The organism is Bhargavaea sp. GQ12, from assembly GCF_059758705.1.
In genome coordinates this window covers 1-57486 of record NZ_JCAXEU010000011.1, presented here as the reverse complement: position 1 = coordinate 57486, position 57486 = coordinate 1, and the positions used below count along the sequence as shown (strand labels likewise).

56 protein-coding genes (1 of these 56 only partly in view) are annotated in these 57486 nt (G+C 54.2%); 13 read left to right on the top strand and 43 right to left on the bottom strand.

The window, feature by feature from the left end; genetic code table 11:
• The 3 genes from AC6CHQ_RS11165 to AC6CHQ_RS11155 form a co-directional block, all read left to right on the top strand.
• Nucleotides 1–1380 carry the 3' portion of an ATP-binding protein gene (locus AC6CHQ_RS11165; RefSeq protein WP_251239318.1) on the top strand. 219 nt of this gene lie to the left of the window's left edge, so the window shows 1380 of its 1599 coding nt (coding positions 220–1599); the start codon falls outside the window, past its left edge; it ends in the stop codon at nt 1378–1380.
• Entirely contained in the window at nt 1377–2075 is a 699-nt protein-coding gene (locus AC6CHQ_RS11160; protein ID WP_251239317.1) for a response regulator, read from the top strand. Before AC6CHQ_RS11165 ends, AC6CHQ_RS11160 begins: the two co-directional genes overlap by 4 nt.
• Before the next feature lie 160 nt (nt 2076–2235).
• Complete coding sequence (locus AC6CHQ_RS11155; RefSeq protein WP_498081570.1) at nt 2236–3573, top strand: CitMHS family transporter; 1338 nt, start codon at nt 2236–2238, stop codon at nt 3571–3573.
• A gap of 46 nt (nt 3574–3619) precedes the next feature.
• Here the strand turns inward: AC6CHQ_RS11155 and AC6CHQ_RS11150 are convergent, their stop codons facing one another.
• The 8 genes from AC6CHQ_RS11150 to AC6CHQ_RS11115 all read right to left on the bottom strand — a co-directional run bounded on the left by AC6CHQ_RS11150 (nt 3620) and on the right by AC6CHQ_RS11115 (nt 10590).
• The gene (locus AC6CHQ_RS11150) at nt 3620–4402 is read right to left on the bottom strand and encodes an MBL fold metallo-hydrolase (RefSeq protein ID WP_498081569.1); all 783 of its coding nucleotides are present in this window, start codon (nt 4400–4402) and stop codon (nt 3620–3622) included.
• A gap of 12 nt (nt 4403–4414) precedes the next feature.
• Nucleotides 4415–5194 (bottom strand): aspartate dehydrogenase, encoded by a 780-nt coding sequence (gene nadX / locus AC6CHQ_RS11145; RefSeq protein ID WP_498081568.1) that lies wholly within the window; start codon nt 5192–5194, stop codon nt 4415–4417.
• A 28-nt stretch (nt 5195–5222) separates the two neighbouring features.
• Nucleotides 5223–6014: an ABC transporter ATP-binding protein gene (locus tag AC6CHQ_RS11140; RefSeq protein WP_498081567.1), complete on the bottom strand. Its 792-nt coding sequence runs from the start codon at nt 6012–6014 to the stop codon at nt 5223–5225.
• A gap of 84 nt (nt 6015–6098) precedes the next feature.
• Entirely contained in the window at nt 6099–6761 is a 663-nt protein-coding gene (gene phoU, locus AC6CHQ_RS11135; RefSeq protein WP_498081583.1) for a phosphate signaling complex protein PhoU, read from the bottom strand.
• Nucleotides 6762–6786: 25 nt separating this feature from the next.
• A complete protein-coding gene (pstB, locus tag AC6CHQ_RS11130) occupies nt 6787–7611 on the bottom strand; it encodes a phosphate ABC transporter ATP-binding protein PstB (RefSeq protein WP_251239374.1) in 825 nt (274 codons plus the stop codon).
• A gap of 32 nt (nt 7612–7643) precedes the next feature.
• Nucleotides 7644–8486, bottom strand: coding sequence for a phosphate ABC transporter permease PstA (gene pstA, locus AC6CHQ_RS11125; protein WP_498081582.1), 843 nt, complete (start codon nt 8484–8486; stop codon nt 7644–7646).
• A gap of 70 nt (nt 8487–8556) precedes the next feature.
• On the bottom strand, nt 8557–9504 hold the full coding sequence (gene pstC, locus AC6CHQ_RS11120) for a phosphate ABC transporter permease subunit PstC (RefSeq protein ID WP_092053758.1): 948 nt from the start codon (nt 9502–9504) through the stop codon (nt 8557–8559).
• Nucleotides 9505–9588: 84 nt separating this feature from the next.
• Complete coding sequence (locus tag AC6CHQ_RS11115) at nt 9589–10590, bottom strand: PstS family phosphate ABC transporter substrate-binding protein (RefSeq protein WP_498081566.1); 1002 nt, start codon at nt 10588–10590, stop codon at nt 9589–9591.
• A gap of 697 nt (nt 10591–11287) precedes the next feature.
• On the opposite strand from AC6CHQ_RS11115, the gene AC6CHQ_RS11110 reads away from it, so the two are divergent.
• Nucleotides 11288–11827, top strand: a complete 540-nt coding sequence (locus AC6CHQ_RS11110; protein ID WP_498081565.1) for an ECF transporter S component — start codon at nt 11288–11290, stop codon at nt 11825–11827.
• A gap of 47 nt (nt 11828–11874) precedes the next feature.
• Here the strand turns inward: AC6CHQ_RS11110 and AC6CHQ_RS11105 are convergent, their stop codons facing one another.
• Nucleotides 11875–13380, bottom strand: coding sequence for a malate:quinone oxidoreductase (locus AC6CHQ_RS11105; protein WP_498081564.1), 1506 nt, complete (start codon nt 13378–13380; stop codon nt 11875–11877).
• Nucleotides 13381–13726: 346 nt separating this feature from the next.
• The gene (locus tag AC6CHQ_RS11100; RefSeq protein ID WP_498081563.1) at nt 13727–14062 is read right to left on the bottom strand and encodes a DUF378 domain-containing protein; all 336 of its coding nucleotides are present in this window, start codon (nt 14060–14062) and stop codon (nt 13727–13729) included.
• A 224-nt stretch (nt 14063–14286) separates the two neighbouring features.
• On the opposite strand from AC6CHQ_RS11100, the gene rluF reads away from it, so the two are divergent.
• Nucleotides 14287–14994 (top strand): 23S rRNA pseudouridine(2604) synthase RluF, encoded by a 708-nt coding sequence (rluF, locus tag AC6CHQ_RS11095; protein WP_498081562.1) that lies wholly within the window; start codon nt 14287–14289, stop codon nt 14992–14994.
• A gap of 84 nt (nt 14995–15078) precedes the next feature.
• Here the strand turns inward: rluF and AC6CHQ_RS11090 are convergent, their stop codons facing one another.
• The 18 genes from AC6CHQ_RS11090 to rpsF form a co-directional block, all read right to left on the bottom strand.
• The gene (locus AC6CHQ_RS11090; RefSeq protein WP_498081561.1) at nt 15079–15273 is read right to left on the bottom strand and encodes a hypothetical protein; all 195 of its coding nucleotides are present in this window, start codon (nt 15271–15273) and stop codon (nt 15079–15081) included.
• 454 nt (nt 15274–15727) lie between these two features.
• The gene (rlmH, locus tag AC6CHQ_RS11085; RefSeq protein ID WP_092053792.1) at nt 15728–16207 is read right to left on the bottom strand and encodes a 23S rRNA (pseudouridine(1915)-N(3))-methyltransferase RlmH; all 480 of its coding nucleotides are present in this window, start codon (nt 16205–16207) and stop codon (nt 15728–15730) included.
• A 62-nt stretch (nt 16208–16269) separates the two neighbouring features.
• On the bottom strand, nt 16270–16461 hold the full coding sequence (locus AC6CHQ_RS11080) for a CxxH/CxxC protein (protein ID WP_251239302.1): 192 nt from the start codon (nt 16459–16461) through the stop codon (nt 16270–16272).
• Between the two features lie 186 nt (nt 16462–16647).
• Nucleotides 16648–17829, bottom strand: a complete 1182-nt coding sequence (locus tag AC6CHQ_RS11075) for a S1C family serine protease (protein WP_092053800.1) — start codon at nt 17827–17829, stop codon at nt 16648–16650.
• A gap of 122 nt (nt 17830–17951) precedes the next feature.
• Nucleotides 17952–18740, bottom strand: a complete 789-nt coding sequence (locus AC6CHQ_RS11070) for an MBL fold metallo-hydrolase (RefSeq protein WP_092053804.1) — start codon at nt 18738–18740, stop codon at nt 17952–17954.
• Between the two features lie 11 nt (nt 18741–18751).
• Nucleotides 18752–19564: a two-component system regulatory protein YycI gene (locus tag AC6CHQ_RS11065; RefSeq protein WP_092053808.1), complete on the bottom strand. Its 813-nt coding sequence runs from the start codon at nt 19562–19564 to the stop codon at nt 18752–18754.
• Nucleotides 19551–20879 carry a YycH family regulatory protein gene (locus tag AC6CHQ_RS11060; protein WP_251239301.1) on the bottom strand — a complete coding sequence of 443 codons (1329 nt, stop codon included), beginning with the start codon at nt 20877–20879 and terminating at the stop codon, nt 19551–19553. Before AC6CHQ_RS11060 ends, AC6CHQ_RS11065 begins: the two co-directional genes overlap by 14 nt.
• On the bottom strand, nt 20870–22693 hold the full coding sequence (walK, locus tag AC6CHQ_RS11055) for a cell wall metabolism sensor histidine kinase WalK (protein ID WP_498081560.1): 1824 nt from the start codon (nt 22691–22693) through the stop codon (nt 20870–20872). Before walK ends, AC6CHQ_RS11060 begins: the two co-directional genes overlap by 10 nt.
• A gap of 6 nt (nt 22694–22699) precedes the next feature.
• Complete coding sequence (yycF, locus tag AC6CHQ_RS11050) at nt 22700–23407, bottom strand: response regulator YycF (RefSeq protein ID WP_092053822.1); 708 nt, start codon at nt 23405–23407, stop codon at nt 22700–22702.
• A 276-nt stretch (nt 23408–23683) separates the two neighbouring features.
• On the bottom strand, nt 23684–25063 hold the full coding sequence (locus AC6CHQ_RS11045; RefSeq protein ID WP_251239299.1) for a peptidoglycan DD-metalloendopeptidase family protein: 1380 nt from the start codon (nt 25061–25063) through the stop codon (nt 23684–23686).
• Nucleotides 25064–25636: 573 nt separating this feature from the next.
• The gene (locus AC6CHQ_RS11040) at nt 25637–26923 is read right to left on the bottom strand and encodes an adenylosuccinate synthase (protein ID WP_092053829.1); all 1287 of its coding nucleotides are present in this window, start codon (nt 26921–26923) and stop codon (nt 25637–25639) included.
• A 137-nt stretch (nt 26924–27060) separates the two neighbouring features.
• A complete protein-coding gene (gene dnaB / locus AC6CHQ_RS11035) occupies nt 27061–28413 on the bottom strand; it encodes a replicative DNA helicase (protein ID WP_092053833.1) in 1353 nt (450 codons plus the stop codon).
• Nucleotides 28414–28425: 12 nt separating this feature from the next.
• On the bottom strand, nt 28426–28872 hold the full coding sequence (rplI, locus tag AC6CHQ_RS11030; protein ID WP_092053836.1) for a 50S ribosomal protein L9: 447 nt from the start codon (nt 28870–28872) through the stop codon (nt 28426–28428).
• The gene (locus AC6CHQ_RS11025) at nt 28869–30845 is read right to left on the bottom strand and encodes a DHH family phosphoesterase (RefSeq protein ID WP_251239298.1); all 1977 of its coding nucleotides are present in this window, start codon (nt 30843–30845) and stop codon (nt 28869–28871) included. Before AC6CHQ_RS11025 ends, rplI begins: the two co-directional genes overlap by 4 nt.
• An 11-nt stretch (nt 30846–30856) precedes the next feature.
• Nucleotides 30857–31798: a YybS family protein gene (locus AC6CHQ_RS11020; RefSeq protein ID WP_092053845.1), complete on the bottom strand. Its 942-nt coding sequence runs from the start codon at nt 31796–31798 to the stop codon at nt 30857–30859.
• Nucleotides 31799–31980: 182 nt separating this feature from the next.
• Nucleotides 31981–32214 carry a 30S ribosomal protein S18 gene (gene rpsR / locus AC6CHQ_RS11015; RefSeq protein ID WP_092053851.1) on the bottom strand — a complete coding sequence of 78 codons (234 nt, stop codon included), beginning with the start codon at nt 32212–32214 and terminating at the stop codon, nt 31981–31983.
• Between the two features lie 42 nt (nt 32215–32256).
• Entirely contained in the window at nt 32257–32769 is a 513-nt protein-coding gene (gene ssb / locus AC6CHQ_RS11010; RefSeq protein WP_251239297.1) for a single-stranded DNA-binding protein, read from the bottom strand.
• A gap of 41 nt (nt 32770–32810) precedes the next feature.
• Nucleotides 32811–33101: a 30S ribosomal protein S6 gene (rpsF, locus tag AC6CHQ_RS11005; protein WP_251239296.1), complete on the bottom strand. Its 291-nt coding sequence runs from the start codon at nt 33099–33101 to the stop codon at nt 32811–32813.
• A 256-nt stretch (nt 33102–33357) separates the two neighbouring features.
• Between rpsF and AC6CHQ_RS11000 the strand changes: the two genes are divergently transcribed.
• Nucleotides 33358–33933, top strand: coding sequence for a DUF3267 domain-containing protein (locus tag AC6CHQ_RS11000; protein WP_251239373.1), 576 nt, complete (start codon nt 33358–33360; stop codon nt 33931–33933).
• On the opposite strand, the gene AC6CHQ_RS10995 is transcribed toward AC6CHQ_RS11000, so the two are convergent.
• The 4 genes from AC6CHQ_RS10995 to AC6CHQ_RS10980 form a co-directional block, all read right to left on the bottom strand.
• The gene (locus AC6CHQ_RS10995) at nt 33930–34319 is read right to left on the bottom strand and encodes a nuclear transport factor 2 family protein (RefSeq protein ID WP_251239295.1); all 390 of its coding nucleotides are present in this window, start codon (nt 34317–34319) and stop codon (nt 33930–33932) included. The genes AC6CHQ_RS11000 and AC6CHQ_RS10995 overlap by 4 nt on opposite strands.
• A gap of 94 nt (nt 34320–34413) precedes the next feature.
• A complete protein-coding gene (gene ychF / locus AC6CHQ_RS10990; protein ID WP_251239294.1) occupies nt 34414–35514 on the bottom strand; it encodes a redox-regulated ATPase YchF in 1101 nt (366 codons plus the stop codon).
• Nucleotides 35515–35603: 89 nt separating this feature from the next.
• Nucleotides 35604–35807 (bottom strand): DUF951 domain-containing protein, encoded by a 204-nt coding sequence (locus AC6CHQ_RS10985; protein ID WP_092053873.1) that lies wholly within the window; start codon nt 35805–35807, stop codon nt 35604–35606.
• Nucleotides 35808–35851: 44 nt separating this feature from the next.
• Complete coding sequence (locus AC6CHQ_RS10980; protein WP_498081559.1) at nt 35852–36769, bottom strand: mechanosensitive ion channel family protein; 918 nt, start codon at nt 36767–36769, stop codon at nt 35852–35854.
• A gap of 85 nt (nt 36770–36854) precedes the next feature.
• On the opposite strand from AC6CHQ_RS10980, the gene yyaC reads away from it, so the two are divergent.
• Complete coding sequence (gene yyaC / locus AC6CHQ_RS10975; RefSeq protein WP_251239292.1) at nt 36855–37490, top strand: spore protease YyaC; 636 nt, start codon at nt 36855–36857, stop codon at nt 37488–37490.
• Here yyaC and AC6CHQ_RS10970 read toward each other — a convergent pair.
• The 11 genes from AC6CHQ_RS10970 to rpmH form a co-directional block, all read right to left on the bottom strand.
• On the bottom strand, nt 37371–38108 hold the full coding sequence (locus AC6CHQ_RS10970) for a DUF554 domain-containing protein (RefSeq protein WP_251239291.1): 738 nt from the start codon (nt 38106–38108) through the stop codon (nt 37371–37373). The genes yyaC and AC6CHQ_RS10970 overlap by 120 nt on opposite strands.
• Before the next feature lie 63 nt (nt 38109–38171).
• Entirely contained in the window at nt 38172–39014 is an 843-nt protein-coding gene (locus AC6CHQ_RS10965; protein WP_424237372.1) for a ParB/RepB/Spo0J family partition protein, read from the bottom strand.
• Nucleotides 39007–39768: a ParA family protein gene (locus AC6CHQ_RS10960; protein ID WP_092053888.1), complete on the bottom strand. Its 762-nt coding sequence runs from the start codon at nt 39766–39768 to the stop codon at nt 39007–39009. Before AC6CHQ_RS10960 ends, AC6CHQ_RS10965 begins: the two co-directional genes overlap by 8 nt.
• Nucleotides 39769–39912: 144 nt before the next feature.
• Complete coding sequence (gene noc, locus AC6CHQ_RS10955) at nt 39913–40782, bottom strand: nucleoid occlusion protein (protein ID WP_092053892.1); 870 nt, start codon at nt 40780–40782, stop codon at nt 39913–39915.
• Between the two features lie 367 nt (nt 40783–41149).
• Nucleotides 41150–41869 (bottom strand): 16S rRNA (guanine(527)-N(7))-methyltransferase RsmG, encoded by a 720-nt coding sequence (gene rsmG, locus AC6CHQ_RS10950; protein ID WP_498081558.1) that lies wholly within the window; start codon nt 41867–41869, stop codon nt 41150–41152.
• Nucleotides 41870–41933: 64 nt separating this feature from the next.
• Entirely contained in the window at nt 41934–43823 is a 1890-nt protein-coding gene (gene mnmG / locus AC6CHQ_RS10945) for a tRNA uridine-5-carboxymethylaminomethyl(34) synthesis enzyme MnmG (RefSeq protein ID WP_498081557.1), read from the bottom strand.
• A 53-nt stretch (nt 43824–43876) separates the two neighbouring features.
• The gene (mnmE, locus tag AC6CHQ_RS10940) at nt 43877–45262 is read right to left on the bottom strand and encodes a tRNA uridine-5-carboxymethylaminomethyl(34) synthesis GTPase MnmE (protein ID WP_498081556.1); all 1386 of its coding nucleotides are present in this window, start codon (nt 45260–45262) and stop codon (nt 43877–43879) included.
• A gap of 271 nt (nt 45263–45533) precedes the next feature.
• Nucleotides 45534–46430, bottom strand: coding sequence for an RNA-binding cell elongation regulator Jag/EloR (jag, locus tag AC6CHQ_RS10935; RefSeq protein ID WP_424237367.1), 897 nt, complete (start codon nt 46428–46430; stop codon nt 45534–45536).
• Nucleotides 46427–47293: a membrane protein insertase YidC gene (gene yidC, locus AC6CHQ_RS10930; protein ID WP_092053908.1), complete on the bottom strand. Its 867-nt coding sequence runs from the start codon at nt 47291–47293 to the stop codon at nt 46427–46429. The genes jag and yidC overlap by 4 nt, the downstream gene beginning before the upstream one ends.
• Before the next feature lie 83 nt (nt 47294–47376).
• Entirely contained in the window at nt 47377–47721 is a 345-nt protein-coding gene (rnpA, locus tag AC6CHQ_RS10925; protein ID WP_092053912.1) for a ribonuclease P protein component, read from the bottom strand.
• 132 nt (nt 47722–47853) lie between these two features.
• Entirely contained in the window at nt 47854–47988 is a 135-nt protein-coding gene (gene rpmH, locus AC6CHQ_RS10920; RefSeq protein WP_081607183.1) for a 50S ribosomal protein L34, read from the bottom strand.
• Nucleotides 47989–48494: 506 nt separating this feature from the next.
• On the opposite strand from rpmH, the gene dnaA reads away from it, so the two are divergent.
• The 6 genes from dnaA to gyrA all read left to right on the top strand — a co-directional run bounded on the left by dnaA (nt 48495) and on the right by gyrA (nt 57279).
• Entirely contained in the window at nt 48495–49844 is a 1350-nt protein-coding gene (dnaA, locus tag AC6CHQ_RS10915; RefSeq protein ID WP_092053917.1) for a chromosomal replication initiator protein DnaA, read from the top strand.
• Between the two features lie 166 nt (nt 49845–50010).
• Nucleotides 50011–51147, top strand: a complete 1137-nt coding sequence (gene dnaN / locus AC6CHQ_RS10910) for a DNA polymerase III subunit beta (protein ID WP_092053921.1) — start codon at nt 50011–50013, stop codon at nt 51145–51147.
• Nucleotides 51148–51258: 111 nt separating this feature from the next.
• Nucleotides 51259–51489, top strand: coding sequence for a S4 domain-containing protein YaaA (gene yaaA / locus AC6CHQ_RS10905; RefSeq protein WP_092053925.1), 231 nt, complete (start codon nt 51259–51261; stop codon nt 51487–51489).
• On the top strand, nt 51489–52616 hold the full coding sequence (recF, locus tag AC6CHQ_RS10900) for a DNA replication/repair protein RecF (RefSeq protein ID WP_498081555.1): 1128 nt from the start codon (nt 51489–51491) through the stop codon (nt 52614–52616). Before yaaA ends, recF begins: the two co-directional genes overlap by 1 nt.
• 97 nt (nt 52617–52713) lie before the next feature.
• Complete coding sequence (gene gyrB, locus AC6CHQ_RS10895) at nt 52714–54639, top strand: DNA topoisomerase (ATP-hydrolyzing) subunit B (protein ID WP_251239372.1); 1926 nt, start codon at nt 52714–52716, stop codon at nt 54637–54639.
• Nucleotides 54640–54666: 27 nt separating this feature from the next.
• Nucleotides 54667–57279: a DNA gyrase subunit A gene (gene gyrA, locus AC6CHQ_RS10890; RefSeq protein ID WP_251239283.1), complete on the top strand. Its 2613-nt coding sequence runs from the start codon at nt 54667–54669 to the stop codon at nt 57277–57279.
• Nucleotides 57280–57486: the final 207 nt, after the last annotated feature.

The following is a 57486-nucleotide window of genomic DNA, read 5'->3' as shown; positions in this document are numbered from 1 at the left end:
CCCGCAGCCATCATCCAGGACATCGTTGCGCCCATAATGGATAAAACGGAAGCGGAGTTCATCGTTGTTGGCAACCTGGAAGGTATCCGCTATTCCCATCCCGATCCGGAAAAGATCGGAGATGAAATGGTCGGAGGCGACAACGAACGCGCCCTTCGTTACGGAGAATCATATGTTTCCAAGCAAAGGGGTACACTCGGGCTGTCAATCCGGGGAAAGGTTCCGGTATATGAGGACGGGGAAATCGTCGGTGTCGTCTCAGTCGGTATCCTGAACAACAGCGTACAGACGCTGATCGATCACAGATCCCGCTCACTCTGGCTGACGCTCGGGCTTGTCCTGCTCATCGGCATTGCTGGTGCTGTCCTCATCTCCAGCTATATCAAACGGCTGCTCGGCAACATGGAGCCGGAGGAAATTTCTTCTCTGTATACGCGTCAGCAGGCAATTCTCCAGTCCACGCATGAAGGAATTCTCGCAACGGATGCATCAAACAGGATCACGCTCATCAATGCAGCCGCCAAAGAGATTCTGGACGACAGTCCGGAAGCGGTGCCGGGCGGCTCCGCAGACAGCCTGCTGCCCGTACCGGAGGATTCCGATGAAGCCTATCAGGGGAGGGAGATGGTTCTCGGCAACCAGACTGTTGTCGCCAACAGGACGCCCATAGCGGGAAGCGGGGCATACGCCGGTTCAGTCATCACTTTCCGCAGAAAAAGCGATCTCCAGAAAATCACCGAGGAACTGTCCAGGATCCGGCAATATGCAAATACACAGCGTGCACAGACACATGAGCACTCCAACAAGATGCACATCATCCTGGGCCTGCTGATAAACGGCCGTTCTGACGAAGCCATCGACTACATCCGAAAAGAAAACAGCATGCAGACCGGGCAGCTGAAGTTTCTGGAGGAGCACTTGTCCGATCCGCTCATCCAGGCACTCCTTCAGGGCAAGCAGAGCCGGGCGGCGGAACTCGGCATCAGGCTGTCCATCAACCCGGACAGCAGGCTTTCCCACGAATTGTCCGAAGCCCGCCAGGATGCCCTCCTGACCGCACTCGGCAATGTAATCGAGAACGCCTTTGAAGCCGTGCGCGAAAAGCCGGGAGGAAAACGTGCTGTTTCCGTCTACTTCACCGACTTGGGGAATGATGTCCTGTTTGAAGTCGAGGACACAGGCGGAGGTGTAGCGCCCGGGAACTTCGACAGGCTGTTCCGATCCGGGTTCTCCACTAAGAATGGAGAAAGCCGTGGCATCGGCCTCGCTCTTTCCAGGCAGTCCTTGTTGGAAGCCGGTGGCGAAATCACCTATGAAGAAGGAGAATCCGGAGCCTGCTTCATTATAAGCATCCCGAAAAAAGAGGAGGAAGGATTGTGAATGACTTTTCCGTCCTGATCGTCGAAGACGACTTCAGGGTAGCAGATATCAATAAGCAGTATATTGAGTCCGTAGAAGATTTCCGCGTATCCGGGACGGCACGGAGCGGCCGGGAAGCACTGGACTTTCTCGCCGGTCCGGATCCGCTGCCAGACCTGGTCCTGCTTGATCTCTATATCCCGGATGTACAGGGGCTTGAGCTGTTCCGGATGATTCGCCGCCTTTACCCTGACATCGACCTGATCGCCGTCACAGCGGCCAATGAAGCGGAAACGATCCGGGGCCTTCTCCGCGGCGGCATCTTCGATATCGTCATCAAACCGTTTGACGCGGAACGGTTTGCGGGAACCCTCGAAAGGTATCGGTCTTTCCGCGAGCAGGCTGACAGTGCAACGTCATTTAGCCAGCAGGAAATTGACCGGTTCACCGGCTTCCGGGGGCTTTCCACGTCTGCCCCGAAAGAAGGGGACGACCTCCCGAAGGGGATCGATCCGATCACACTCGGCCAGATTCTCAAATTCTTCGGGGAATCCGGAACGGAAGGCATTACGGCAGCCGAACTCAGCAAAGAAATTGGAACGAGCCGCTCCACGGCGAGACGCTATCTGGAATATTTGGTGGCCGCCGGCAAGATCCGGACACATCTGATCTATGGAACGGTCGGACGGCCGGAGCGCAGATATACTCCGGTGTGAAACTTATGAACTTTATTACACCTTATGCGTAATATCTGTTTTATCTCAATAATCTTTCTCCCCTTCCCATCCATGTGATATTTTCACTACAATGCGAAACGCGGAAAGTTTCACTCTCTTGCAAACGTATTCATTCACATAATCGGAAGGGGTTTTATAAATGAGCCTGAGTGTTATTGGATTTCTTACCATATTGGTAATCGTCGCCCTGTTGATCAGCGGGAAGGTCACCCCTATTGTCGCGATGGTGATCCCGCCGATTATCGCTGCTCTCATCGCGGGATTCAGCTTTTCCGAACTGGGAACATTCTTCGATGACGGGATCGCCACGGTCATCTCGGTCGCCGTCATGTTCATCTTTGCGATCATCTTCTTCGGCATCATGCAGGATGTCGGGCTGTTTGACCCAATTATCAGCAAGATGGTGGCCTGGTCGAGGGGAAATGTCATCCTCGTCAGCATTGCCACGGTGCTGATCGCTACTATCGCCCAGCTGGACGGCTCGGGGGCCTCAACATTCCTGATCACCATCCCGGCCCTTCTCCCGCTCTACAAGCGGCTGAAAATGAACCCGTACCTGCTTCTCCTCCTGGTCGGCGGAGCGGCGGCAATCATGAACATGCTGCCTTGGGCGGGACCGCTTGGGCGTACAGCCTCCGTCCTCGGCATGGACGTCACGGAACTCTGGCAGCCGCTCATCCCGATCCAGACAATCGGCATGGTGTTGATGCTTGTTCTCGCTGTTTTCCTCGGCATGAGAGAGCAGCGCCGCATCATCAAAAAGTATGGTTCACTCGAAGTGGCGGCCACGATCGATATGACCGCTGACGAAGCCATTCAAGACGGGCAGGAGACGGCAGAAGACGCAAACTCCCTCGCACGTCCGAAACATCTCTGGATCAATGCGGTCCTGGCCATCACCATCATCGCCCTTCTCATGTCGGGCATCATTCCGGCAGGCCTTGCCTTTATGATCGGTGTCGCCATCGCCCTGCCGATCAACTATCCGAACACCAAGGATCAGATGGACCGGATCCGTGCCCATGCGCCAAGCGCCCTTACGATGGCCTCCATCATCCTGGCGGCCGGACTGTTCCTCGGTATCCTGAACGGGACGGGCATGCTCAATGCCATCGCGACAGATGCGGTCAATATCCTGCCGGCTTCCGTCGCGCCTTACCTCCATATCATCATCGGGATTCTCGGCGTTCCGTTCGACCTGCTCCTCAGCACGGACGCGTACTACTTCGGCCTGTTCCCGGTAGCCGAGCAGATCGCGGCGACTTACGGGGTTCCTTCCCTTTCCACCGCCTACGCGATGATCATCGGGAACATTGTCGGAACGTTCGTCAGCCCGCTTGCACCGGCTGTCTGGCTCGCACTCGGCCTTTCCGGCCTCGAGATGGGCAAGCACCTGCGCTATTCCCTTTTCTGGTTGTGGGGACTCGCCCTCGTGCTTCTGTTCATCGCCGTAATGATGGGCCTCATCCAAGTTTAATCAGACAAACCCGCCCCGGGTCCGGGGCGGGTTTTTGCTGTTTTTATCAGAACTGTACGCTGAAGCTGCCGAAGCGGTGGGTCCCGGTTCCGAACTTGATGAGGTCCCGCTCCCGCAGTTCTCTGACTGCTGACTGGACTTCACCCAGGATCTGCGGATCCAGCCCCAAGGTGTTGTGTGACCCGAAGACCCTGCTCACGCCTGCAATACCCGCTATGCGCTCCAGTGAGCGGACCAGGTCTTCCGGATTCGTGGTCGGATAAAATGCGTAAACCGGCGTCTTGTCATACAGCAGGTCTCCCGTGAACAGATAGCCCTTCGTCTCGTCATGAATCGTGACATGGCCGGGTGAATGACCTGGGGTGTGATAAATTCTCAGTTGCCTGTTGCCAAGATCAAAGAAATCCCCTTCTTTCAGTGTGCCAACAGGAACACCACGGAACGGACGATAGGCATCCGGGTCAAAGCCCGGCGGAGTCGGAATCGTGATGTCACGGGTCATATCTTTCCTGATCTGCTCGTCAGTCCGGCCCTTAATGCCATTGACGATCCAGTCCAGTTCCTCTTCGTGGACATAGAGCTTGTCAAACTGACCGTGGCTTCCGATATGATCCGCATGGACGTGGGTGGTCAGCACTTCGACCGGCAGCTCTGTCAGCTGGTCCGTAACGTCGCGGATATTGCCGATTCCAAGCCCGGTGTCGATCAGAATCGCCTTGTCCCGGCCGATCAATAAAAACGAATGCACTTTCTCCCAATGGCCATATTCGCTGATGGCGTATGTATCGGAATCGATCTTCTGAACCGTGAACCAGTCATCCCGGATCATCTTATCCCCCCTCTACCCGATAACAATCGGGTTCCCCTGATTTTTCAAAGCAGCCAGGACACTCAGGGCGGCCAGATAGCTTGTTTTGGGGTTGCCCGGCATGGGCAGATTTTCGATGGTCGTCTTTATGTTCCCGAAACTTCCTTCGGCCTCGATTGTATGGGTGTTCCGTTCAACGGACGGGTCCGCGATGACCCTGACTCTCGTCTTTTCCGTTCCGATGCCGGCAAGAGACAGGGCGAGCGCGACGTTGACGTTTTTAGGAAACTCCCGGATCGCCTCGCCTGCAGGCCCATCAAACAGCCTCTTTTCTTCGCTGATCCCCTCAAGCCCGAGGGACGCGGGCGATTTTCTCGTAGTGATCATCACCTTTTCCAGCCCGCCCAGGGCATTTGCGGATTTCAGCAGATCCAGCCCCCCTACAGCACCCGACGGCAGGTGGACGGTGCAGCCATGATCTTTAGCGGTTTCCCTGACTTTCTCCAGAAATCCGCCGTCCGCAAATGCACCGATGCTGCTGACAATCAGGTCTTTACCATATTCCAGAACCGGAACCGAATAGGCGGCGGCCACTTCCACCGCGGCAGCCTCGACAACGATGTCGATGTCCGATCCGATGAATGAGTCGAAATCCGGATAAAAACGGCTCTGGTATGTTTCCGCAAGACCCTTCCCCGCCGATTGGTTGCGGCCGAAGACGGCGGTGATAGTTCCCTTGATCTGTTTTTCTACGTTGATGGACTTAAGCAAGAAAGCCGCAATATTACCTGTTCCCATGATGCCGATTTTCAATGGAAAACCCTCCTTCAAGTCATCCGATTCAGTTTCTGACCGTCTGCGCTTTCGAGAGAAGCGGTCGCCCGTTATCCCAGATGACATTGACCGGGATGCCGAAGAATTCGGACATGCGCTTTCCTGTGACAATCTCTTCTGTTGCCCCTGCATCGAACACATGCCCATCTTTCAACAGAAGTGTCTTGTTGAAGGCGGGAAGGATCTCCTCGATATGGTGTGTGACATACAGGATCGTCGGCGCATCCGGTTTTTCCGCGATCCGCCCGATAGATTCCAGCAATTCCTCCCGCGCGAGGAAATCGAGCCCGTTTGTCGGCTCATCCAAAATCAGCAGTTCCGGATCCGCCATCAGCGCCCGGCCGATCAGCACCCGCTGTTTTTCCCCCTGCGACAGCGTGTCATAGTCCCGGTTGGCGTATTCAAGGCAGCCGAGCTCCCTGAGGATGTCGACCCCCTTTTGGTCGATCTCCTCCGTCGTCTCCTCGTACAGCCCAAACGATGCGTATGCGCCGCTCAGGACGACCTCAAACGCATTGTCACCCGGCTCCAGTTTCTGCTGAACCAGTGAAGAAACAAAACCGATCCGCTTCCTGAGCCGCTCCGCCAGATACGTCTTCCCGAACTCCATCCCGAGCACACGGATGGTGCCGGTTGTCGGGAACAGATAGGCATTGATGAGCTCAAGGAGCGAAGTTTTCCCTGCCCCGTTCAGCCCGTAAAGCACCCAGTGGTCCCCTTTTTGGACAGTCCAATTGATGTCTTTCAGTATCCATTTCCCCTCCCGCTTGCGGGAGACATTCTCCATCTCGATAATCACGGCTTCACCTTCTTAATGTTCTGACTATATTGTACACCTGATTGTCCATAGGAAAAAGAGGCCCTTTGCGGGGCCTCTTTTCAATCATTCATTCAGATTCAGTGTTTTCCCTTTGACCATGAAGATGATGTTCTCGGCCATGTTCGTGACGTGGTCACCGACCCGCTCGAGGTGGCGGCAGATAAAGGCCAGTTGGGTGATCTGGTTCACATGATCCGGGTTCCGGTGCATGTAGCCCATCAGTTCCTGAATCAGCCGACCGTATGTCTCATCGATCGCATCGTCTTCCTTGGCCAGCTCGAATGCAAGGTCGATATCTTCCAGGTCATAGGCGTCGAATGCCTTTCGGAGCATGACCCGGACCGCATCCGCCATCTTCGGGATGTCAACGATCGGTTTGATGAGCGGCTCTTCACCGATGTGGAGCGTGCTTTTCGCAATGTTCACCGCAAGGTCGCCGATGCGTTCCATGTCAGTCGAGATCTTGAGCGCTACAATGATCTTGCGGAGATCGGTCGCGACAGGCTGCTGCTGGGTGATCAGCTGGATCACTTTCTGGTTGATCTCGTCATCGAGCGCATTGATTTCGGCATCGTTCTGCTTCACCGCTTTTGCGAGTGTCAGGTTCTGCGTCTGCAGTGCGGACATCGAGTCCCCGAGTTGCCGCTCCGCGAGGTCCACCATGCGAAGCAAGGTGCCCTTGAGCTCTTCCAGTTCCGATTCAAACGTCTTGCGTACATTTCCCACTTTTCTCAACTCCGTGTCCCCCTTCTTAACCGAACCGGCCGGAGATGTAATCTTCGGTCCGCTGATCGGCCGGGTTCTGGAAGATCTTATCCGTATCGTCAAACTCGATGACTTCTCCGTTGAGGAAGAATGCCGTCTTGTCCGAGATCCGTGCGGCCTGTTGCATATTGTGTGTCACGATGATGATCGAGTAGTTTTCTTTGAGTTCCTGGACGAGCTCCTCGACTTTCAATGTGGAGATCGGGTCGAGTGCGGAAGTCGGTTCGTCCATAAGAATAACGTCCGGCTCAATGGCGAGCGCGCGGGCGATGCAGATCCGCTGCTGCTGGCCGCCCGAGAGCGAGTAGGCGTTCGTGTTCAGGCGGTCCTTGACCTCATCCCAGATCGCCGCGCCGCGAAGGCTCTGTTCGACAATCTCATCAAGGACCTTCTTGTTTTTGATGCCGTGGATGCGCGGGCCGTAAGCGATGTTGTCATAGATCGATTTCGGGAACGGGTTCGGCTTCTGGAATACCATGCCGACGCGTGTGCGGAGTTCTTCTACCGAATACTTCGCATCAAAAATGTTGCGGCCGCGGTAGAGGATTTCCCCCGATGTGCGGACTCCGTCAACGAGTTCGACCATGCGGTTCAATGTCTTGATGTAGGTCGACTTCCCACAGCCCGAAGGCCCGATGATCGCAGTCACTTCGTTTTCGCGGATCGGCAGGTCGATGTTCTTCAGGGCGTGGTGGTTTCCGTACCAGAGATTCAGTTGCTTCGTATCATAAACGACCGGCTTTGCCGCTTCCCGTACTGGGGCTTCCAGCGGGCTCACGGTTGCTTGGGTCTCGTTTTCGGTTCGGTTCATAAGTTGTACCATTCCTTTTTTCCTCCCAGTTCTCAGTATCGCTTCTGGAATTTATTCCGGATCAGGACAGCAATCGAATTCATCAAAAGCAGGAACGCCATGAGAACAATAATGCCCGCTGAGGCAACTTGCTGGAAGTCAGCCTGCGGCCGCTTCGCCCAGTCGTAGATCTGCATCGGAAGCGCAGTGAACGTGTCCATGACGCCAGACGGCAGGAACTGGATGATGACCGGCACACCGATAACGATGAGCGGTGCTGTTTCACCAATCGCGCGGGACAAGGCGAGAATGCTGCCGGTCAGGATGCCCGGGATTGCACTCGGAAGCACAACACGGACGATTGTCTGCCATTTTGTCGCACCCATCCCGTAGGAGGCTTCACGCACGTGCTGGGGCACAGCGCGGATTGCTTCCTGTGCGGCCACGATGATGACCGGAAGGATGAGCAGGCTCATTGTGAAGCCTGCGGCCAGGATGCTGTTGCCGAGGGCGAGCGCCCGTACGAAGATTGTCAGGCCGAGAAGACCGAAGACGACGGACGGAACGCCGGCCAGGTTCGAGATGTTCATGCGGATAAAATCATTGATCCGATTTTTCTTGGCGTATTCCTCCAGGTAGATCGCCGTGCCAATTCCGAGGAACATCGAAACCGGTGCGACGACAGCCATGAGCCAGAGCGATCCGACAAGTGCGGCCTTGATGCCGGCCTTCTCGGGGAATCGCGATGCGAAGTTCTGGAAGAAGTCCAGGGACAGGAAGCCGAGGCCCTGCGACAGGATTCTATAGAACAGGATACCGAGCACAAGCAGTGCTACAAGCGTCGCCATGAAGAAAAACGTTTTAAAAACTGTGTTTGTGATTTTCCGGCCGTCCATCCGTTTGGACACGGAAGCCGGATCGATAAAGCGTTTGTTAACGCCGGGCTGCTGTTCGGTGATTCTCATATCAGTACGCCTCCCTGAATCGTTTCGTAATGCGGTTCGCCAGGAAGTTCATCAGGAGCGTGAAGAGGAACAGTGTGAAGCCGACCGCGTAGATCGAATAGTAGATCGGCGTGCCGTAACCTGCGTCACCTGTGGAGACCTGCACGATATAAGCGGTCATTGTCTGGATGGAGCCCGTGAAGTCTGCATCGAAGCGAGGTGTCGAACCGCCTGCGAGCGATACGATCATCGTTTCTCCGATTGCGCGCGATGTTGCCAGAACGACAGATGCGAGGATCCCGGACAGGGCGGCAGGGAGGACAACCTTCATCGCGACCTCGAATTTCGTCGCGCCCATCGCAAGCGCCCCTTCCCGCATGGCGTTAGGCACGGCACTCATCGCATCTTCGGAAAGTGAAGCGATCATGGGGATGATCATAAATCCGACCACGATACCGGGGCTGAGGGCATTGAAGATCTTCAGGTCCGGAATGATCGTCTGCAGAACCGGTGTCACAAATGTCAGGGCGAAGAAGCCATAGACGATCGTCGGAACGCCCGCCAATACCTCAAGAACCGGCTTGATGATGCGTCGTGCGGTATCCGAAGCATATTCGCTCAGGTAGATCGCGGCTGCAAGACCGATCGGCACTGCGACGACCACGGCAATCAGTGTGATCTTGAGCGTACCTACAATCAGCGGCAGAATGCCGAATCTTGGCTCCTTATTGGAGAACGGCAGCCATTCCGTACCGAAGATGAACGACAGGATCGGCACTTGTCTGAAGAATGTCACCGTCTCGAAGATCAGCGTTGCAACAATTCCGATGGTCGTCAGCACAGAGACGCCTGCGATCATAAAGAGAATGATCGGGATGATTTTCTCGATGACTTTTTTTCGTTTATTGTTTCCCGCTTTGGCGATAAGTTCCTGTACGGATGCCCGTTCCCGGGGAGTCGGATTTACCATCATTTACCTCCATTTATTTGGAAAGCAGAAAGAAATGAGCAGCGGATTGCCGCTCATTTGCTCTGCAGAGAGATTAAAGTCAGTTTAGTTTTTGAATTCTTCAAGCTTTGCTTTCTGCTCATCAGACACTTCCTGAGGAAGGCTGACGTATCCGACCGCTTCAGCCATCTCACTTGCGCTATCCAGAGCGAACTCGAAGAAGTCGTAAGTTGCTGCATCATTCTGGAGCGATTCGTTGCTTACGTATGTGTAGAGCGGGCGGGACAGCGGCGAGTATTCACCGGATTCGATCGTTTCATTCGTTGGTTCTACACCATCGATTGCAACTGCTGTGATTGTGTCCTGATTGGCCACGTAGTACGAGTATCCGAAGAAGCCGATTGCGTTCTTGTCGCCCTGTACACCCTGTACGAGCACGTTGTCATCTTCAGAAAGTGTTGCGTTCTGGACCATGTCTTCTTCTTCAAGAATGACTTCGTTGAAGTAGTCATATGTTCCGGAGTCTGTGCCCGGGGAGTAGAAGACAATTTCTTCTTCTGGCCACTCAGGGTTGATGTCAGACCATTTCTTCGTTGTGCCGTCTTCGACCCAGATCTTCTTCAGGTCTTCGACTGTCAGTTCTGTCGCCCAGTCGTTCTCGGAGTTGACGACCACTGTCAGGCCATCGTAGGCGAGAAGGAATTCAGTGTAGTCGACGCCTGCTTCTTCAAGCTTCTGCTTTTCTTCGTCTTTGATCTCACGGGATGCGTTCGAGAAGTCGGTTTCGCCTGCGATGAACTTCTCCATTCCGCCACCCGTTCCGGATACGCCGACCGTTACCTGGACAGCAGTGCCGGTTGCGGAATATTCTTCGACGAGGGCTTCCATGATTGGCGCGACTGTACTCGAGCCATCGCCGGAAACTTCGCCTTCAACTGCTTCTTCGGAAGACTTATCTGCAGATTCGCTTGCCGTGCCGCTTTCCGCTGCCTGTTCTTCAGTTGCTTCATCTGTTGCTGCATCTTCTTCTGCGTCGCTGCCGCAAGCGCCGAGCAGCAGAGCCGAGGAGACGACAGTGAGTCCGAGATAGTGTTTCCAGCTTTTCATGTAAATGTTCCCCCTGTTAATCGTAGTCGTTTTGTTTACAGTCCCTACTTTATCAGCGGGTTATTGAGGGGAAATGAATAGAATGTAAAGGGTTTGTTAATGTAAAAATGAAGGGGGTTTACAAAGTTAACAGAGGACCGGGAAAAGGCGCCATGACCGCGTTTCGGGAATTCTGCCGATATTGGCGACATGCCTTAAGAAGGAGAGGACAAGGGTATGAACATGACTATCAGATTAGAATTCGGGTTTTACATAACAGGAAATATGAACTGTACGGCAAAAACAGCTCCATAGTCAGAAAGTCTAGCGTTCATAGAATGAACGATAGGTCCATAAGCCTTATTCCACTTCCTTGGCAGAGTAGCCATGGAAAAACAAAAGAGACTGATTCAGCTTTTGGAATCAGTCTCTTTCTTCTATACCAGACCGCCGCGGTCCAACCACCAGCTTTCCACAATCGGCTCCCCGTCAAGAGGCCGCTCCTGTTACGAACCTCTTTACTTTCAAGTTTCATATCCTGCACCTCCACTTCCTATAGTAGTAATCATTCAATTACAATATCGATGGTAATTATGCAAAGTCAGCTTTAGAGACATGCCAGCTAAACTGACCCCTTCCAGTCACGCAAAATTGAGCCTTTTCATAAGCCAGCAATCCGGTATGATAAGTCATATCTTTCAGAAAAGAAGGGGTCATCATGCAGAAAACACATCCGGTTTCCGTCACACGAAACAAAACCTACGATATGATCGTCTCCGGCATGCTCATCGCGCTTGTCTTTACCGCGACGCTGCTGCTCAACATCAAGCTTCCAATCACCGCGAACGGCGGACTCGTCCACCTCGGCACGGCCATGCTATTCATTTCTTCCATTCTGTTTGGTCCAAAAAAGGGCGCGATCGCAGGCGGTGTCGGGATGGGACTCTTCGACCTCGTCTCCGGCTGGACGCTGTGGGCTCCGTTCACACTGCTTACGCGTGGCCTGCAGGGCTACATCGTCGGGAAAATTGCATGGTCCGGCGGCCGTGAAGGCAAAAGCCCTGTCTTCAACACAATTGCCGCGATTGTCTCGCTGCCGTTCATGCTGGCGGGCTACTACCTGTGTGAAGCCGTCCTGTTCAGCAACTGGATCATTCCGGCTGCCTCGATCCCGGGCAACATCACCCAGAACGTTGTCGGCCTGATCGTTGCGATTCCGGTGTGTATCGCACTCAAGAACGTCCCTGCATTTAAATAATCGCAAAAAAGAGCGCCGTTCCGATTGGAACAGCGCTTTTTCTATGATCAGTTATGGACAGCTTCTTTTTCGTTTTCATTCAGGCCGAGCACTTCGGCTGTTTCCGAATGGACTTTCTCGAACACTTCCGGATTCTCCGAGAGTGAAATGCCGTAGGAAGGAACCATTTCCTTGATCTTCGGCTCCCATTCGCCGTACTGCTCAGGGAAGCAGCGCTCGAGGATTTCAAGCATGACATGGACTGCCGTGGACGCGCCCGGTGATGCGCCGAGAAGTGCCGCAACCGAACCATCCTGTGCCGTTACGACTTCCGTTCCGAACTGAAGTGTGCCCTTGCCGCCTTGCTCGGTGTCTTTGATAACCTGGACACGCTGGCCGGCGATGACGACATCCCAATCCTCGCTTTTCGCGTTGGGAATGAACTCGCGCAACACATCGATGCGCTGCTCCTGATTCAGCATCAGCTGCTCAATCAGGTACTTCGTCAGCTTCAGTTCCTTCGCGCCTGCCGACAGCATCGTCAGCAGGTTGTTCGGCTTCACGGACTTGACGAGGTCAAGATAGGAACCTGTCTTCAGGAACTTCGGCGAGAAGCCTGCATAAGGCCCGAAGAGAAGGGAGCGCTTGCCGTCGATATAGCGTGTGTCAAGGTGAGGCACAGACATCGGCGGCGCGCCGACCTTCGCCTTGCCGTATACTTTCGAACGGTGCTGCTCGATGACTTCCGGATTGTTGCAGACGAGGAACAGCCCGCTGACCGGGAAGCCGCCGATATGCTTGGATTCAGGAATGCCTGTTTTTTGGAGCAGGTGAAGACTGCCGCCGCCCGCACCGATAAAGACGAACTTCGCCGTGTGATACTCCAGCTTATTGCCGTCGAGGTCACGGACCTTTACTTCCCATTTATCGCCGGAACGGCGGATATCCTCGACACTGTGGCGGTAATCCACCGATACTTCCTGGCGCTGCAGATGATCGATCAGGACACGTGTAAGTTCGCCGAAGTTGACGTCTGTGCCGGAGTCGATTTTCGTTGCCGCTATCGGCTCGTTGACATCGCGGCCTTCCATCATCAGAGGAATCCATTCCTTCAGCGTCTCCGGTGAGTCGCTGAATTCCATTCCCCCGAACAGCGGATTGCCGGACAACGCTTCATAACGCTTTTTCAGGAAAGACACATTGTCTTCGCCTTCTACAAAGCTGATATGCGGAAGCGGCATGATGAACTTCTCAGGATCCTGGATCAGATTGTTCTTGACCAGGTGTGCCCAGAACTGACGGGAAAGCTGGAACTGCTCGTTGACGCGGATCGCTTTCTTCGTCTCGACTGTGCCGTCTTCTTTCTGGGGCGTATAGTTCAGCTCGCACAGCGCAGAGTGGCCTGTGCCCGCGTTATTCCATTCATTGGAGCTTTCTTCCCCCGGTTTATCCAGTTTCTCAAACACCTTGATCTTCATGTCCGGCGAGAGCTCTTTCAGCAAGGATCCCAAAGTCGCGCTCATGATACCGGCACCGATCAAAATCACATCTGTCTGCTTTTGCATGCTGCTCATGACAACCTTCCTTATCCCCTGGATTTATAATTTAATAACAGAGCTCCTGTTCCGGTGACCAATGGACACCGGCCGGGAACACATTTAGGTTTATTCTTAATCTTCATTATAGCATAGTTCGACAATTGACTTTCCTATTTACTGCCGATTGCATACAGTACAATTATACCTTTTTTGTGTATCAAGTCAGGCCTCCCGGGCCGAACAAGGAACACACCGCCTGAAATAGCATTCAACTGTACAGAATAGAAAAGGCTTTCATCCGCATGGTACGGATGAAAGCCGATAGAGACCGCACGAACGCGGACGGTGTTAAATTTTGATCGAAGCCTGGGAGTGTTTCTGATTACAATCCATCATTGTTGCGGTTCGTCTTTTTCATCTCAGCATCCCGCTCTTTACTGAAATCAGGCTCCTCACCAAATTCTGTGCTTAAATCCTGGTTGGAGATTCTTGACGGACGCTCACTGGTAACGGTATCCATCTCTTCGCCCGGCTTAAACAACAGACCGATACAGATCAGGGCACTGATCCCGACAAGACCATAAACGACTCTCGATAAGAATGCATCTTGACCGCCAAACAAGCTTGCAACTAAATCAAACTGAAACAACCCAATCAATCCCCAGTTTATGCCGCCGATAATGAGGAGAGCCAGCGCAATCCGTGAAAGCATGCTCATACTTTAAGTCCTCCTTCCTGACTCGTATTTATCCTTTACCGAAACCCATTTTTAATACATATTTAATCGTGAAGAGAAGTACTCAAATGAACATTTTTATTTGAAATGATCCACTTTCGAGCCGGTTCTCAGGACCGCTCTGTAATCAAAATTTGTGATTCACCCGTAAAACAACGTATAGTAAGCATCAAACCAAACAATCCTCTGATAAAGGATGTGCACACATGCGGATCAATAAATACATCAGTGAATCGGGAAAAACATCCAGACGGGGTGCCGATAGGCTCATTGAAGAAGGACGGGTGACGATCAACGGTAAACGTGTCTCGATCGGCACTCAAGTCGAACCCGGTGATGATGTCCGGGTGGACGGGAACCCCGTCCGTGTAGCAAGAAACAATGTCTATCTTGCCCTGAATAAACCGGTAGGCATTACGAGTACAACTGAAAAGAGTGTTAAAGGAAATATTGTCGATCTGGTCAATCATCCATTAAGAGTGTTTAATATCGGTCGCCTTGATAAAGATTCGGAGGGCCTGATTCTTCTTACGAATGATGGCGATATCGTCAATGAAATCCTCCGCTCCGAAAACAGGCATGAAAAAGAATACATCGTTTCAGTGGATAAACCGATCAACCCTGAATTCCTGAAGAACATGGAAGAGGGCGTCAAGATACTGGGGACCAAAACACTTCCGTGCAAAACAGAACAATTATCAAAATACGATTTCAAAATCATTCTGACACAGGGGCTGAACCGACAGATCCGCCGCATGTGCGAAGCGCTGGGATACGAAGTGTACCGCCTGCAGAGAATCCGGATCATGAACATCCATCTGGGCAACCTCCCTCCCGGACAATGGCGGGACCTGTCCAAAAAAGAAAAGACTGCATTATTCAGAGAACTGAACTACGAGCCCAGAGAGTGGTAATGGCCGCAGAACAAAAAAGATCATCAGATTCTTGTCCAATGTAATGGACAGATCTGATGATCTTTTTATTTTTAACTCCTGAAGTTATTCCCTGTGCAAGCGGTCTAAAGCCTGGTATTCCTTCATGTAGGGACCGTCATCTGCTACGGCTGAATGGTATAAGGCTTTAATGGCCAAGTTCTTCTCAAGGCCCATTTCGACCTTAATTTTCTTCATCTCATCATGCAGTTCACGGTGCTGGTTGATCAGTTTTGTCATGACGGTTTTGTTATATCTCATTTGGTCACATCCTCGTGTATATTTGTAACACCGTTTAGCAAAATGACCTTTAATTTGGTTATTTAGCTTCTGGACTTTAACTTAACTCAGAATAAATGCCTTTTTCGCAGTTTTTCCAATGATATTGGTACCAATTCCGTCAACTGTTCCACCAATGACGCCCCCGACTAAAGGTACCACCTTCCCTAAGTTAACAACTGCAATCATCCTGATTTGCACATAAGTGATTAAAACAATATTGGCTGGTAGTGCTATAGGCAATGTGATCACCCCACCTAAACCTGTTAACAATCCACTGGTTGCACATTTTGTATTTCGCGTGCGAATTAAGCTATTAATTGCCTTGTCTAAGGAATCATGTTTCCAAACGGGAATTTCTATAACATTATTTTAGTGAACATACAGACAGTAAGTTAGTGAAGCGGAATAATTTCATTGCCTCTTTCGTAAGTAGTTACTTATGATATGGCTCATTCTTCATAATCCGGAATGCTCTATAGACCTGCTCCATCAGCACCAGTTTCATCAGCTGGTGGGGGAAGGTCATTTTGGAGAAGCTGAGCTTATCGTCGGCACGCTTGAGGACTTCATCATGCAGGCCGAGGGAGCCGCCAATGATAAATATGACTTTGCTCTTGCCGTAGGTCATGAGGGATTCAAGGTTTGCCGCAAGCTCTTCCGATGAGCGTTGCTTTCCTTCGATGGCGAGTGCGATGACATGCGCATCCGCAGGGATCTTCGACAGGATCCGTTCTCCCTCTTTTTTCTTCACCATTTCCATCTCCGCGTCACTCAGCTGCTCGGGTGCTTTTTCGTCCGGTACTTCAGCCAACTGGATTTTCGCATAGGAACGCAGCCGTTTTTCATACTCTTCGATACCCATTTTAAGATACTTTTCTTTGAGCTTTCCGACTGTAACAATTGTAATATTCACAGCTTGTCCACCTTTATCAAATCGGTTGTACACAGGAATTATGCACATATCCACAGCTGAAATCAAGATATGGGGGGCGACTGCATGTTCGATACCACATATACTGCAGCCTGTTGGCAATAATCACAGGATGTGGATAACTCCTCTCCTTTGTTCATGGTTTCCATGATCGGGAATGCTTCCGTTTCGGCAGTGACTTCGTCCAAAGCCCGGTATACATGGGTTTCGCAAGCTTTTTTTGTGACCGTTTCCATTTAAAATCCTCCTTTCACCCTCCAGAAAGTTATAAACATTTGCATATAGTTATCCACATTAGTGGACAATTGCAATTATTCCTCCAAGAAACACAGGCAGCCGGTTGAAATCTTCCCGAGCTGCCCCTTGTGGATAGTTATATTTGTAACACTAGACCAAAATTTCAGTTATTTAGTTGCAAGTTGCTAGAAATTGATCTCGATATCCTTTGCTTCTCCGCCCCTGTAGACCTCGAGCTCAACCGTGTCTCCCTGTTTCACCTCATTATACAAGTACTTCCTCAAATCGATCAAATTCGCGATGCGTTCACCGTCCATCGCCGTGATCACATCATATTGGCGGAGTCCCGCTTCCTGTGCCGGGGAGCCTTGCATCACCTGGTCGACGACGACGCCTTCCGTCACATCTTCCGGAAGGTTCAGTTCCTGTTGCTGATAAACAGCCGGGATATCCATCAGATCAAACAGGGTGACACCCATCTGAGGACGGCGGACCTCTCCGTGCTGTTCCAGGTCCTCGATGATCGGCACCGCGGAATTGATCGGGATGGCCAGGCCAATCCCTTCGACCGATGCTTCCGCAATCTTCATCGAGTTGATTCCGATCAGTTGGCCGTTCAGGTCGACAAGCGCGCCACCGGAGTTGCCCGGGTTGATGGCGGCGTCTGTCTGAAGGACTTCGGCGTTCCAGTCTACCGACTGGTCACCATTCAGATCAACCGGAATGGACCGCTCCTTTCCTGAGATGACGCCGACTGTCACCGAACCGGAAAAGCCCAGGCCAAGCGGGTTCCCGATGGCGATTGCAGTCTGTCCGCGCTTCAGCTTATCGGAATCACCGAATTCGATCACATCCTGAACGGCGGCATCTTCCATTTCGACAACTGCCAGATCGGTCCAAATATCCGCTCCAAGCAGCCTGGCGGCAACTTTTGTGCCATCTTCAAGTGTGATTTCAATCTGTGACGCTCCCTCGACAACATGATTGTTCGTCACGACATACGCTTTGCCGCCTTCCTTCTTATAGATGACCCCGGAACCGACTCCGGCCGGGACCGTTTCTTCGGAGCCTGTCCAGTAATTCCCCGCTGTCTGGAGATTGGTCACCCCGACAACAGCGGCGGATGCCTCCTCGACTGCCCCGACGATGCCATCCTGCAGTTTAAGCGCCGTGTCGGGCGCCGCGTTGCCATTTCCGCTTCCGTCTCCTTCTGCCGACTCTGTATCCGCTACGGTATTAATATTGTTTTCTTCGCCATCCGCTTTCTGTTCGGGAGCAAGACAGCCCTGCAGGAGCAGAGCCGCCGACAGGATGCCTGCCGTACCCGCAAAACGCAGTCTCCGCCTTCCCGGTTCCATAGTCGTCATCCGATTCATCCTCTCTTATCACATATACGGTTAATCTACCCGATTGGAGGAAATCGAACACAGCAGGATCAGATACGTCTGACGAACACAAAAAACCCGCCCCATAACGGGACGGATCCGATTCAGACCATGACCAGTTCGGTCGGTGCTTCGGCATCGGTGTCATACAGATGCACGAATTCGCCGGGCCGGATGCCGCAGGTTTCAAGCGTCTGCGCCACACTCATTCTTGCCAGGTCCTTCATATTATTGTCCTTCGACAAGTGGGAAAGGTAGATGCGTGTCTCTTTCTGCTCCACGACCTCGCTCATGGCGACCGCGGCATCCTCATTGGACACGTGGCCGACATCGCTCAGGATACGCCGCTTCACATTCCATGGATAGCGCCCCATCTGGAGCATACCGACGTCGTGGTTGCTCTCAAAGACGAAAGCGTCAGAACCGGAGATCCAGCCCTTCATCCGGTCGCTCACGTAGCCTGTATCTGTGATGAGGGCAAGCTTTCGGCCGCCGTCATGGAACACATAAAACATCGGGTCCGCTGCATCATGTGAAACCGCGAACGACTGGATGTCGAGGCTGCCGAATGACTTGACCGTTTCCATGTCAAACATGAAACGCTGATCGGACGGAATTTCGCCGACCAGGCCGTCCATCGCTTTCCATGTCTTTTCGTTGGCGTACACAGGCACGCCGTACTTTCTGGCAGCCACGCCCAGGCCCCTGATATGGTCGCTGTGTTCATGGGTGACGAAGATGCCGTCAATCTGTTTCATGCTGCGGCCGATTCCCCCGAGGAGTCCCTCGAGCTTTTTGGCGCTCAGCCCCGCATCCACAAGAAAGGCATGTTCGTCATTTTCTATATAAATGGAATTTCCTGTACTGCCGCTGGCCAATACACTGAATCTCACGTTTCGGCCTCCTACTGTTCTTCTTTGATGACTGGTTCGGAAAGTTTATCGAGAACCTTGCCGTCCACTGCGTTGACGAAGTGGTCAGCCGATGTGCCATCTTCCAATTCTATATGAATATGCCAGGTCGGTGCAAACACCTGTGTCTGGGTAAGCTGGACAATCGGCGAGTAGCCTAATTCCACATCGGTGATATTGGAACCGGGTTTCAGGACACCGGACGACCGGTACAGCGCATTGATCGCCTGAATTGGCGAATAAAGATCTTTCTCCACATCAAACTCCACCAGATTGTGGACCATCGTCTGCTCGTAGCCGGTGGCTTCCCGGTCTTCGTTCCACTGTACAATCAGTGTCGAATTTTCATTGTAATAGATTGTGCTGCCGTCATACTTCTGGAAGAAAGTCGCTGTCCGCTTTTCCTGATCAATTTCCCAAAGTGTATAGTCCTCGCCCTGCGGCACGTACTTCTCCAGGAAATCTTTAAAGCTCAGCTTGCCGTCGCCGTCCTCCAGACTGAAAGGCTCATCCAGCTCGGAAACGAGCCTATGTTCGTCAATGATCCGGGGGGTTTGGCCGGACAGCTCCCTCAATTCTGCGGGATCGACCGGCTCCAGTTCGCCGGAAACATTAGATGCCATCTTGATCTCCGGGAGTTCTCCGTAGGTGATATCATCCCCGCTCAGACGGTCTTCAATGCTGTCTTTCCCGAGCACTTCCAGCTTGTCGAACCCATTGATCCGGTTCATATACAGCGAGAACAGGAAGACGTTCAGGATGGCGAATACGACGATGAAAATTGTCTTTGTCTTATTCCAGTCCACCCATGCCACCTCCCGTTCCGGCTTTCTTCACGGATTGCCATTCCCCGTCTTCCTCGTAGAACCAAGCCGGTTCCAGCGTGTACGTGTTATTCGCTTCATCTCGGCGGAGATCGTAGCCACGGACAATCTCCCCTACTTCGGCGAAGTCGACGCTTTCTTCGGCACGGAGTTTTTCCGCCACATCCGTCCCCGGCAGAAGGACTTTTTCAGTCTCCTCGGGCAAAGGATTCGCCAGCACGTAGTAGGGACGTGAGTAGCGGACAACCCTGCCGTCACCCCAAACTTGGGTGATATCGGTCCATGTCATCGTCTTGTCGCTAAAGACCGGGTAACCATCGACGATCAGCTGGTATTTGATCAGCTTGCGGATCGGATCCATGTAGGAAAGGACAAATTCATTAGTCCAGCCGCTATGGCCGTTGACATAATCCAGACTGTCGAGAAGCAGCTCACTCGGTATCGAGACGCCCTGGCTCTCGGCCTTCGTGTCTGTGAAACTCAATGTCCTCAGCTGCGTGTCGACAGTCATCTGGCGTTCAATGTCATAATAGATCTCCTTGTGCTCGCCGGACCTCTCCCGCTCGACAAGACTCGGATCGGGGAAGAGCGCATTCCTGAACTCGGCTGGGCTGACCTCCTGCTGCTGCTGGATAAAGGTCAGGTTGCTGATCGGCTTGCTTTCCGCCGGCACATAAAGATTCAGGGCCTCCTCCCGCTCTACCACGGCATACGGCTCAAACGCTTCCGCCCCGGCCGTCAGACTTTTCAGCCGTTCACCGTCTATCTCTGTTGCCTGGGCAGTGAATCTGCGCCCGCCCTCCCTTCCGATAAAGTGGACAAGGCCTCTGTCCGACTCTGTTTCGATGACAATCCGGCTGAAGCTCGCTTCATTCGTTACCGGCTCGCCGAATCGGAACAGATTGTCCGCGACCCCGAACGGTATGGGGGACCGGAAAAAGAGCGTGATGCGCTCCGGATGATCAACCATACTGTTGACTTCATCAACGGTCACTTCCGGGTCGGCTTCCTGCAGATTTCTGAACGACCATGTCGACATGAAGTCCACCATCGTTTTGATATTTTCCCTGTCCGTGGTGCCGGTCATCCGGTCCCCGGAGTTGGTAATCAGCTTATACGGAAGGATGACATCACTCAGCTTCAGTTTCTCCGCGATGGCGACCTCTACGGCCGGCGCCTGTTCGATCGGCTGGTAATTTGGCCTGAACGTCCAGATCGAGAATGTCAGCGTGATGCTCAGAAGAATGAGCAGAATGAGTACTGCCGTCTTGATAGGCTCTATATATTTCAATCCCATTCACCCGCCTCTTCAACCTCGAATGGAAGCGTGAAGAAGATCGTCGTGCCCTTGCCTTCCTCACTCTCCGCCCAGATATGGCCGCCGTGCGCCTGGATCATTTCCTTGGCGATGGCAAGCCCCAGCCCGGTGCCGCCCATTGCTCGTGAACGGGCCTTGTCGGCGCGGTAGAACCGCTCGAAAATCCGCTTCACATTCGATTCCGGAATACCCATCCCTTCGTCGGACACCGCTATCTTGATATGGTCATCCTCCGCCTGGACGGTAAACCGGACATTGCCTCCGTCCGGTGAGTACTTCAGGGCATTGGAGATGATGTTGTCGATGACTTGGGTCATCTTGTCCATGTCGAGCTCTGTATAGAGCGGTCCTGGCGGAATCAGCCTGACGAACTGTACGTCGTTGGATTTCATGAGCTCGAATCGGTCGATGATCCGGTGGAAGAACTTCACAAAGTCGACGATGTCGGTGTTCAGCTCATACTCGCGGCTATCCATGCGTGACAGCTGCAGAAGGTCCGTGACGAGTCGGATCATCCGCTCCGTCTCGGTCTGTGTGACGTGCAGGAAGGAAGGTGCGATCTCCTCGTCTTTCCACGCGCCGTCAGCCAGCGCCTCGAGATAGCTCCTCATTGAGGTGAGCGGGGTGCGCAGCTCATGCGATACGTTGGAAACGAATTCCCGGCGCTCCATCTCGATTTTCTCCTGCTCGGTGATATCATGCAGGACAACGATCAGGCCATTCACAAACCCGGTTTCCTTCTGGATCACGGAGAAGTTCGCCCGCAGGATATAGGGCCCCTCCGCGTTGCTGAAGTCGATCGTGATCGGATCCTGCATATCGACGAGGTCCTCGAAGGTTTGCTCCTGCTCAAGTCCGAGCACGGCCGGCACGGGACGGTTCAGCACATGTTCCCGTGGGACGCCCAGCATATCGAGGGCCGTGTCGTTGATCAGGATGATGCGCCCTTTCCGGTCGGTCGAAATGACTCCGTCGGTCATATTGGACAGGACCGACGCCAGCTTCCTCCGCTCGGACTCCGTCGAAGACTGTGCTTCCTGGAGTCTTGTCGTCAGATGGTTGAACGCCTTCGCCAGGTCACCGATCTCATCCTGGCCGTATACCCGTACCTTCCGGGCGAAGTTCCCTTTTGCCATGGCGCTCGCCTGCTTGGTCATGTCGGCGATCGGGCGGGTGATCGTCTGGGCAAGGAGGATGCCCAGGATCACGGTGATCCCGAGGGAAAAGGCAGTCCCGCCGGCAAGGATCTGGTTGATGTCGTTGATCTGGCCGAACACCTTCTCAATGTCCGACTGGATGTACACGGATGCGATTACTTCGTCCCCGGAAACAACCGGCATCGCCAGCCCCCAAATCCGGCGCTGCGAAGGTTCATCCAAATAGGTTTTGCTGAATTGGGTACCTGACTGGATAGAATTCCGGACGAGTTCGTCCGCTGTTCGCTGGTTGACAAGATGCTGGTTTTCATATTCCGATGTGGCGAGAATCCGCATCTTGGAGTCGATGACTCTCACTTCGATAATATCATCGGAGGAAAAACCGGAAAGGACCGTATGGAGACTCTCCTCCGGGGAGGGGTCTTCCTCGGTCCTTTGCCGTGTCAATTCCTCCCTGACACTGAATACCAGGAGGTTCACCCGGTCCTCGATTGATTCCTCGAAGTTTTCCTTGAGCGTCTTCTCGAGTTCCTGGGCAAAGTAGATACCGATGACCTGCATCGCGATCAGGATGAGAAGAACGTACATCAGTACAAACTTCAGATGAATGGACCGGAAAAAGCTGACTTTCTGCATCAAAGGTTACTCCTGTTCCGGATTTCTCAGGTAATAGCCAACACCGCGTCTTGTCACAATCCATGCCGGATGGCTCGGGCTGTCCTCGATTTTCTCGCGGAGGCGGCGGATCGTCACGTCGACGGTCCGGACATCACCAAAGTAGTCGTAGCCCCAGACTGTCTGGAGCAGGTGTTCACGCGTCATCACCTGGCCAATGTGCTTCGATAGATAGTGAAGCAGTTCGAATTCCCTGTGCGTGAGCTCGATCTGCTCGCCGCGCTTCTGGACGAGGTACGCGTCAGGCTGGATCGTCAGATGCCCGATGGTAATGTCATTGGACACTTCCTCTTCCGTATCTGCAGGAGCAGCCTGGTGGCGCCGCATATTGGCTTTTACGCGCGCGATCAGCTCGCGGGTACTGAACGGCTTGGTGACATAGTCATCCGCTCCGAGCTCAAGTCCGAGGACTTTGTCGATTTCGGAATCCTTCGCTGTCAGCATGATGATCGGGAAATCATATTTCTTCCGCAATTCACGGCATACTTCCATGCCATCCTTTTTGGGCAGCATGATATCGAGCAGCGCAAGATCAGGCACGGTTTCTTCAACTTTTGCCAGCGCCTCTTCACCGTCATATGCCGTAATGACGTTATAGCCCTCTTTTTTCAGATTGAACTGGAGGATGTCCGCAATTGGCTTTTCATCATCCACTACAAGAATCGTCTTGTCCATGATGGTCTTCCCTTCTCGTTATCAGGTCAATGCCCGTTTCCTTTATGCTATCACGAGATTGCAAGTTCCGCATCTTTGCGGTGCAGGTCTCAACCTATTTATATACCCTCCGGAATGAATTACGGTAAGCGGTGCAGCATCTGTCGAATCCGGGAAATAATTGCCTTATTTCCCGGGCAATAATCGCCTCCGGACGACATATTTCCCGAGAATATGCCGTGAAATATTTAGTCTTAAAAAAACGGCAGGCCCCCCGGCCTGCCGTCCTCCATACGATTACCGCTTTAGCACAGTTAGCGGATTGATGAGTTCCCCGTTTTTGCGCACTTCGAAGTGAAGGTGCACGCCGGTGGAATTTCCTGTGTTGCCCATTACGCCAAGTTTCTGGCCTTGGAGAAGCTTTTGGCCCGGTTTGACGCTGATCGACGATAGGTGGGCATACAGTGTCGTATAGCCGTTTCCGTGGTCGACGACGACCCGGTTTCCGAATCCTCCTTGAGTACCGGTCGCCTTGACGGTTCCCGCGTCAGATGCAAGGATGTCCATACCAGACGGGCGGGCGATGTCAATACCGTTGTGCTGGCGGCCCCAGCGAGGCCCCTTCTTGCTCGAGATATACCCGCCCTGCGCAGGCCATGCAAAGTGCCCTGTGGCAGCGCCAGGCACGGCTTTTGTACCGTTCAGGATAATTTCATCCACCGGTTCCTCGACAACTTTGTCTTCAAGCACTTCCTCGGACATTTTCTTCCCGTTCACTGTCTCAGTGACCGTCAGCATCTCTTTCCTGCCGTCTTTTCCCGCCTGGGAAACCTTATTCTGGCCCTTCAGGATGTTCGGGTCATCTTTAGCGACCTTCTTGTGGGCGATCGCGGTGGCTTCCTTGTGTTTCCGCGACACTGTGACCTCCACGTACGGTTCGTCAACGAGGATTTTCACGGAATCACCCGGAACGAGATCAGCCTGTTGATCCATTTCCGGATTCAGTTCAATGAGCTGCTCCAGATCCATGCCGTGCATTTCTGCGACCGATCCGGGAGTATCGCCTTCTGCAGCTGTGTAGTCCTGCTCGACAGGTCTTCCGGAAAGCAGAAGGTCGAGTGCCTCCTCTTCCGTCATGATGTTATCCGGAGCGGTATAAACCTCCTTGGCCTGAAGATCAGCTTTCAGGGACAGATCCGTCACCACTGTCTGTCCTGCTTCAGGCTCCGGAAAATCGCCGTCTTCCCGTGCGGCTTCATAGCCGTCCAGTTCTTCCTCTGTCATATGGGTCAGCTTGACGCCGCGGATCACCCGTTCGAATGCCCCGGTATCCTTCAGGTGAAACAAGGTGTCATCACCTATTCGGACAGCGACCGACTGCGCTTCGACGGCAAGTGACTCTCCCAGAGTTTCCTTCACGGTTTCCTCATCTGCCGTTTCGGGATTTCCGAACACTTTCTCTTTAACGACATTCAGTTCCCTGCCAACGACCAGATCAAGGTCTTCGTGGGCTGCTTCAGCCTCGGCCTTTTTCTCATCCACCGCATGGTTGACGACTTCCGGGCTTTTGACGGTCCCGATATATTCACCATTCTCATAAACATGATACTGATCATGCAGGCTTTCCTTTGCGAAGCCCGTCCCGGTGAAGAGAAGGGATCCCATAAGTACAGCCAACGAAACTTTCCTGATTTTCCCCGTCCTCTTCCGTCCAGTGGATGGAGAATTTCCTCGGGTATTATCTGTGTTTCCTGTCATCTCATTCCCTTGTCCTTTCTAGGTTTCTCTATCTATATCTCTGTATTTATAATCTCAGCCTTAGCTACTTTAACAGTTCATATATATAGGAACAAGAAATATGGGTCGTTTGTAATGCAAATGTAAAACGGGACCCAATACCCAGTGGACATTCCAGAATATTCGTCTATTATTTCGGTGAAATGACAAGCGTAACGAACAAATCAAAGCTGATAAGGTGCCAATTTCCTTCTGCTCATGCAAGAAACGGCAAAAACCGCTCTCCGGAATGGAGAGCGGCGGCTGCTGAAATAACACGATTACCAGATTGTAGCGGAGGGCCCGAGACTCCTGCGGGAACAGCGGGCCAGGCGAGACCCCGCAGGACGAAGTCCGAGGAGGCTTGCGGGCCGTCCGCGGGCTAGCGGGCGCTGTCAAGAAGAACGGGGTCTGTGACCAGAGCTCCGCTTTGGTCGGCCTGTAGCGAAAACCAGTCTTTCTCTTTATATAGCCTTAGCGCCAGACGCTCTTGATGATATTGGTCTGCGTGCGGTCAGGACCGACCGAGAAGATGGAGATCTGGACGCCTGTCAGCTGAGCGATCCGCTCCAGATAATGGCGTGCATTCTCCGGAAGCTCGTCAAGAGAACGAACACCCGTGATATCCTGGCTCCAACCCGGCATCTCTTCATAGACCGGCTCGCAGTCGTCCAGCACCCGGAGGTTCGCCGGGTATTCGGTGATCAGTTCGCCCTTATAGCGATAGGCCGTGCAGATCTTGACGGTATCCAGACCTGTCAGAACATCGATGGAGTTAACCGTCAGATCGGTCAGCCCGCTCACACGGCGCGCATGGCGGACGACGACACTGTCGAACCAGCCGATGCGGCGCGGACGGCCCGTTGTTGTGCCGTATTCCTTGCCCACTTCACGGATGCGGTCGCCGACTTCATCGAACAGTTCAGTCGGGAACGGCCCATCGCCGACACGTGACGTGTAAGCCTTGCAGACACCGACGACATGGTCGATTTTCGTCGGGCCGACACCTGCGCCGATCGTGACACCGCCGGCAACCGGGTTCGACGAGGTGACAAACGGGTACGTCCCCTGGTCGATGTCGAGCATGACGCCCTGCGCGCCTTCGAAGAGGACACGGCGGCCGTCGTCCAATGCATCGTTCAGCACTTTCGATGTATCCGTCACATACTGTGCGATCTTCTGCCCGTACTCGTAGTACTCGTCGAGGATATCTTCCACTTTGAAGCCTTCCGTCTCATAGAACTTCTCAAGAAGACGGTTTTTCTCCTTGAGGTTACGGGTCAGCTTCTCTTCGAAGACTTCCTTATCAAGAAGGTCGGCGATCCGGATGCCGATCCGTCCGGCCTTGTCCATATAGGCCGGACCGATTCCCTTTCCGGTCGTGCCGATCTTGTTGTCTCCCTTGCGGAGTTCCTCGACTTCATCCAGCTTGATGTGGTAGGGCAGGATGACGTGCGCCCGGTTCGAGATGCGGAGGTTCTCCGTCTCGACTCCGCGGGCATGGAGCCCTTCCAGCTCGGTGACAAGCGCCTTCGGGTCGACAACCATCCCGTTGCCGATAACCGAAATTTTATCCTTGTAGAAAATTCCCGACGGAATCAGGTGAAGCTTATACGTCTCTCCGCCGAAAATGATCGTATGGCCTGCGTTGTTTCCGCCCTGATAACGGGAGATGACCTCCGAGTTTTCCGACAGGAAATCGGTGATTTTCCCTTTTCCTTCGTCTCCCCACTGCGTTCCGACTACCACCACTGATGGCATAGATCTGCACCTCCGATGGACGGCCTGTTGTTCACGTCCGATTTCAAACAGATATAGTGTACCAATGATCCGGTAACGGGTCAAGAAAAACCCGAACGCACAGATGCACTCCAGCATCGAACGTTCGGGTTTTAAAGTTATGCCGGTGGTGCCTCATGTTGGCTCCAGTCGACATTGACGAATTTGTTGTATTCCTTCACAAATGCGAGTTTTACCGTACCGGTCGGGCCATTCCGCTGCTTCGCGACGATGATTTCAATCATGTTCTGGTCTTCGGTCTCTTTGTCATAATAATCCTCGCGGTAAAGGAATGAGACGATATCGGCATCCTGCTCGATCGAACCCGATTCACGCAGGTCGGACATCATCGGGCGCTTGTCCTGCCGCTGCTCGACGCCACGCGACAGCTGCGACAGGGCAATGACAGGCACTTCCAGTTCCCGGGCGAGGCCTTTGAGCGAGCGGGAGATTTCCGAGACTTCCTGCTGGCGGTTCTCGCCGGGTTTGCCGCTGCCCTGGATCAGCTGAAGGTAGTCGATCATGATCATGCCAAGTCCGTGTTCCTGCTTGAGCCGGCGGCATTTGGAGCGGATTTCGCTCACACGTATGCCGGGTGTATCATCGATGAAGATGCCGGCGTTCGACAAACTTCCCATCGCCATCGTGAGCTTCCGCCAGTCTTCGGCTTCCAGTGCCCCCGTCCGCAGCACCTGCGCGTCAATATTCCCTTCCGCACAGAGCATCCGCATGACCAGCTGGTCAGCGCCCATCTCGAGGCTGAAGATGGCGACATTCTCGCCGGCTTTCGTCGCCACGTTCTGTGAGACGTTCAGCGCGAATGCCGTCTTACCGACAGACGGACGGGCTGCAACGATGATCAGGTCGTTGCGCTGGAAACCTGCTGTGATGTGGTCGAGGTCACGGAACCCTGTCGGAATACCGGTGACCTCGCCTTTCCGTGTATGGAGCAGTTCAATATTGTCGTAGGTCTGGACGAGGACATCCTTGATGTGCTTGAAGTCACCCGCATTTTTCCGGCTGGCAACCTCCATCATCTTCTTCTCGGCCTCTGCAAGCACCGCATCGACCTCATCCTCACGGGTGAAGCCGTCTTCGACAATGCCCGTCGCAGTCCGGATCAGCCTCCGGAGAAGTGCCTTCTCCTCAACGATTTTCGCATAATAAGCAACGTTCGCCGCTGTCGGTACGGCATTGGCAATCTCGGTAAGGTAAGAGATGCCCCCGACGTCCTCAAGCTCTTTTTTTGCCGAAAGTTCCTCGGTGACGGTAACGACGTCAATTGCCTGGCCGCGGTCGCTGAGGGTCACCATTGTCCTGAAGATTTTCTGGTGGGAGACCCGGTAGAAATCTTCAGGCACGAGCGTCTCCGCCGCCGTGATGAGCGCCTGCGGCTCGAGGAAGATCGCCCCGATCACCGACTGTTCGGCTTCGTTGTTGTGTGGCGGGATGCGGTCAAACTGCTGTTCCATTCCGTTCTCTCCTTATTCTTCCGTCACGTGCACCTTGAGCGTCGCAGTGACGTCCGGATGGAGCTTGATCGGAACATTGGTGTAGCCGAGTGCGCGAATGGCATCCGGAAGGTCCATCTTCCGCTTGTCGATCTTGATGCCCTGCTGCTTTTCAAGCGCCGAAGCGATCTGCTTCGTCGTGATCGAGCCGAACAGCCGGCCGCCCTCACCCGATTTCGCCTTGAGCTCAACCGTCAGCTGCTCGAGTTGGCCCTTCAGGTTATTTGCATCGGCCAGTTCTTCGGCAGCATCCTTCTCGGCACGTTTTTTCTGGCCTTCGAGCTTGCTCATATTCGCTGCTGTCGCTTCGACGGCGACATTGTTCTTGAACAGGAAGTTCTGTGCGTAACCGACGGAGACTTCCTTGATGTCTCCTTTTTTAGCCTTGCCTTTTACGTCTTTGAGGAAGATTACTTTCATTCTTCTGTTCCCCCTTCTGTCATTTCATATATCGTATCTGTCAGCATGGCCAGTGCCTCACTGACAGAGTCCGTATCGAGTTGTGCCGCTGCATTGGTGAGGTGTCCGCCTCCGCCAAGCCTTTCCGCGATCAGCTGGACATTCAGGTCTCCTAGAGAACGTGCGCTGATGCCGACCCGTCCTTCAGGCCGGAGCGCCACGACAAACGACGCGACGACGCCCTTCATCGTGAGCAGCGTATCCGCTGTCTGGGCGACGAGGACCGGACTGTGCACCTGGCCATCGGCTCCGTGCGCAATGGCAATGCCGCCCTCGAGAATATCCACCGTCCGGATGATGTCCGCCCGTTCCAGATACGTGCCGATGTCTTCCCTCATGAACCGCTGGATCAGAACCGTATCTGCTCCGTTAGAACGGAGGTAGGAAGCCGCCTCAAATGTACGGGAGCCCGTCCTGAGTGTAAAGCTCTTCGTATCGACGACGATGCCGGCCAGCATCGTGGTGGCCTCGAGCGGCAGAATTTTTTCGCCCTTCGGCTGGTATTCAAGGAGTTCTGTTATAAGTTCAGCCGTCGAGGATGCATACGGCTCCATATAGACGAGCAAAGTATCTTCAATGAATTCCTCACCGCGCCGGTGATGGTCGATGACGACTGTTTTTTCCGCCTTGCCCAGGAGCCTTTCGTCTACGACGAAATTTGGACGGTGCGTATCTACGATGACGAGGAGTGTCCGGTCCGTGATGATGCCAAGTGCATCATCCGGCGTGATAAAGTGCCGGTACAGGTCCGGCTCCGAGCGGATTTCTTCCATGAGGCGGAGAACGCTTGCGTCAAGCTCGTCCGGATTGATGACGACATAGCCTTCGACGCCGTTGAGATGCGCCATCCTGCGCACGCCGACAGCCGCCCCGATGGCATCCATGTCGGGCAGCTTGTGGCCCATGATGACCACTTTGTCGCTTTCCTGGATCAGGTCGCGCAGTGCATGTGAGATGACGCGCGCACGGACCCGCGTACGCTTCTCGACGGGATTTGTCTTGCCTCCGTAGAATTTGACACGGCCGCTCGGCTGCTTGATCGCCACCTGGTCGCCTCCGCGCCCGAGGACGAGATCAAGGCCCGACTGGGCGAGTTCCCCCAGCTCCGGGAGAGAAGCGGAGTCAGCTCCGATTCCGATGGAGAGGGTGAGTGCCGAGCTTTCCCTTGCCGTCTCTTCACGGATTGAATCGAGAACGCGGAACTTGTCTTTCTCGAGATCGTGGAGGATCGACTCGTTCAGGACGGCGAGGAAACGGTCAGAGCTGAACCGTTTCACATAAATGCCGTATTCGGCGCCCCAGTCGTTGATGCGGGTGGTCACCAGGCTGTTCAGCCTGCTTTTCGTCTGGTCGTCCATGCCGGAGGAAAGCTCGTCATAGTTATCAACCAGAATCATGCCGAGCACAGTCCGGTCGGCATAGTAAAGCGTTTCGATTTCCAGCTGTTCGGTGATGTCGAACAGATAGAACAGCTTTTCATCCGGCTTGTAGATGACCTTGTATTTCCGGTTGCCGAGGGAGAGAACCCCTTCATGATCGGCTCCGTCCTTGATGAAGGTCTTGAAATCCTCAGACAGCCCGAACAGCTCCTCGCCGATGAGCGTGTCGTGCTCAAGCAGCTGGGACATGTAGGGGTTTGCCCACTCGATCGTGAACTGGTCGTTAATGAGGATGATGCCGATCGGCATTTCGAGGAGTGCTTCCTCGCCGACCTTCTTCATCCGGACGGACAGGTTCTCGATATGCTTTTCGGTCTCCGCATAGGTCCTCGCTTCCATCCGCCAGGCGGCTGCAAGTGCGAGGACGGCGACGATCAGCCATGCGACGGCCGCCCATTGATTATAAATCCAGATCGGGACGGTCGCCCCGAGAAAAAGCACCGTCAGGACCGCAAGCGGTGTCCGTATCGGCCGTTGTCTGAAAAAACTTCCCATTCGTCAGCCACTCACTTTCCTTTGCTTCCTGTAATGAATCCCCTCAGCTTGAAGCCGATGTCGATGATCCCGAGCAAAGAGATGATCGGGAACAGCAGCGGCGCCAGGAAGACCGCGAACAGGAGGAGCCAGCCCGGTTTGCCGGAGGCATGGAGGAGATACGCGATCAATGACAGACCCTGCAGGAAAAAGAGCGTGCGCAGGATCAGCATCGCATTCATGACGATCAGATAGCCCGTCGATCCGGGCTCGAATTCACCGATCAGTGACGCGACCAGCACGATGACATAGTAGAGGAGGAGAACCGCAGGCAGCCTCATGTCACGGAACCTGGAAAACTTCGGCACCGCCGTACCCAGCTTCCGCATAACCGGGAAGAGGATGGCAAGCGTCACGAAAGCGGTCCCGTACGAAACGAAGATGAATGCGGACGGGATGAGCGTTTCCACCTGCAACAGAGCAACGGAAACCATCTCATCATATTCTGCCGGCTTCTGGCCCATGCGGTCCATCATTTCCCCCGCCTGGGCGTACATCGCACGCATCTGTCCGGTCATTTCAGCGATGATGTTCATATTCAGCAATAGTGCGGCGGCCGCGTACTGCAGTACCCCGGTGATGAGGACCGCGAGCCCCGACGCCATGAAAATATACAGTTTGGACTTGCCGGTCCTTATACCGTCCCCGATGATGAATCCGACAGGAGCATTCAGCAGGGCCAGAATCAGCCCGCCAGGACCGGCGATCAGGAAGGAGAGAATGACCCCCGCGCCCGTCACCGTCAGGGACGGGCCCCGGCTGTAGCGCGCACTGTAGAGCGCCACCGGCAGCGGGATGAAGAACACCGTGAGCACACCGAGTACCGGCACATAATAAGTGATGGCCGCGAGCAGTGTGAACAAGGCGGCCATCATCGCGCCGAAGGTCAGTCTTCTCGCGTTGTCGTTACCCATGGTCAGCCTTCTTTCCAATAGGATATCCACCGTTTTTTCAAGTGGAATCTTCCTATCATTGTATCATGTTTTCCTGCCGGGACCAAAAAGGGGACGGGCCTCCCGCGGTTGCCCGCAGCGCCCGTCCCCCGGATAGAAAAAAGACATTCCGGCATGGGCCGGAACGTCCTTTGTTCTCATGATCAGCGCTCTTCCGTAGTGAATGGAAGAAGACCCATGATACGGGCACGCTTGATGGCAACTGTAAGCTTGCGCTGCCATTTTGCGCTAGTACCCGTCACACGGCGTGGGAGGATTTTCCCGCGCTCGGAGATGAATTTCTTAAGCAGATCGACTTCTTTGTAGTCGATGCGCGTGATGTTGTTGGACGTGAAGTAGCAGACCTTACGGCGTCTGCGTCCGCGACGTGGTGCCATACTGGTTCGCCTCCTTTATTCTTGGATTTACCGGCGTGATGATCAGAACGGCAGGTCGTCGTCCGATACTTCGATCGGACCGCCGCCCGGCGAGAACGGATCATCATCGGTGCGTGTATAGTTATTCTGATTCGGGGATTGCCCCTGATAATTGTTATTGTTGAAGGACGGCTGGCTTTGCTGAGGCTGGCCCCCATAAGACGGGGAGGCCTGCTGGCTGCGTTCGCCGCCTGCTCCGCGAGGTTCCAGGAACTGGACGCTGTCCGCAACGACTTCAGTCATGAAGACGCGCTTTCCGTCCTGGCCGTCGAAACTGCTCGTCTCAATGCGGCCATCGACACCCGCGAGGCTTCCTTTGCGCAGGAAGTTGGCCACGTTCTCGGCCTGCTTCCTCCAGGTCACCACGTTGATAAAGTCCGCATCCCGCTCTCCGCGCTGGTTCGTGAACGGACGGTTCACGGCGAGGGTGAATCGGGTGACGGCGAGGCCTGACTGCGTGTATTTCAGTTCAGGATCCTTTGTAAGTCGGCCGACCAGGACAACACGGTTAATCATCAGACAACAACCCCCTTTTGTGGATTCTGTTTAACGGAGAATCATTGCTCGTCTTCGCGGACTGCGATATGACGGATGATGTCTTCGTTGATATTCGCAAGACGTGTGAATTCATCGATTGCATTTGCGGGTGCGTTGGTTTTTACGATATGGTAAATTCCTTCGCGGAAGTCGTTGATCTCGTAAGCGAGACGACGCTTGCCCCATTCTTTTGACTCGATGATTTCCGCACCTTCCGAAGTGAGGACTCCGTCAAAGCGCTCAACGAGTGCTTTTTTCGCCTCATCTTCGATTTTCGGCTGGATGATGTACATAACTTCGTACTTGTTCATCAAGATGTCACCTCCTTGTGGACTTGTGGCCGGCCGCTGTGCGGCAGGCAAGGAGTAAAATATTCAATACTTACTCACATCGGTTTATTCTATCACAGCACCTATCCGGTTTCAAGTGTTTTCTATGGAAAGTCCGGAGAAGAAAGTTGTCGTATAATTTGTTGGATGGGGCAGGTTGATTTTCGCTCCAGGCGGACGCTTACCGCTGCAATCAACACCAAACAGACATTTAAAACTAGGGGGCAATGCAGTGAATATGGAAGAACTTGAAGCCCGGGAGCCGGATCGGGTGATTGATTTGGATCTCCGGCGGGTTATGAAGCAAAGTCTTTGGCTGACGGGTGGGAGTGCAGTCATTCTTTACCTGGCGGCCTTTCTTGTTCGGCGGGATTTGTCTGTGTCACTGTCCCTCCCGGGAATCCTGATAGGCTTCCTGCTGTTCGCCGTCGGCTACGTTGTGCTGATTGTACTGCACGAGGCGTGCCACCTGCTCGGTTTCCGGATTTTCGGCGGGGTGCCGTTCCGGAAAATGGACTATGGGGTCAATCTGGAGATGGGCATTGCCTATGCGACGACCGAGATTCCGCTCCGGAACCGGCCGATGCGGCGGGCGCTGCTCCTGCCGCTCTGGCTCACCGGAGTGCTCCCCGGCATCATCGGCATCTGGCTCGACAGCCATCTCCTGATCCTCTTGTCCGCTTTCCTTATCGGCGGAGCGGCGGGCGACCTGGAGATGAACCGCCAGCTGAAAAAACTGCCGGACAACTGGCTGATCCGGGATGACCCCGAGAAGCCGAAACTGTATGCCTATAATCCCGATGCCCTTAATTAAGAAGCCGGATTGCCGTCCTGTCTAAAACTTCCATATGTTGTAATTTCCCTGATTGTATGTTTGCCGGCGCTGACAAAGAGGAACACATGGCAAAACTCATGGAGAACTCCTTTTTCCGTCAGGATCCTGCCGTTGGCGGCAGCGGTTTTTCCGTGCGTGATGATCGTCAGGATCTCCAATTCGGCTATTGCCGGAAAGGCCGACACAAATTCTGCGGTTTCCTCTTTACCGGCCAACAGCCGGCCACCGGCAACCTGCCAGCTGACGTCTTCCGCCAATACCGGCATGACTTCTTCAATATTCCGCCCAGCCATGGCGATAATCAGTTCGTTCAGCACTTTTTTCTTGGGAGCATTCCCGCAATCGTTTGGACTGATGATCTTCATCTCACTTACAGCCTCCTTTTTTGCACCTGTCGGCGAATATCTTCAGGTTGCACAAAACCCGGTTCCGCACAATTGCGGAGCCGGTTTTTTATGATCAGACGTTAAAGCGGAACAGCATGACGTCGCCGTCCTGAACGACGTATTCCTTGCCTTCCAGGCGGACTTTCCCGGCTTCCTTGGCAGCGGGCATAGACCCCGCTTCAAGCAGATCTTCATAGGAGACCGTCTCCGCGCGGATAAATCCGCGTTCGAAATCGGTGTGGATGACGCCAGCACACTGAGGTGCCTTCATGCCCTTGCGGAACGTCCAGGCACGCACTTCCTTTTCGCCTGCCGTGAAATAGGTGGCCAGTCCGAGCAGGTTGTAGGCTGCGCGGATCAGCTGGTCAAGACCGGCTTCCTCGATGCCGAGTTCTTCGAGGAACATGGCTTTCTCGTCATCATCGAGCTCGGCCATTTCTTCCTCGATTTTCGCGCAGACGACAATGACTTCCGCATTATCGCCCTTCGCGAATTCACGCACCTGCTGAACGTATTCATTGTTGTCCGGATCCGAGATCTCGTCTTCCGAGACGTTTGCCACATACAGCATCGGCTTGATCGTGAGAAGGTTCATGCTTTTGACGACCTTCAGCTCGTCTTCTGTGAATTCCACGGAACGGGCCGGCTTCTCGTCCTCGAAAGCCTCTTTCAGACGCTTCAGCAGCGGCTCTTCAATCATGGCTTCCTTGTCTTTCGACTTGACCATCTTCGACACGCGTGTAAGGCGCTTGTCGACACTTTCCAGGTCGGCGAGAATCAGCTCGAGGTTGATGATTTCAATGTCATCGATCGGGTTTACCTTGCCGGACACGTGCGTGATGTTCTCGTCGGCAAAGCAGCGGACGACTTGGCAGATCGCGTCGACTTCACGGATATGCGAGAGGAATTTGTTGCCGAGGCCTTCCCCTTTGCTGGCGCCTTTGACGATCCCCGCGATATCGGTGAACTCGAATGCGGTCGGCACCGTCTTTTTCGGTTTGACAAGTTCCGTCAGTTTGTCGAGGCGCGCATCAGGCACTTCGACGATCCCGACGTTCGGGTCGATCGTGCAGAACGGGTAGTTTGCCGCTTCCGCCCCGGCTTTGGTGATGGCGTTGAACAGGGTCGACTTCCCGACGTTCGGGAGCCCGACGATTCCGGCAGTTAATGCCATGGGTTTCCACAACCTTTCAATCTATATCAGTTCAATGAATTCGATACTCACAACCAATTAAGTATAAGTAGAAAAGGCAGGGATGTCCATCATTCCCCTGCCTCTGCACGTTCAAGCATCTTTTTCATCTTTTTCTCGAAATCGCGCCGCGGAATCATGACGCTGTGCTGGCAACCGGTGCACTTGATCCGGATGTCCGCTCCGAGGCGGATGATCTTCCATGCATTCGTGCCGCACGGGTGCGGCTTTTTCATCTCGACCACGTCTCCGATGCCATATTGTTTCGGCTCCACCGGGACCACCTCCGGGATTCTGCTTTCCTCATAATTCTAACACGTCAGCCCGATGGTTTCGAATCCACCATGACCATTTTCGGATACGGGATCTCGATTCCGTTTTCCTGGAGGAATTGCTTCAGGTCCATGCGCAGCCGGCGCGCCAGACCGAAGTGCATCATCGGGGCAGTTTCCGCGGAGATTCGCATGACGACGTGGTTCGGTTCCAGTGCCTGCACGCCAAGCAGGTCAGGCGGGGCCAGCAAATCCCCGTAGTTTTCATCATCCATGAGGCTCGCCAGGAATTCCTTGATCAGCGACTCGGCTTTCGGAATATTTGTCTCATAAGAGACCCTGACATCAATGATCGCCAATGAGTTGTAGATGGACGAGTTGACGACCTCCTGGATATTGCCGTTCGGGATGATGTGGAGCTCCCCCGTGTAGACCTTGATCTTGGTCGTGCGGAGGCCGATCTCCTCGACGGTGCCCTCAGCCTCGCCGATACGGACATAGTCACCAACCGAGAACTGGTCCTCGAAGATAATGAAGAATCCGGTGATGACGTCCTTGACAAGGCTCTGTGCACCGAAACCGACCGCCAGGCCGAGCACCCCGGCCCCTGCAATCAGACCGGCGACATTGATATTGAACGTCGACAAGATGGCGAGGATCGCCGCAAAGTAGACGACGTAGGAAATGACATTCTCAAGCAATTTGAGAAGTGTGCGCTCCCGCCGGTCCGAAAGCGGACGCTTCAGCCTGACGCTGAAGATCCGCCGAAGAACCGCCTTGCCGATGCGGACGACCAGGCCGGCAAGGACGATGATGAGCAGGATTTTCAGGGCAATCAAGCCGACATTCAGCCAGAGTGCCTCGCTTAGAAGTGCATCTTTCGCCTTGCCGAATAAATCGAAAGACTTCTGAATTTCCTCACTGAATTCTTCTGTTGCAGGTATTTCCGTTTTTTCGGCAGCCATTTCTGTGTCCACCTCCTCTGTTTCCTGTATATCCTCTCAGATTCCAGCGTATACTTCCAAAAACACGCATAGAAAAGAGGTTCATATGATCCGCATCGGGACGAGTTCTGAACAGGGTCGTTTCCATTACACGGAGACGGGGGCCGCCTGGAGAATCGCCTCCGTCCTCCTCCGCCACATACCGTTCGGCGAACGGACGGTCCGCTTTGTGTGCATCGGGACTGACCGCTCCACAGGGGATGCCTACGGACCGCTGACCGGAACCGCGCTTACGGATCCCGGCAGTTTCCGCCACCCGGTCCTCGGCACGCTCGACATGCCGGTCCATGCGCTGAATCTGCAGCGGATCGCCGAGACAGAAGGGGATGTGTTCACTGTGGCGATTGATGCCTGTCTTGGAAGAGCCGAACACATCGGACAGATTGTCATCGAAGACCGACCGCTTTTTCCGGGCCGGGCCGTGGGAAAGACGCTGCCGCCGATCGGTGACCTGTCGATCAAGGGCGTTGTCAATGCCGCGGCTCCGAACAGCCAGGAAGTCCTCCAGAATACCCGCCTGCATCTGCCATTCATGATGAGCCGTGTGACCGCAAGGGCGATCTCACTCGCCTGCTGCCGGCATGAAACCAAACCCGTACAGGAGTCCGGTTACGAGGGCCACGATGAGGATGCCCGGGATGAGGTTGGCCACCCGGATCTTCGTCAGCCCGATCAGGTTTAGTCCGATTGCAAGAATCATGAGGCCGCCGGTTGCTGTCATCTCCTCGATGAAAAACTGCATCATGTCATCCGGGATAAATCGGCTGATGACCGATGCGAGCATCGTGATCGTCCCCTGGTAGAGTAAGACGGGTATGACGGAGAGGATGACGCCGATACCGAGCGTCGAACTGAGAATCAGCGCGGTAAAGCCATCGATGATGCCCTTCGCAATCAGCACGTCGTGGTCGTTCCGGAGCCCGCTGTCAATCGCCCCGATCACCGCCATTGAGCCGATGACAAAGATGAGGGTCGCCGTGACGAACCCCTGGGCAATGCCGCCCTGGCCATCCTCACCGGGACTCTTGCCTGCCTTGGACTCCATCCAGCGGCCGAGGCGGTTCAGTTGTCCATCCAGGTCGAGCCATTCGCCGATGGCCGCTCCGACGACAATCGAGATGATGACAATAATGACCTGTGAAGTGGCAAAGCTCATCTGGATGCCGATGACCATGACTGCGAGGCCGATGGCATAGGTCACCGTCTCCCTGATGCGTTCGGGTATCCTTCCGAGAAACCGGCCGATGACCGATCCGATAATGATGAGGAGCACGTTCACCAGTGTTCCGAATAATGCCATAAGGATCTCCCCGTTCCACAAAAAATAGACCGCCCTTTTTCTCAGCAGAAAAAGGGCAGATGGTTATTGCTGCTGGTCCAGAAGCTCGAGGATCCGTTCCAGATCGTCATCGGAGAAAAATTCAATTTCGATCTTTCCGCGGTTCTTCGTTTTTCGGATGTTGACGCTTGTGCCAAAGAAGTCACGGAGTTCCGTTTCTTTCTCGACGATGAAAATATCTTTCTTTTCTTTTTTTGTTTCACGTGGAACATCTTCATTCATTCGCTGGACCAGTGCCTCAAGCTGCCGGACATTCAGGCCTTCAGCGACGGTTTTCTGGGCGACCGGACCGATTTGCGCTTTCTTTTTGATACCGAGAAGCGCACGTCCGTGTCCCATCGACAGCCGTCCCTCCGAAAGCATTGAACGGACTTCTTCCGGCAGGGAAAGGAGTCGGAGGTGGTTGGCGATATGAGGCCGGCTTTTTCCGAGACGGAATGCCAGCTGTTCCTGTGTAAGGCTGAGAGCATCCATCAGCTGCTTATAGGCTTCCGCCTCTTCGACCGGATTCAGGTCTTCCCGCTGGAGATTCTCCAAAATCGCCAGTTCCATCATTTGCTGGTCGGTCATGTCACGGACGACGGCAGGCACCGAATCAAGCCCGGCCTCACCGGATGCGCGGAATCTCCGCTCGCCCACGACGATTTCATACTTACGGCCTTTTTTCCGGACGATGATCGGCTGGAGAACGCCATGTTCACGGATCGATTCAGTCAGTTCTTGAAGGCTTTCCTCAGCGAACACCTTCCTTGGCTGATACGGATTCGGCTTCAGAAGTTTCAGATCGATCTGTTCCACATGTTCGGACTGTTTCAAAGACTCTCCGGGAAAGAGTGCATTCAGCCCCTTGCCTAGGCCCTTAGCCATTGCGGATCACTTCCTTCGCCAATTCTAAATAAACTTCAGCTCCGCGGGACCGCGGATCGTAGACTATGATCGGTTCACCGTGGCTCGGTGCCTCGCTCAGCCGGACGTTGCGTGCAATGACCGTATGATACACCTTGTCCTGGAAGTACTTTTTCACTTCTTCAATGACCTGGATGCCGAGGTTGGTCCGTGCATCAAACATCGTCAGGAGGACACCGTCGATCATCAGGTCCTGGTTAAGATGTTTCTGGACAAGCCTGATGGTCGAGAGAAGCTGGCTCAGTCCTTCCAGGGCATAATATTCGCACTGAACCGGGATGATAAGTCCGTCCGATGCGGTGAGCGCATTCAGCGTCAGCAGGCCGAGGGAAGGCGGGCAGTCGATAATGATGTAATCGTACTCGCCTTTCACCTCATCAAGCGCATGCTTGAGGCGCACTTCACGGGAAATCGTGGAGACCAGTTCGATTTCCGCTCCGGCAAGTGCAATGGTCGCCGGGAGAACATGAAGGCCCTCCACCTTCGTCTGCATGACTGCGCTGCGGACCTCGGCATCATCGATCAGGACATCGTATATGCAGTTCTGGACATCGCCTTTGTTGATGCCGACTCCGCTCGTCGCGTTCCCCTGGGGATCCGTGTCGATGAGGAGCACCTTCTTGCCCAGATGGGCGAGGCAAGCGCTCAAGTTGACGGAGGTCGTCGTTTTTCCGACGCCGCCCTTCTGGTTGGCGATCGATATGATTCTTCCCACAATGCACCTGCTTTCCAACTGCTTGGTTGCGGTATTGGCCCGGTCTCAATTGGCCGGGCGGCTCATTCCTTCTATTCTACCAAAATTCCGCCCGACGGTCTTTCCGGCGACAGAAAAAACTCTTGCCGGTCCGGCAAGAGGCGGTTACTTCTGTTTTGGGATGCGGACAGTGATTCTATAGAAGTCTTCCTCATCCTCTTCTTCCGTCTGCAGGCGGATCCCGCTCTGGTTAACGAGGGAGAGGGACTGGCGGATCGTATTCAATGCGATGCGGACGTCCTTGCTGACGGCCTTCCGACGCTTTTTCGGCTTTTGCTCGGGGGCCGGCTCTTCCTCAGGGGGATTCAGGATTTCCTGTATCCTTGCTTCCAGCTGTTTGACATTGTATTGATGTTCTTTGATTTCTTCGAACACCTGGAGCTGCAGGCCCTCTTCCTTGAGAGGAATCAGCGAACGGGCATGCCGTTCGGAAATCTCCCGGTCGAGGATGCCTCTTCTGATCGGCTCAGGGAGCTTCAGGAGACGGAGCTTGTTGGCTACCGTGGACTGTCCCTTTCCGAGCCGCTGCGCAAGCGCTTCCTGTGTGAGGGAATGAAGCTTAAGCAGTTTGTCGTAGGCCATGGCTTCCTCGATCGCCGTCAGTTCTTCCCGCTGCAGGTTCTCGATGAGTGCGACAGAAGCGGTCTCTTTGTCGTCCATCTCACGGATGATGGCCGGCACTTGCGTCCAGTTCAGCTTTTTCATCGCCCGGTATCGGCGTTCGCCTGCAATAATTTCAAACTTGCCGTCCTCAATCGGACGGACGACAATCGGCTGGATCACGCCGTGGATATTGATGGTCCTTGCCAGCTCATCGATCTTCTCTTCGTCAAAGATCGTTCTGGGCTGGAAACGGTTTGGTATGATATCGGCCAGGCGGACCTTGATCACGTCTTCGGAACGTTCCGCCCCGCTCGCTTCAAACAATTCATCTTTATCACTGTTCCCGAAAAAGCGCGAGAAAGTGCTTTTCAAAACGGGCACCCCCTTATGGACATCCTACTACAAGACAATTCGATGCGGGACCGGAAATTCCTTCCCGGAGAGTCCAAATGTAAGAATATATAAAAAATGTTCCACGTGAAACAGCATATTAAAAAGGCTGATTTCCGCTATAGGCCCTTGTCGACCAACGCTTACGCTTTTGGTCACAGACGCCGTTCTTCGTAACGGCGCCCGCTAGTCCGCGGGCGTTGCCTCAGCCTCCTCGAGCTACGCTCTGTGGGGTCTTCGACTAACGCTTTTCCCGCAGGTGTCTCGGGCCTTTCGCTTCAATCAGCCATCAATTAAGAATAATTTTCGTTTCACTCAACACCAAAACATGAGTGCATCTCGAATTTCCTTACTTAACTAACGGAAGTTTGCCCGGGGTGCCGGGTTTCCGCGGGTATTTCTTCGGTGTGCGGGCGACTTTCTCAATGACGAAGATGTTGCGCTCGCTGTCTTCAACGGGCAGGAGGAATGAATGGGATTCCTTAAGCCGGCCGCCGAGAAGCTTCACGGCATATTCCGCTTCCCGCATTTCCTCACCGGCAGCGGCTGCCTTCATGGAAATAAACCGGCCGCCCTCCTTCACGAGCGGAAGGCACAGTTCGGCAAGTACCGGAAGACGCGCGACTGCGCGGGCGGTCACGACGTCGAACGCTTCGCGGAATTCCGGATTGCGTCCGGCTTCCTCAGCTCGCGAATGAACAAAACGGACATGGTCGAGCCCAAGCTCTTTTCCGAGCTCATCAAGGAATGTGATCCGCTTGTTGAGCGAATCGATGATGGTCACACGCAGCTCCGGGAAGCAGATCTTCAGCGGGATGCTCGGGAAGCCCGCGCCCGCTCCGACGTCACAGACAGTCAGCGGCCCGTCGAACGGAGCCTGGAATGCTGCGCTCACCGAATCGTAGAAATGCTTCAGATAAACCTGTTCCCGGTCCGTGATGGCAGTCAGATTCATCTTTTCATTCCACTCGACGAGCAACTCGTAGTAGCGGCGGAACTGGCCGATTTGCCGTTCATTCAGCGAAATGCCGCGCTTTTCAAGTTCCTGCACAAATTGTTCTTCATTCATTGAGACGGTTCCCCTTCCATAAATCAGGCCGATGCGAATCTTGTTCACATCGGCCTATTGGTGTTTAACCGGATACTTTTGCAATTCTTCCCTGTTCGATATAGACGAGCAGGATGGAGATGTCTGCCGGGTTGACGCCCGAGATCCGGGAAGCCTGCGCGATGGAGAGAGGCCGGACTTCCTTGAGGTTGTGGCGTGCTTCGGAAGCGATTCCCTGGATGGCATCGTAGTCGATGTCTTCGGGGATCTTCTTGTCTTCCATCTTCTTCAGGCGTTCCACCTGCTGCATCGACTTGTTGATGTAGCCCTCATATTTAACCTGGATCTCGACCTGTTCCTTGACCTCTTCCGGCAGTGCCACATCCGACGGAGCGGCTGCTTCGATCAGGCCATAGTGAACTTCCGGCCGGCGCAGCAGGTCAGAAGCGTGGATCGCTTCCTTGAGTTCGGTGCCGCCGATTTCACGGATGGCTTCCTGGAGTGCGTCGTCCGGTTTCAGGACGGTGCGGCCGAGACGTTTGATCTCGTCTTCGATCATTTGCTTCTTCTCGATAAACAGGACATACCGCTCCTCGCTCTGCAGCCCGATGTTGTGGCCGATTTCCGTCAGGCGGAGGTCAGCGTTGTCGTGGCGCAGCAGCAGGCGATATTCCGCACGCGAAGTGAGGAGGCGGTAGGGCTCGTTCGTACCCTTGGTCACGAGATCATCGATGAGAACGCCGATGTATGCATCGGAGCGGCTCAGGATGACTTCCTCGCGGCCGAGCACCCGTGCAGCGGCATTGATACCTGCCATGATGCCCTGTGCGGCCGCTTCTTCATAGCCTGATGTGCCGTTGATCTGGCCTGCGGTGTAAAGACCGCGGATCCTCTTGGTCTCGAGTGTTGGCCAAAGCTGTGTCGGTACGATCGCATCGTATTCGATGGCATAGCCGGCGCGCATCATTTCGGCCTTTTCAAGACCCGGGATCGTTTCAAGCAGCCGGCGCTGGATGTGCTCCGGCAGGCTGGTGGACAGTCCCTGCACATACACTTCCCGCGTATTGCGGCCTTCCGGCTCGAGGAAAATCTGGTGGCGCGGCTTGTCACTGAACCGGACGATCTTGTCTTCGATCGACGGGCAGTAGCGGGGGCCTTTTCCTTTGATCATGCCGGAGTACATCGGCGACAGGTTCAGGTTGTCATTGATGATTTCGTGTGTTTCTCCGGTTGTATAAGTGAGCCAGCACGGCAGCTGGTCGGTGATGAACTCGGTCGTCTCGTAGCTGAACGCCCGCGGTTCTTCATCTCCCGGCTGGATTTCCGTCTTGCTGTAGTCGATTGTACGGCTGTTGACCCGAGGAGGTGTGCCGGTTTTAAAACGGACTGTTTCAAAGCCGAGCTCTTCAAGGTTTTCCGCAAGGCGGATCGACGGCTGCTGATGGTTCGGGCCGCTGGAGTATTTCAGGTCTCCGATGATGATCTCGCCGCGGAGGAACGTCCCCGTCGTAACAATGACCGTTTCAGCGCGGTAAACGGCGCCGACCTGTGTGATGAGGCCCTTTATTTCGCCGTCTTCGACAATCAGTTCCTCGACGATGCCTTGGTGGAGGTGAAGATTTTCCTGCTCCTCGAGCATGCTCTTCATTTCCTGCTGGTAGAGAACTTTGTCGGCCTGCGCACGGAGTGCCCGTACCGCCGGCCCTTTTCCTGTATTCAGCATGCGCATCTGGATATGCGTTTTATCAATGACTTTCCCCATTGCGCCGCCGAGCGCGTCAATTTCGCGGACGACGATTCCTTTCGCCGGGCCGCCGATCGACGGATTGCACGGCATGAACGCGATCATATCGAGGTTCATCGTGAGCATGAGGGTCGATGCACCCATTTTCGCTGCAGCCAGGCCGGCTTCGACGCCCGCATGGCCCGCTCCGATGACGATTACATCGAACTTGCCTGCTTCAAATTGTGGCATGTTCGTTCATCCTTCCTAATATCTGAATATATGAAGCCGGTCTGAGCCGGCGTTTACTTTCCTAGACAAAACTGCGAGAACAACTCATTGATGAGGCTTTCCTGCACGGTGTCCCCGATGATCTCACCGAGGATTTCCCATGCACGCGTGACATCAATTTGCACCATGTCCACCGGAACGCCTGCTTCCGCCGCAGAAATGGCATCATCGACGGAACGGCGTGCCTGGTGAAGCAGCGCCACGTGGCGGGCATTGGATACATACGTCATATCCTGTGAACCTGTGCGTCCCTCGAAGAACATCGAGGCGATTGCCTCTTCCAGCTCATCGACACCCTCATCCTTAAGGAGGGAAGTCGTGACGACGGGCGCATTGCCTGTCCGGCTGCGGACCTCATCAATGTCCAATTTGCGCGGAAGGTCGGTTTTGTTCGCGACGACGATGACGTCCATGCCGCGGACCGCTTCGAAAAGCCGGATATCCTCCTCACTCAGTTCCTCTGAGCTGTTCAGAACGAGGAGGATGAGATCGGCTTCCTTCAATACTCTGCGGGAACGCTCAACACCGATCCGTTCGACGATGTCCTCGGTTTCCCGGATGCCGGCCGTGTCGACCAGCTTTAGCGGAACACCGCGCACATTGACGTATTCTTCGATGGTATCGCGCGTCGTTCCGGCGATATCGGTGACGATCGCCTTGTTTTCCTGGAGGAGGCTGTTGAGAAGTGATGACTTGCCGACATTCGGACGGCCGATGATCGCCGTCGACAGCCCCTCCCGGAGAATCTTGCCCTGGCCGGATGTGCGGATGAGTCCGTCGATTTCCGAGCGGACCCATGTGCACTTCTCGATCAGCACCGGAAGCGTCATTTCTTCGACATCGTCATACTCCGGATAGTCGATGTTCACTTCCACCTGCGCAAGCGTCTCGATCAGCGCCTGGCGCAGGTCCCCGATAAGCCGGGACAGCCGGCCCTCCATCTGCCCGAGTGCGACATCCATCGCACGGTCGGTCTTGGAGCGGATCAGGTCCATGACCCCTTCCGCCTGGGACAGGTCAATCCGGCCGTTCAGGAAGGCACGCTTCGTGAACTCGCCCGGTTCGGCAAGTCGCGCGCCGCCCCGGAGGACCAGTTCCAGAACGCGGTTCACCGAGACCAAACCGCCGTGGCAGTTGATCTCGATGACATCTTCCCGTGTATAGGTTTTTGGTGCCTTCATCAGGGACACCATCACTTCTTCTGCTGTTTTCCCCGTCTCCGGGTCGACGAGATGGCCGTAGTGGATCGTATGCGATGCCGATTCGGCCAGCGTCTTGCCGGAAGGCGAGCGGAACAGCTTGTCGGTGATTCCGACCGCTTCATCTCCGCTCAGCCGGACGATGGCAATCGCGCCCTCGCCCATAGGTGTGGATATCGCCGCAATCGTATCAAATTCCATTCCGGCCACCCCTTTCTATATTGTTATCCACATGTGGACAATCCGCATGCGGGCATGGTGATCTAACATAATATAGTACCACAAACACTCCACATGGAAAAGCGGCGGGATTGAAGAGGAATAAATAACCGGTTTAGCATATCGTGAAGGATCGCAGCAACTTGCCGGACATCGTTTCCGGAAGTCTGTTGTGTAACAGGAAAACGGCTCATTTCCTTGCTAAACAAGCATCAAAAAGGCCGGACAGCAACACATGCTGTCCGGCTTCTTCTTATTTATGCGGTTCAATCACAAGATGTCGGTGCGGTTCTTTGCCTTCCGAATGGGTGTCAACGTCAAAGCGCTCCGAGAGGGCATGGTGGATGATTTTCCGCTCTGAAGAGGGCATCGGTTCCAGCGCCACACGCGCGCCGGTCCGGACTGCCTGATCGGCCTTCCGTTCGGCAAGCATCTTCAACGTTTCAGCACGCTTTGCCCGGTAATCTCCGACGTCCACCGAGACGACGAGGAACTGCTTGGCATAGTTGTTGGCGACCACCTGGACAAGCTGCTGGAGCGCGTTCAGGGTCTGCCCACGCTTGCCGATCAGCAGTGCCGCTTTTTCGCTTTCCAGGCGGAATTCAAGATTCTTTCCATCAAGCGCGTGGAAAACTTCCGCGTCCTCCGCCCCCATTTCCCGGACGACGGATTTCAGGTAACCGGCGGTCATGCCGATCGCCTCGTCAAGGTCCCGCTGCTCTTCATCCGACTCTTCCGGACGGACCGGCTCCAGTGGCTCCACGGGAACCACGGGAACGACTGGACCTTTTTCTTCATCTTCGTTCTTGCCAAGAGGAACGGGGTCCGGTGCAGCCGGATTTTCCGGCTGCACAGTCTCTGTTGATGCCGGGCCCTCAGAAGTAATGGGCTCCAGAGGTATTGCCTCCGGTTCACCGGGCGCTTCCTCCGCAGGTTCCACTTTTGCCGCAACAGATGCGGCTTCAGGCTCAGTGCTGACCACTTCGGCCGTGACGCGCACCGAAGCCTCGCGCGCACCGAAGCCCAAAAACCCTTTTTTGCCTTCATCAATGATCTCGATTTTCACCTGATCACGGGTCAGGCCGAGTTTGGCCAGTGCGTTCGAGACTGCCTCATCGACCGTGGTGCCCGTCGCGACCGTCTGAATCATTTTTTCTTCCCTCCTGATTTGCCGCCCTTTTTCTTTGCCTTCGGCTGTGCCGCGGGACGGGAGCCTGCCGGCTTCTGCTGCGCCGGGCGCTTCACTGCATCCTGTGCTGTCGCCGCGGTTGCCGGCTCGGCTTTTTTCTGGAACGGCTTGTACATGAAGATGTTCGTAATGAATGAAATGATGTTACCGATGATCCAGTAGAGCGTCAGCGCAGACGGCAGGAATGTACCGAAAGCGAAGATCATGACCGGCATAAAGTACATCATTGCCTTCATTTGCGGATTGTCCATGGCCGGACCAGTACGGAGCACGACAAACTGAGCAGCCGCTGCGATAAACGCCAGAATAATGCTCGGTTCTGCGAGATGGACGCCGAAAATGTCACCAAGGGCAATCTCAGGCGTATTGTTCATCCGGCTGATTGCATGGTAGATACCGATCAGGATCGGCATCTGGACAAGTACAGGCAAGCAGCCCGCTGCCGGGTTGACTTCCCGTGTTTTAAGGAGCTGCTGGAACTCCTCCTGGTATTTCTTCTGCGTGACGGCATCCTTTGACGGATACTTCGCCTGCAGTGCCTTGATTTCAGGCTGGATCTCCTGCATCCGTTTCGAACTCTGCACCTGCTTGATCATAAGCGGCAGAATAACAAGGCGGATAAGGATGGTTACCGCGATGATCGCCAATCCGTACGTGCCGAGCAGACCTTTGAACATCGTGATGATCGAGACAAGCGGCCAGACGATAAATTTATTCCAGAATCCTTCGCTGTCCTCATAGATCGGTTCATTGAATTCCGTACAACCCGCGAGGAACGCGGCCAGGAATGCGACCATGAGAACCAGCCACAACTTCTTCTTCAAAACCTTTCCCCCAGACGTTCATTCTTTTCCTGCGGCGGCTATTCCGCCTTTCCCACCATCGTACCATGCGGGAGCAGAGCGTTCTACTTCTTTCTAAGCACCTTGGCGATCCTCATGATATGGATCAGGCTCTTCTTCGTCGTATGGAAGTCGATTGAAGCCGCCTGGCTGCGGGCGATGATGATATAGTCCATATCTTTGCGGAGATCGTCCTTCAATTCATGCACCGCCTGCCTGACATAGCGCTTGATCCTGTTGCGCGTGACCGCATTGCCGATCTTTTTCGAGACGGAAATGCCGAGCCTGAACTCCTCCTGCCCCTCCGTCCTGAGCGAATAGATGACAAACTGACGGTTTGCAAACGACTTCCCGTGCTTGAATACCCGCTGGAATTCCTCATTTTTCTTCACCCGCTGGTATTTGTTCATGTTAGGGTCCACCTGCTTCTCGTTTACTCTTCTTCCTTATAAGGTAGGGGATCGGCCAGGATTCCTTACCTATTCATTTCCTTCCCGGCCGCCCCTAAACGAAAAAAAAGACCACTGAAGTGATCAGTGGACTTATGCCGAAAGTACTTTTCTTCCTCTGCGGCGACGTGCAGCCAAAATGCGGCGGCCGCTCTTTGTCTTCATGCGCGCACGGAATCCGTGTACTTTGCTGTGCTTGCGTTTATTTGGTTGATACGTACGTTTCATAGTCAGGGCACCTCCTAATCGTTGCCGTTTAAACATCGGACAGTCTTGCACATTATATAAGACACAGGAAGCTGTGTCAATAGTTTATTCTGTCCGCAGTTCCGGGATCTTCCCTGCGTCCGCTTTTCTGACGGCTGCAAAGTTATCCACGTTTCTCCCGGGGCGGCTGTGCGCGCAGTTCGACAGGAAAAAAGTTATTCACACCCGTTATCGACAAGTTTCGCACAACACAACCCCCTGTGGATAAAGGGTTTGTGCACAGAAAACCGGCGTGTGGATAAGTCCCGCAATTGGTTGTCAGTGGCGGGTTTTTCTGTTACGATGTTGGAGCATAACTTTTCCGGGGGAATTCGCCGGTTAAATCTTATCCACAATTGTTGATAGGTTGTGGATAATTTTTTCCGCATTTTTTAAAACTGCTTGTCCACAGCTTGTGGATTTGTTCGCAAATCCCTTTAATAGGGTCACGATTCGACAACCAAATAAAAAGAAAAGGAGGTTTCGTGTTGGAACAGTTCGATGATTTATGGAACCAGGTGCTTGCCAGGGTCGAACAGCGGATTTCCAAGCCAAGCTTCGACACATGGCTTAAATCGACACGCATGATCGATTACCGCAATGACACCATCATCATCGGCGCGCCCAATTCGTTCACGCGTGACTGGCTGGAGAACCACTATATCCAGCTGATCGCGGGTATTATGAGCGAACTCACCGGCGAAGACGTACATATCCGTTTTACCGTGCCCGAAGACGCCGATGAAGAAGCGTTCGATATGCCGAAACCCGCACCCAAGCCGAAAAACGGACGGCATGTCGACCAATCTGACGGCATGCTCAATCCGAAGTACACCTTCGATACTTTTGTCATCGGTTCGGGCAACCGGTTTGCCCATGCTGCCTCCTTGGCCGTAGCCGAAGCTCCGGCCAAGGCTTACAACCCCCTCTTCATCTATGGGGGCGTCGGCTTGGGCAAGACCCACCTGATGCATGCGATCGGCCATTATGTGCGCGAGCACAAGCCGGATGCAAAAGTTGTTTATCTTTCCTCAGAAAAGTTCACGAACGAGTTCATCAACTCGATCCGTGATAACGAAGCCGTCGAGTTCCGGGACAAGTACCGGAATGTCGATGTGCTGCTGATTGATGATATTCAATTCATCGCGGGAAAAGAACAGACCCAGGAAGAGTTCTTCCATACATTCAATACGCTGCATGAGTCATCAAAGCAGATCGTCATCTCCAGTGACCGTCCGCCAAAGGAGATCCCGACGCTTGAAGACAGGCTGCGCTCGCGCTTTGAATGGGGGCTTATCACCGATATCACACCGCCCGATCTCGAGACCCGGATTGCCATCCTGCGCAAAAAAGCGAAGGCGGATGGCCTTGTTGACGTGTCCAATGAAGTCATGATGTACATCGCGAACCAGATCGATACCAATATTCGCGAACTTGAAGGCGCACTGATCCGTGTCGTGGCGTATTCGTCACTCGTCAATGAGGACATCACGCCAAAATTGGCCGAAGAAGCGCTCAAGGATATCATCCCGAATGCCCGGCCGCGCCAGGTCACGATCCTCGACATTCAGAAAGCCGTCGGTGAGCACTTCAGCATCCGGCTTGAAGATTTTGCTGCTAAAAAGCGTACCAAGTCCATCGCTTTCCCAAGACAGGTCGCCATGTACCTTTCCCGGGAAATGACCGAGTTCTCGCTGCCGAAAATCGGCGATGAATTCGGAGGACGGGACCATTCTACCGTCATCCATGCGCACGAGAAAATCTCGAAAATGCTCAAGGAAGACCAGAATCTTCAGCAGGACATTAAAGAAATCCGCTCCGTTCTCGGCAAAAACTGATGTGGATAACCCCACTTCCGGGGAGCACCCGTGCCAACAGGTTATGCACATGTAGATAAGCACGGAGCAATTGGTCAAAACGGACTTATCAACTTATCCACAGCCCCTACTACTATTACTAACTATCTTTTTACTTTTAAATTAAATATATAAGCGAGGTATCGAGATGAAATTTGAGATTGCGAGGGACCGGCTTCTGGACGGATTAAACGACGTCATGAAAGCTGTCAGTTCAAAAGCAGCCATTCCGATTCTGACGGGCATCAAACTGGACGTTGATGAAGAAGGGCTTCACCTGACAGGAAGCGATTCGGATATTACGATCCAGACATTTATCCCTGCGGAAGAAAACGGAGAGCAGCTCATCCGGACATCCCAGCGCGGCTCGATCGTGCTGCAGGCCAAATACTTCAACGAAATCGTCAGGAAGCTTCCGACAAACGACATCGAAATCGAAGTGAGCGGACATCTGCAGACACACATCCGGTCCGGAAAATCCGAATTCCATCTGATCGGCTCCGATGCGGAAGATTACCCACAGTTACCGGAAATTGATGACGACAGGCATTTTGCCATCCCGGCGGATCTGCTGAAGTCGATCATCCGGGAAACAGTATTTGCCGTATCAGCATCAGAATCACGCCCGATCCTGACAGGTGTCCACTGGCAGGTGCAGGAAGATGAGCTGGTCTGCGTTGCGACCGACAGCCACCGGCTGGCCCGCCGAAAGACCCGGCTTGAGAACGCACCTGAAGACGACTACAGTGTCGTCATCCCGGGCAAGAGCCTTCAGGAACTTAACAAGATCCTCGGAGATTCCAATGATCCGGTCGGTATCACGATGAGCAACAAGCAGGTGCTGTTCCGGGCTGGCCATGTCCTGTTCTATTCGCGGCTTCTTGAAGGGAACTATCCGGATACAAGCAGGCTCATCCCGTCGGAGTACAAAACCGACATCCATGTAAACGGCAAGACACTTCTCCAGTCGATCGACCGTGCCTCCCTGCTTGCCCGCGAAGAGCGGAACAATGTTGTCCGTTTTTCGGCAGACGGCAGCAACACCGTCGAAATCTCCTCGAACTCCCCGGAAATCGGGAAAGTCGAAGAACAGGTGGAAACGGCTTCCGTCGAAGGGGAAGAGCTGAAAATATCCTTTAGCGCGAAATACATGATGGATGCGCTTCGAGCAATCGAGGGACAGGACATCGTGATCAGGTTCACCGGCGCAATGCGGCCATTTATTTTGAAGTCGGCCGAGGACGACACGCTCCTGCAGCTGATCCTCCCGGTACGCACATACTGATCACCGAATGGAAAGAAAGGGACAGCCCGAAATGGCTGTTCCTTTTGTTTATCGTCAGGAAGCGATAAAATAGAGGAATGGACGAATATTGGACGAAGGGCGGTGTCGACCGTGGAACGTCTTGCGATCGATACGGAATTCATTACACTCGGACAGGCTTTGAAGATGACTGATGCCATCTCCTCCGGGGGCATGGCGAAATGGTTTCTGTCCGAGCATGCGGTATATGTGAACGGCGACCCGGAAAACCGGCGGGGCCGGAAACTGCGTGACGGGGATATCGTCAACATCCCGGGAACGGGCAGGTTCCGGGTTTCTGGACCGGCTCCGGGTGACAGCTGATGCACATCGAGCAACTTAAGCTGAGGAATTACCGGAGTTATGAATCACTGGACCTGTCATTTTCACCGAATATCAACGTGCTGATCGGTGAAAATGCACAGGGGAAGACCAATATCATGGAAGCGATCTACGTGCTTGCAATGGCGAAATCACACCGCACGTCCAACGATCGTGAATTAATACGCTGGGGTGCGGATTATGGTAAAATAGAAGGAGCGGTACAGCGGAAATACGGCGTTCTGCCGCTTGAGCTGACACTCTCCAAAAAGGGCAAGAAAGCCAGGGTCAATCATCTGGAACAGCAGAGACTGAGCGACTACATCGGACAGCTCAATGTCGTCATGTTCGCGCCTGAGGATCTGCATCTCATCAAGGGCAGCCCACAGGTGCGACGCCGTTTCCTGGATATGGAAATCGGCCAGGTATCAAGGGTGTATCTGCATGATTTGCTGCAGTTTCACAAGGTGATGCGTCAGCGCAATGCCATCCTGAAGGCCAACCAGGGCAGGAGCGGGCTCACGGATGTCATGTTCGATGTCTATACGGATCAGTACGTCGATATGGCGATCCGCATCATCCGCAAGCGATTTGAGTTCGCGGAGATGCTCCAGAAATGGGCAGAACCGATTCATAAGGGGATTTCCCGTGGGCTGGAAGAACTTGTCATCACATACGAAACACTGAAAGACATCGAACCCGACCAGTCGGCCGAAGAAATGGCGACGCGGCTGAGGGATCGGCTGGAAGGGCTCAGGCAGCGGGAACTCGACCGCGGCGTGACACTGGCCGGTCCGCACCGTGACGACCTGACATTCCTGGTGAACGGGCATGACGTCCAGGTGTACGGGTCACAGGGCCAGCAAAGAACGGCGGCACTGTCACTGAAGCTCGCGGAAATCGAGCTTCTCCGTCAGGAAACCGGTGAATCACCGGTTCTTCTCCTTGACGATGTCCTGTCCGAGCTGGACGATTACCGGCAGTCTCATCTGCTGAATACCATCCAGGGGCAGGTGCAGACGCTGGTCACGACAACGAACGTGGACGGCATTATGCACGAGACGATCCAAAAAGCGGATCTGTACCGTGTCTCGGCCGGCACGGCTGAGCACGAGAATCACGACGACTGAACGCGCGGCAGGGAAAATCCCTCCGCGGGTTTTCACGCATACAGGAAACCGTTGCATCACGTTTGGGCATTGAAAGGGCAGGTGAACGGAATTGGCGATGGAAGAAGAGAACCTTCGCAACAATGATTACGGAGCGGATCAGATCCAGGTCCTGGAAGGCCTGGAGGCGGTCCGCAAGCGTCCGGGCATGTATATCGGTTCGACCAGTTCAAAGGGGCTGCACCATCTCGTCTGGGAAATCGTCGACAACTCGATCGATGAGGCGCTGGCCGGATACTGCGACCATATTGAAGTGGCGATCGAAAAAGACAACTGGATCCGGGTCCAGGACAACGGGCGCGGCATACCGGTCGGCATCCAGGAAAAGACCGGCCGTCCCGCAGTCGAAGTCATTATGACTGTCCTCCACGCCGGCGGGAAATTCGGCGGCGGCGGGTACAAAGTGTCAGGCGGACTCCACGGTGTCGGTGCTTCTGTAGTGAACGCACTGTCAGAACGCACGGAAGTGAAAGTGGCCCGTGACGGCCATCTGCACTTTATCGCGTTTGAGCGCGGGCAGATTTCCGATGAACTGAAAGTGATCGGCGACTCCGAAGAGACTGGTTCGGAAGTCCGTTTTAAGGCGGACCCCGAGATCTTCACGGAGACGACGGTCTATGAATATGACATCCTTGCGCACCGCCTGCAGGAGCTGGCTTACCTGAACCGGGGCATCCGGATCACGCTTTCGGACGAACGCGGAGAGGAAGAGCGGTCCGACTCCTACCATTACGAGGGCGGCATCAAGTCCTATGTCCAGCACATCAACGAGGACAAGGAGCCGATCCATGAAGAACCGATCTTCATCGAAGGCGAAAAAGACGGCATAGCCGTCGAGGTCGCCATGCAATATAACGCAGGATACGCGTCGAACATCTTTTCGTTCGCGAACAATATCAACACGTACGAAGGCGGAACGCACGAATCCGGCTTTAAGACGGCACTTACGCGGGTCATCAATGACTACGCGCGAAAAAACGGCCTGTTGAAGGATAATGATGCAAACCTTTCTGGTGAGGATGCGAGGGAAGGGCTGACGGCAATCATCTCCATCAAGCACCCGGACCCTCAGTTCGAAGGGCAGACCAAGACGAAGCTTGGAAACTCGGAAGTGAGCCAGATCGTCAACTCGCTGTTCTCGGAGGGGCTCGAACGCTTCCTCATGGAGAACCCGACCGGCGCGCGCATGATCGTCGAAAAGGGTCTCATGGCCGCCCGGGCGCGAGTCGCCGCGAAAAAGGCCCGCGAACTCACACGACGCAAGTCGGTGCTCGAGATTTCAAACCTTCCGGGCAAGCTTTCCGACTGCTCTTCCCGCGACCCGGCCATCAGTGAGCTCTACATCGTTGAGGGAGACTCGGCGGGCGGTTCAGCGAAAAATGGCCGCGACCGCCATTTCCAGGCGATTCTTCCGCTGCGGGGCAAAATCCTGAATGTCGAGAAAGCGCACATCAACCGGATCCTTTCCAATACGGAGATCCGGGCGATGATCACCGCTCTCGGTACGGGGATCGGCGACCAGTTCGACCTGGCGAAGGCCCGCTACCACAAAGTCGTCATCATGACCGATGCGGACGTTGACGGCGCCCATATCCGGACGCTGCTTCTGACGTTTTTCTACCGTTTCATGCGTCCGCTCGTCGAAGCGGGTTATGTGTATATCGCACAGCCGCCCCTTTATCAGGTCAAGCAGGGCAAGCATGTCGAATATTGTTACTCGGATGCGGAATTGCAGGAAATCCTCGAACGGCTTCCGCAGGTGCCTAAACCGGTCATCCAGCGATACAAGGGCCTTGGGGAGATGGACGCGGGGCAACTTTGGGATACGACGATGGATCCCGAGTACCGCACACTTCTCCAGGTCACACTTGAGGACGCACTGGAAGCCGATGCGATTTTCGAACAGCTCATGGGAGACGAAGTCGCACCGCGCCGTCAGTTTATCGAAGAAAATGCAGTTTATGTAAAGAATCTGGATATATAAGGCTTTACTTGAAAGGGGTCAAAGACCATGGCAGACACGCCGGACCGTGGCGTCCAACGCATTAACATCAGTACGGAGATGAAAACCTCGTTCCTTGACTACGCGATGAGTGTCATCGTGTCTCGTGCGCTGCCGGACGTCCGTGACGGGCTCAAACCGGTCCACCGCCGGATTTTGTATGCCATGCAGGACCTCGGCAACACCGCGGACAAACCGTACAAGAAGTCGGCCCGTATTGTCGGGGACGTCATCGGTAAGTACCACCCTCACGGCGATAGCGCAGTATACGACACGATGGTGCGCATGGCACAGGACTTCAACTACCGGTATATGCTCGTCGACGGACACGGAAACTTTGGATCGGTCGACGGCGATGCCGCAGCCGCCATGCGGTACACGGAATCCCGGATGTCGAAGATTTCCGCTGAGCTCCTGCGTGACATCAACAAAGACACGATCGACTATCAGTCAAACTATGACGGACAGGAAAAAGAGCCGATCGTGCTTCCGAGCCGTTTCCCGAACCTGCTGGTAAACGGTTCCTCGGGGATTGCTGTCGGGATGGCAACCAATATCCCGCCGCATAACCTCGGGGAAGCGATTAATGCGGTTCTCGCACTCGCGGACAATCCGGACATTACGACAGAGGAACTCATGGAAATCATTCCGGGGCCCGATTTCCCTACCGGCGGCCTCATTCTCGGCAGGAGCGGCATCCGCCGTGCCTACGAGACGGGCCGGGGCTCCCTCCTGACACGGGGGAAGGTCGAGATTGAAACCGCGCCGAACGGCAAGGAGACGATCCTCGTCCATGAACTTCCCTACCAGGTGAACAAAGCCCGGCTGATTGAGAAAATCGCAGAACTTGTCCGTGAAAAACGGATTGAGGGCATTACCGACCTCCGTGATGAGTCGGACCGCCGGGGCATGCGCATCGTCATGGAAGTCCGGCGCGATGCAAATGCCAATGTCATCGTGAACAATCTCTATAAGCACACCGCCCTCCAGTCAAGCTTCGGCATCAACATGCTTGCACTGGTGGACGGCCAGCCGAAGGTGCTCAGTCTGAAACAAATGCTCTTCCATTATCTGGAGCACCAAAAAGAGGTTGTCACTCGCCGTACGCGCTTTGAGCTAAACAAAGCGGAAGACCGCGCACATATCCTCGAAGGTTTGCGCATTGCGCTTGACCATATCGATGAGATCATCGCGCTGATCCGTGCTTCCAAGACGACCGACGAAGCAAAAACCTCCCTCATAGAGCGTTTCAGCCTGTCGGAGCGGCAGTCCCAGGCAATCCTTGACATGCGGCTCCAGCGGCTTACCGGTCTCGAGCGGGACAAGATCGAGGAAGAGTACAAGGAACTCCAGATCCTCATCGCCGAGCTTCGCGCCATTCTGGCCGACGAAAACAAGTTGCTTGAAATCATCAAAGAAGAGCTTGCCGAAGTAAAAGACCGGTTCGCAGATGCACGTCGGTCGGAAATCACTGCAGGCGGTTCCGAAATGATCGAGGACGAGGATCTGATTCCGGTCGAGAACTCTGTCATCACCCTCACGCACCGCGGCTACATCAAGCGGCTGCCGGCCAGCACCTACCGCAGCCAGCGGCGCGGAGGTCGCGGCGTCCAGGGCATGGGCACGAATGAGGACGACTTTGTCGAGCACCTGCTTTACACGTCCACCCATGACCGGATCCTGTTCTTTACGAATACCGGCAAGGTATATCGCCTGAAGGGCTATGAGATCCCTGAGTTCAGCCGGACGGCGAAGGGCCTTCCGATCATCAACCTGCTGGGCCTCGACAAAGGCGAAAGTGTCACGACGATGCTTCGCGTGGACGAATATGACGAAGAAGCGTTCCTCGTCTTTACCACCAAGCAGGGTGTTGCCAAGCGGACCCCTGTTACACACTTCGCCAATATCCGTTCGAACGGGCTGATCGCCCTTTCCCTGCGTGAGGACGACGAACTTGTCCAGGTTAAAGTGACCGACGGGACAAAAGACGTGGTCATCGGTACGCGCGGGGGCATGCTGATCCGATTCTTTGAAGACGATTTGCGTCCGATGGGCCGGACTGCGACAGGCGTACGAGGCATCCACCTCCGCAGTGATGACTATGTGATCGGTATGGACGTGGTCGAGGAAGGCCAGGAAATCCTCGTTGTCACGGAGCAGGGCTTCGGGAAGCGCACGCCTGAATCCGAATACCGGAGACAGACACGCGGCGGATACGGCCTGAAGACACTTCATGTAACCGACAGGAACGGCCCGCTCGTCTCGATGAAGTCGATTGACGGCACGGAAGATATCATGATCATCACGATTCACGGCATCCTGATCCGTATGGATGTCGCGGACATCTCGGTTATTGGCCGGATCACACAAGGTGTCCGCCTCATCAGGCTTGATGAGGGTGAATACGTGGCAACAGTCGCGAAAGTGGAAAAGGAAGAAGAAGAAGACCTTCCGGATGGAGAGATGGAAGACGTTCTGGAGGGACAATTCGACGATCCCGAGAAGCTGGAGCCGGAATCCTCGGTAGAAGGAGAGTTCCCTTCTATAGAGGATGACGGGGAAGACTTCGGATCCGATGAGATTGAAGACTCCGGCGACGGATCCGGACGGGAAGAAGAATAAATGCATGACAGGAAAACGGTTTTGACCGTTTTCCTGTTTTTTTGTTTTTGAGGGTTGCATTTTACTGCGCAGCCGAGTATAGTAGAGAAGTTGTCGTTCGGAGCACAATCCACAAAAAAAGATTCACTTTTTGTGTTGACTTTCCGGATCGGCGATGTTATGATAATTAAGCTCTCGTTAAGAGATATGTTCTTCACGGCGAGCGAC

What these genes read in the sequence shown, in the direction of transcription:
- AC6CHQ_RS10980 (WP_498081559.1), bottom strand. Translation starts at nt 36,769, where the DNA reads ATGGCTGCCGAAAAAACGGAAATACCTGCAACAGAAGAATTCAGTGAG.
- AC6CHQ_RS11000 (WP_251239373.1), top strand. Translation starts at nt 33,358, where the DNA reads ATGGAAGAACTTGAAGCCCGGGAGCCGGATCGGGTGATTGATTTGGAT.
- AC6CHQ_RS11100 (WP_498081563.1), bottom strand. Translation starts at nt 14,062, where the DNA reads ATGAGCATGCTTTCACGGATTGCGCTGGCTCTCCTCATTATCGGCGGC.
- AC6CHQ_RS10970 (WP_251239291.1), bottom strand. Translation starts at nt 38,108, where the DNA reads ATGGCATTATTCGGAACACTGGTGAACGTGCTCCTCATCATTATCGGA.
- rpmH (WP_081607183.1), bottom strand. Translation starts at nt 47,988, where the DNA reads ATGAAACGTACGTATCAACCAAATAAACGCAAGCACAGCAAAGTACAC.
- AC6CHQ_RS11110 (WP_498081565.1), top strand. Translation starts at nt 11,288, where the DNA reads ATGCAGAAAACACATCCGGTTTCCGTCACACGAAACAAAACCTACGAT.
- AC6CHQ_RS11080 (WP_251239302.1), bottom strand. Translation starts at nt 16,461, where the DNA reads ATGGAAACGGTCACAAAAAAAGCTTGCGAAACCCATGTATACCGGGCT.
- ychF (WP_251239294.1), bottom strand. Translation starts at nt 35,514, where the DNA reads ATGGCATTAACTGCCGGAATCGTCGGGCTCCCGAACGTCGGGAAGTCG.
- AC6CHQ_RS11060 (WP_251239301.1), bottom strand. Translation starts at nt 20,879, where the DNA reads ATGGGATTGAAATATATAGAGCCTATCAAGACGGCAGTACTCATTCTG.
- AC6CHQ_RS10995 (WP_251239295.1), bottom strand. Translation starts at nt 34,319, where the DNA reads ATGAAGATCATCAGTCCAAACGATTGCGGGAATGCTCCCAAGAAAAAA.
- AC6CHQ_RS11090 (WP_498081561.1), bottom strand. Translation starts at nt 15,273, where the DNA reads ATGAGATATAACAAAACCGTCATGACAAAACTGATCAACCAGCACCGT.
- rplI (WP_092053836.1), bottom strand. Translation starts at nt 28,872, where the DNA reads ATGAAAGTAATCTTCCTCAAAGACGTAAAAGGCAAGGCTAAAAAAGGA.
- gyrB (WP_251239372.1), top strand. Translation starts at nt 52,714, where the DNA reads ATGGAAGAAGAGAACCTTCGCAACAATGATTACGGAGCGGATCAGATC.
- dnaN (WP_092053921.1), top strand. Translation starts at nt 50,011, where the DNA reads ATGAAATTTGAGATTGCGAGGGACCGGCTTCTGGACGGATTAAACGAC.
- recF (WP_498081555.1), top strand. Translation starts at nt 51,489, where the DNA reads ATGCACATCGAGCAACTTAAGCTGAGGAATTACCGGAGTTATGAATCA.
- rluF (WP_498081562.1), top strand. Translation starts at nt 14,287, where the DNA reads ATGCGGATCAATAAATACATCAGTGAATCGGGAAAAACATCCAGACGG.
- pstA (WP_498081582.1), bottom strand. Translation starts at nt 8,486, where the DNA reads ATGGACGGCCGGAAAATCACAAACACAGTTTTTAAAACGTTTTTCTTC.
- AC6CHQ_RS11105 (WP_498081564.1), bottom strand. Translation starts at nt 13,380, where the DNA reads ATGAGCAGCATGCAAAAGCAGACAGATGTGATTTTGATCGGTGCCGGT.
- dnaB (WP_092053833.1), bottom strand. Translation starts at nt 28,413, where the DNA reads ATGGAACAGCAGTTTGACCGCATCCCGCCACACAACAACGAAGCCGAA.
- mnmG (WP_498081557.1), bottom strand. Translation starts at nt 43,823, where the DNA reads ATGCCACAATTTGAAGCAGGCAAGTTCGATGTAATCGTCATCGGAGCG.
- pstC (WP_092053758.1), bottom strand. Translation starts at nt 9,504, where the DNA reads ATGGTAAATCCGACTCCCCGGGAACGGGCATCCGTACAGGAACTTATC.
- mnmE (WP_498081556.1), bottom strand. Translation starts at nt 45,262, where the DNA reads ATGGAATTTGATACGATTGCGGCGATATCCACACCTATGGGCGAGGGC.
- AC6CHQ_RS11020 (WP_092053845.1), bottom strand. Translation starts at nt 31,798, where the DNA reads ATGGGTAACGACAACGCGAGAAGACTGACCTTCGGCGCGATGATGGCC.
- AC6CHQ_RS11155 (WP_498081570.1), top strand. Translation starts at nt 2,236, where the DNA reads ATGAGCCTGAGTGTTATTGGATTTCTTACCATATTGGTAATCGTCGCC.
- AC6CHQ_RS11115 (WP_498081566.1), bottom strand. Translation starts at nt 10,590, where the DNA reads ATGAAAAGCTGGAAACACTATCTCGGACTCACTGTCGTCTCCTCGGCT.
- rpsF (WP_251239296.1), bottom strand. Translation starts at nt 33,101, where the DNA reads ATGAACAAGTACGAAGTTATGTACATCATCCAGCCGAAAATCGAAGAT.
- AC6CHQ_RS11025 (WP_251239298.1), bottom strand. Translation starts at nt 30,845, where the DNA reads ATGGGAAGTTTTTTCAGACAACGGCCGATACGGACACCGCTTGCGGTC.
- pstB (WP_251239374.1), bottom strand. Translation starts at nt 7,611, where the DNA reads ATGAACCGAACCGAAAACGAGACCCAAGCAACCGTGAGCCCGCTGGAA.
- rpsR (WP_092053851.1), bottom strand. Translation starts at nt 32,214, where the DNA reads ATGGCACCACGTCGCGGACGCAGACGCCGTAAGGTCTGCTACTTCACG.
- AC6CHQ_RS11040 (WP_092053829.1), bottom strand. Translation starts at nt 26,923, where the DNA reads ATGCCATCAGTGGTGGTAGTCGGAACGCAGTGGGGAGACGAAGGAAAA.
- AC6CHQ_RS11150 (WP_498081569.1), bottom strand. Translation starts at nt 4,402, where the DNA reads ATGATCCGGGATGACTGGTTCACGGTTCAGAAGATCGATTCCGATACA.
- gyrA (WP_251239283.1), top strand. Translation starts at nt 54,667, where the DNA reads ATGGCAGACACGCCGGACCGTGGCGTCCAACGCATTAACATCAGTACG.
- yyaC (WP_251239292.1), top strand. Translation starts at nt 36,855, where the DNA reads ATGATCCGCATCGGGACGAGTTCTGAACAGGGTCGTTTCCATTACACG.
- ssb (WP_251239297.1), bottom strand. Translation starts at nt 32,769, where the DNA reads ATGATTAACCGTGTTGTCCTGGTCGGCCGACTTACAAAGGATCCTGAA.
- AC6CHQ_RS10965 (WP_424237372.1), bottom strand. Translation starts at nt 39,014, where the DNA reads ATGGCTAAGGGCCTAGGCAAGGGGCTGAATGCACTCTTTCCCGGAGAG.
- rsmG (WP_498081558.1), bottom strand. Translation starts at nt 41,869, where the DNA reads ATGAATGAAGAACAATTTGTGCAGGAACTTGAAAAGCGCGGCATTTCG.
- jag (WP_424237367.1), bottom strand. Translation starts at nt 46,430, where the DNA reads ATGATTCAGACGGTCGCGACGGGCACCACGGTCGATGAGGCAGTCTCG.
- rnpA (WP_092053912.1), bottom strand. Translation starts at nt 47,721, where the DNA reads ATGAACAAATACCAGCGGGTGAAGAAAAATGAGGAATTCCAGCGGGTA.
- yycF (WP_092053822.1), bottom strand. Translation starts at nt 23,407, where the DNA reads ATGGACAAGACGATTCTTGTAGTGGATGATGAAAAGCCAATTGCGGAC.
- AC6CHQ_RS11075 (WP_092053800.1), bottom strand. Translation starts at nt 17,829, where the DNA reads ATGACGACTATGGAACCGGGAAGGCGGAGACTGCGTTTTGCGGGTACG.
- walK (WP_498081560.1), bottom strand. Translation starts at nt 22,693, where the DNA reads ATGCAGAAAGTCAGCTTTTTCCGGTCCATTCATCTGAAGTTTGTACTG.